The organism is Pseudoalteromonas sp. GB56 (assembly GCF_054923835.1).
The window spans coordinates 265,172-307,500 of the sequence record NZ_JBPCHK010000001.1; the positions used below are offsets into that span (position 1 = coordinate 265,172).

Annotated in this window: 37 protein-coding genes, 3 tRNA genes, 2 rRNA genes and 1 pseudogene (2 of these 43 running past the window's edge); 21 read left to right on the plus strand and 22 right to left on the minus strand. The window is 46.3% G+C overall.

Annotated elements, in window-relative coordinates; translation table 11 throughout:
* Positions 1–307, minus strand: the 5' end (the start) of a protein-coding gene (locus tag ACH19P_RS01260) for a potassium channel family protein (RefSeq protein ID WP_462156727.1). The gene continues 752 nt to the left of window position 1, outside the view; 307 of the gene's 1,059 nt are visible here — the first part of the coding sequence; the start codon lies at positions 305–307; its stop codon lies beyond the left edge, outside the window.
* 71 nt (positions 308–378) lie between these two features.
* Positions 379–2,148 (minus strand): DUF885 domain-containing protein, encoded by a 1,770-nt coding sequence (locus ACH19P_RS01265; RefSeq protein ID WP_462159294.1) that lies wholly within the window; start codon positions 2,146–2,148, stop codon positions 379–381.
* Between the two features lie 514 nt (positions 2,149–2,662).
* Here ACH19P_RS01265 and ACH19P_RS01270 point away from each other — a divergent pair.
* The 11 genes from ACH19P_RS01270 (at position 2,663) to ACH19P_RS01320 (ending at position 13,304) form a co-directional block, all read left to right on the plus strand.
* Entirely contained in the window at positions 2,663–3,631 is a 969-nt protein-coding gene (locus tag ACH19P_RS01270) for a GGDEF domain-containing protein (protein WP_462156728.1), read from the plus strand.
* A gap of 109 nt (positions 3,632–3,740) precedes the next feature.
* On the plus strand, positions 3,741–4,496 hold the full coding sequence (gene ubiE, locus ACH19P_RS01275; protein ID WP_462156729.1) for a bifunctional demethylmenaquinone methyltransferase/2-methoxy-6-polyprenyl-1,4-benzoquinol methylase UbiE: 756 nt from the start codon (positions 3,741–3,743) through the stop codon (positions 4,494–4,496).
* 9 nt (positions 4,497–4,505) lie between these two features.
* Positions 4,506–5,132: a ubiquinone biosynthesis accessory factor UbiJ gene (locus tag ACH19P_RS01280; protein WP_462156730.1), complete on the plus strand. Its 627-nt coding sequence runs from the start codon at positions 4,506–4,508 to the stop codon at positions 5,130–5,132.
* A 2-nt stretch (positions 5,133–5,134) separates the two neighbouring features.
* Entirely contained in the window at positions 5,135–6,736 is a 1,602-nt protein-coding gene (gene ubiB / locus ACH19P_RS01285) for a ubiquinone biosynthesis regulatory protein kinase UbiB (protein WP_462156731.1), read from the plus strand.
* 73 nt (positions 6,737–6,809) lie between these two features.
* Positions 6,810–7,043, plus strand: coding sequence for a Sec-independent protein translocase subunit TatA (tatA, locus tag ACH19P_RS01290; RefSeq protein ID WP_462159295.1), 234 nt, complete (start codon positions 6,810–6,812; stop codon positions 7,041–7,043).
* A 5-nt stretch (positions 7,044–7,048) separates the two neighbouring features.
* On the plus strand, positions 7,049–7,369 hold the full coding sequence (gene tatB / locus ACH19P_RS01295) for a Sec-independent protein translocase protein TatB (protein WP_462156732.1): 321 nt from the start codon (positions 7,049–7,051) through the stop codon (positions 7,367–7,369).
* Positions 7,362–8,102 (plus strand): twin-arginine translocase subunit TatC, encoded by a 741-nt coding sequence (gene tatC / locus ACH19P_RS01300; protein WP_462156733.1) that lies wholly within the window; start codon positions 7,362–7,364, stop codon positions 8,100–8,102. Before tatB ends, tatC begins: the two co-directional genes overlap by 8 nt.
* Positions 8,099–8,629 (plus strand): hypothetical protein, encoded by a 531-nt coding sequence (locus tag ACH19P_RS01305; protein WP_462156734.1) that lies wholly within the window; start codon positions 8,099–8,101, stop codon positions 8,627–8,629. Before tatC ends, ACH19P_RS01305 begins: the two co-directional genes overlap by 4 nt.
* Before the next feature lie 5 nt (positions 8,630–8,634).
* Complete coding sequence (locus tag ACH19P_RS01310; RefSeq protein ID WP_462156735.1) at positions 8,635–9,399, plus strand: TatD family hydrolase; 765 nt, start codon at positions 8,635–8,637, stop codon at positions 9,397–9,399.
* Between the two features lie 116 nt (positions 9,400–9,515).
* Entirely contained in the window at positions 9,516–10,526 is a 1,011-nt protein-coding gene (hemB, locus tag ACH19P_RS01315) for a porphobilinogen synthase (RefSeq protein WP_462156736.1), read from the plus strand.
* 150 nt (positions 10,527–10,676) lie between these two features.
* The gene (locus ACH19P_RS01320; protein ID WP_462156737.1) at positions 10,677–13,304 is read left to right on the plus strand and encodes an ExeM/NucH family extracellular endonuclease; all 2,628 of its coding nucleotides are present in this window, start codon (positions 10,677–10,679) and stop codon (positions 13,302–13,304) included.
* Between the two features lie 811 nt (positions 13,305–14,115).
* Here ACH19P_RS01320 and ACH19P_RS01325 read toward each other — a convergent pair.
* From ACH19P_RS01325 to nudE, 10 genes and pseudogenes are all read right to left on the minus strand, one after another.
* Positions 14,116–14,847: a substrate-binding periplasmic protein gene (locus ACH19P_RS01325; protein WP_462156738.1), complete on the minus strand. Its 732-nt coding sequence runs from the start codon at positions 14,845–14,847 to the stop codon at positions 14,116–14,118.
* 81 nt (positions 14,848–14,928) lie between these two features.
* A complete protein-coding gene (locus ACH19P_RS01330; protein WP_462156739.1) occupies positions 14,929–15,672 on the minus strand; it encodes a hypothetical protein in 744 nt (247 codons plus the stop codon).
* 51 nt (positions 15,673–15,723) lie between these two features.
* Positions 15,724–17,511, minus strand: coding sequence for an alkaline phosphatase (locus tag ACH19P_RS01335; RefSeq protein ID WP_462156740.1), 1,788 nt, complete (start codon positions 17,509–17,511; stop codon positions 15,724–15,726).
* An 11-nt stretch (positions 17,512–17,522) separates the two neighbouring features.
* Complete coding sequence (locus ACH19P_RS01340; protein ID WP_462156741.1) at positions 17,523–19,112, minus strand: alkaline phosphatase; 1,590 nt, start codon at positions 19,110–19,112, stop codon at positions 17,523–17,525.
* Positions 19,113–19,358: 246 nt separating this feature from the next.
* Positions 19,359–21,445 (minus strand): annotated as a pseudogene (gene fusA, locus ACH19P_RS01345) (elongation factor G).
* 545 nt (positions 21,446–21,990) lie between these two features.
* Positions 21,991–22,067 (minus strand) — tRNA-Met (locus tag ACH19P_RS01350).
* Between the two features lie 63 nt (positions 22,068–22,130).
* Positions 22,131–22,207, minus strand: a tRNA-Met gene (locus ACH19P_RS01355).
* Between the two features lie 49 nt (positions 22,208–22,256).
* Positions 22,257–22,333 (minus strand) — tRNA-Met (locus ACH19P_RS01360).
* 136 nt (positions 22,334–22,469) lie between these two features.
* On the minus strand, positions 22,470–23,273 hold the full coding sequence (gene cysQ / locus ACH19P_RS01365) for a 3'(2'),5'-bisphosphate nucleotidase CysQ (RefSeq protein ID WP_462156742.1): 804 nt from the start codon (positions 23,271–23,273) through the stop codon (positions 22,470–22,472).
* A 65-nt stretch (positions 23,274–23,338) separates the two neighbouring features.
* Positions 23,339–23,893, minus strand: a complete 555-nt coding sequence (gene nudE / locus ACH19P_RS01370; protein ID WP_462156743.1) for an ADP compounds hydrolase NudE — start codon at positions 23,891–23,893, stop codon at positions 23,339–23,341.
* 60 nt (positions 23,894–23,953) lie between these two features.
* Between nudE and yrfG the strand changes: the two genes are divergently transcribed.
* Positions 23,954–24,607 (plus strand): GMP/IMP nucleotidase, encoded by a 654-nt coding sequence (yrfG, locus tag ACH19P_RS01375; RefSeq protein WP_462156744.1) that lies wholly within the window; start codon positions 23,954–23,956, stop codon positions 24,605–24,607.
* Between the two features lie 12 nt (positions 24,608–24,619).
* Here the strand turns inward: yrfG and ACH19P_RS01380 are convergent, their stop codons facing one another.
* Complete coding sequence (locus ACH19P_RS01380; protein WP_462156745.1) at positions 24,620–25,240, minus strand: dUTP diphosphatase; 621 nt, start codon at positions 25,238–25,240, stop codon at positions 24,620–24,622.
* A gap of 121 nt (positions 25,241–25,361) precedes the next feature.
* On the opposite strand from ACH19P_RS01380, the gene ACH19P_RS01385 reads away from it, so the two are divergent.
* Positions 25,362–26,000: a peroxiredoxin-like family protein gene (locus ACH19P_RS01385; RefSeq protein ID WP_462156746.1), complete on the plus strand. Its 639-nt coding sequence runs from the start codon at positions 25,362–25,364 to the stop codon at positions 25,998–26,000.
* 40 nt (positions 26,001–26,040) lie between these two features.
* Here ACH19P_RS01385 and ACH19P_RS01390 read toward each other — a convergent pair whose 3' ends face one another.
* The 3 genes from ACH19P_RS01390 to ACH19P_RS01400 form a co-directional block, all read right to left on the minus strand.
* On the minus strand, positions 26,041–26,544 hold the full coding sequence (locus ACH19P_RS01390) for a hypothetical protein (protein ID WP_462156747.1): 504 nt from the start codon (positions 26,542–26,544) through the stop codon (positions 26,041–26,043).
* Between the two features lie 95 nt (positions 26,545–26,639).
* Positions 26,640–28,976, minus strand: coding sequence for a fatty acid cis/trans isomerase (locus ACH19P_RS01395; RefSeq protein ID WP_462156748.1), 2,337 nt, complete (start codon positions 28,974–28,976; stop codon positions 26,640–26,642).
* A complete protein-coding gene (locus tag ACH19P_RS01400; protein WP_462156749.1) occupies positions 28,969–29,322 on the minus strand; it encodes a hypothetical protein in 354 nt (117 codons plus the stop codon). Before ACH19P_RS01400 ends, ACH19P_RS01395 begins: the two co-directional genes overlap by 8 nt.
* Positions 29,323–29,507: 185 nt before the next feature.
* Here ACH19P_RS01400 and ACH19P_RS01405 point away from each other — a divergent pair, with 185 nt between their 5' ends.
* The 3 genes from ACH19P_RS01405 to ACH19P_RS01415 are packed head-to-tail and all read left to right on the plus strand — an operon-like array spanning position 29,508 to position 31,952.
* Positions 29,508–30,095 (plus strand): LemA family protein, encoded by a 588-nt coding sequence (locus ACH19P_RS01405; protein WP_462156750.1) that lies wholly within the window; start codon positions 29,508–29,510, stop codon positions 30,093–30,095.
* Position 30,096: 1 nt separating this feature from the next.
* Entirely contained in the window at positions 30,097–31,407 is a 1,311-nt protein-coding gene (locus ACH19P_RS01410; RefSeq protein WP_462156751.1) for a M48 family metallopeptidase, read from the plus strand.
* Positions 31,408–31,424: 17 nt separating this feature from the next.
* Entirely contained in the window at positions 31,425–31,952 is a 528-nt protein-coding gene (locus ACH19P_RS01415; RefSeq protein WP_462156752.1) for a hypothetical protein, read from the plus strand.
* Here the strand turns inward: ACH19P_RS01415 and ACH19P_RS01420 are convergent.
* The 3 genes from ACH19P_RS01420 to ylqF form a co-directional block, all read right to left on the minus strand.
* Positions 31,941–32,603, minus strand: a complete 663-nt coding sequence (locus ACH19P_RS01420) for an SDR family oxidoreductase (protein ID WP_462156753.1) — start codon at positions 32,601–32,603, stop codon at positions 31,941–31,943. The genes ACH19P_RS01415 and ACH19P_RS01420 overlap by 12 nt on opposite strands.
* Positions 32,604–32,665: 62 nt before the next feature.
* Positions 32,666–33,448 (minus strand): VOC family protein, encoded by a 783-nt coding sequence (locus ACH19P_RS01425; RefSeq protein WP_462156754.1) that lies wholly within the window; start codon positions 33,446–33,448, stop codon positions 32,666–32,668.
* A 401-nt stretch (positions 33,449–33,849) separates the two neighbouring features.
* Positions 33,850–34,803 carry a ribosome biogenesis GTPase YlqF gene (gene ylqF / locus ACH19P_RS01430; RefSeq protein WP_462156755.1) on the minus strand — a complete coding sequence of 318 codons (954 nt, stop codon included), beginning with the start codon at positions 34,801–34,803 and terminating at the stop codon, positions 33,850–33,852.
* Positions 34,804–35,007: 204 nt separating this feature from the next.
* On the opposite strand from ylqF, the gene ACH19P_RS01435 reads away from it, so the two are divergent.
* Both ACH19P_RS01435 and ACH19P_RS01440 read left to right on the plus strand, forming a co-directional pair.
* Entirely contained in the window at positions 35,008–35,553 is a 546-nt protein-coding gene (locus tag ACH19P_RS01435; protein ID WP_462156756.1) for a YaeQ family protein, read from the plus strand.
* Between the two features lie 38 nt (positions 35,554–35,591).
* On the plus strand, positions 35,592–36,191 hold the full coding sequence (locus tag ACH19P_RS01440; RefSeq protein ID WP_462156757.1) for an esterase/lipase family protein: 600 nt from the start codon (positions 35,592–35,594) through the stop codon (positions 36,189–36,191).
* On the opposite strand, the gene ACH19P_RS01445 is transcribed toward ACH19P_RS01440, so the two are convergent.
* The gene (locus ACH19P_RS01445; protein ID WP_462156758.1) at positions 36,188–36,385 is read right to left on the minus strand and encodes a hypothetical protein; all 198 of its coding nucleotides are present in this window, start codon (positions 36,383–36,385) and stop codon (positions 36,188–36,190) included. The two genes, ACH19P_RS01440 and ACH19P_RS01445, sit on opposite strands and share 4 nt — an antisense overlap.
* 285 nt (positions 36,386–36,670) lie before the next feature.
* Between ACH19P_RS01445 and ACH19P_RS01450 the strand changes: the two genes are divergently transcribed.
* From ACH19P_RS01450 to ACH19P_RS01460, 3 genes are all read left to right on the plus strand, one after another.
* On the plus strand, positions 36,671–37,144 hold the full coding sequence (locus tag ACH19P_RS01450) for a Dps family protein (RefSeq protein ID WP_462156759.1): 474 nt from the start codon (positions 36,671–36,673) through the stop codon (positions 37,142–37,144).
* A gap of 65 nt (positions 37,145–37,209) precedes the next feature.
* Complete coding sequence (locus tag ACH19P_RS01455; RefSeq protein WP_462156760.1) at positions 37,210–38,595, plus strand: class II fumarate hydratase; 1,386 nt, start codon at positions 37,210–37,212, stop codon at positions 38,593–38,595.
* A gap of 81 nt (positions 38,596–38,676) precedes the next feature.
* Positions 38,677–39,192 (plus strand): hypothetical protein, encoded by a 516-nt coding sequence (locus ACH19P_RS01460; RefSeq protein WP_462156761.1) that lies wholly within the window; start codon positions 38,677–38,679, stop codon positions 39,190–39,192.
* Between the two features lie 844 nt (positions 39,193–40,036).
* On the opposite strand, the gene rrf is transcribed toward ACH19P_RS01460, so the two are convergent.
* Positions 40,037–40,151 (minus strand): 5S ribosomal RNA (gene rrf / locus ACH19P_RS01465).
* A gap of 124 nt (positions 40,152–40,275) precedes the next feature.
* A 23S ribosomal RNA gene (locus ACH19P_RS01470) occupies positions 40,276–42,329 on the minus strand; it runs 831 nt beyond the window's last position.

Here is a 42,329-nt window from a genome sequence, read left to right on the forward strand (position 1 = left end):
TGGTTTGTCCGGCTTTACCGAGTAACATACCGAACAGCGCCAAACCAAATGGAATTTGCACCAACGCGACCAATAGACGCCCCATTTCTGTTGATGGACTTAGGTCGCCGTAGCCGACTGTAGAAGTCGTTACCACGTAGTAGTAAAAGAAGGTGCCAAAATCGAGGAGGTTTTGTTCACCGGCAATAGCAAGCAGCAACCACGTGATCATCATGTGCGCAGCAATTGCAATCACCACAGCCTGCCAACTCAGTTGGTCGATATGATTGCGGATCGTCAATAAGATGCGCTTTAAAAAAATCGGCATATCCCGCCTTTTCCCTGCAAATTGGGCGCATTAAGCGCCCATATTATTACTTTTTATGTTTAACCAATGATCTATTTCTGAGCCAACGCCTCAGCAATGTATTGGTCAATTTGCTGCTCTAGTACATTAAGTGGAATAGAGCCGTGACGCAAGACCTGATAATGGAACTCACGCACATCAAAATCATGCCCTAGAGCCTTTTCGGCCTTAGCACGCAGGCGTTTGATGGTTAATTCACCAATTTTGTAAGACAGCGCCTGCGCTGGCCAAGAAATATAGCGGTCAGTCTCAGTTTTCACGTTATGCAGTGACAACGCGGTATTTTGACTCATAAAGTCCAATGCTTGTTGGCGCGTCCAACCAAACATGTGCATACCTGTATCCACCACCAAACGCGCAGCACGCCACATTTCATAGGTCAGGCGGCCGAAGTCACTGTACGGGTCTTGGTAGAAACCGGCTTCAATACCAAGGTATTCACTGTATAAGCCCCAGCCTTCACCGAAGGCTGAGAGGTAAGCATTACGGCGATAACTAGGCAAATAATCCAGCTCCGCATTAAGGGAAATCTGTAAGTGGTGCCCCGGCACGGCCTCATGAAGGGTCAGTGCTTCAAGTACATACAAAGGGCGCTTATCCAAAGCGTAAGTGTTTACCCAGTAATAACCTGCTTCATCATCTCGGCTGGCACCAGAATAGCGACCCGTAGTGTATTTCGGCGCGATACTCGCTGGTACTGGTGCAACACCGTATGGTTTACGTGGCAGTTGTTTAAACAACTTAGGCAACTGCGCGTCCATCTTTTTGGCGATAAATGAGGCTTCTTTGAGTAATTCTTCAGGAGTTGTAGCGTAAAATTGTGGATCTGTACGCAAAAACTCTACAAAATCAGCGAAATCACCCTTAAAGCCCAGCTCATCAATGATCGCCTGCATTTCCCCACGGATGCGCTTTACTTCTTGCAAACCCAGTTCATGAATTTCTTTCGGGGTCATCTCCGTGGTGGTGTAGTGCTTAGCACGATTCGCGTAATACGCTTCGCCATTCGGTACATTAGAGATACCAATGCTGTCGCGTGCGCCCGGCTGATATGTTGAGACGAAGAAGTCGAAATAATGTTGGTACGCCGGGATCACTGCATTACTCAACACGTCTTTGGCTTGCTGTTGCAGTGAAGCAAACTCTTCATCGGAAATGCCCGCAGTATTTTGCTTAAACGGCGCATAGAATTCAGATGTTGTCACGTCGTCGACAATGTAAGCACTGATTGACTCTTCATAACCTTGTAACACTGCTTTTGGTTGCGTCAGACCCGTTTCTAAGCCTTTTTTCATCCAATTGATGTTTTGCTCGAAAAAGCGTGGCACTTGGTTCAAGCGCTTTAGATAGGTTTCGAAGCCTGCTTTGGAGGTGTAGTCACCACGGGACACCATAAACGACAATGATGAATGGAACCCGTATTCTGATGTAAGTGGCATGTAATGTGCGTTAAAGCGGTACTCATCGACTTGGTTTTGCACCTGCGCGCGAATAATTTGCAGGTTAATTTTGTTTTCATCATTCAGGGAATCAACATTGATGCTGTCTAACTGCGCCAAAAGTGCTTGTCTTTGTTCAAACTCGGCACGCAAGTTGTCAGCACTCAGATTAGGTAGCAAATAGCCATCGATTTCCTGTTTATATGGGTTGATGCTGTCACGGTAGTTAACAATTTGCTCTGCCACATCGGTGAACACAAGGTTTGCATCGCCTTGTTGGCTTGATGTGGTTGCACACGCACTTAAACCAAGCGTGAGGGCGGTTACTATGGCTAATTTTTTTAGTTTTATGCTCGGTTGCATACCTTCAATTCTCAATGTTGCAATGCTTAGGGTCTGTTGACCTTTGCTGTTTGTTTTTGCAGCAGTCATTGGGGTATTTTGGCAAGGCAGAGCCTGCGTCGCATAGTTATTCTATGTAAGTCAGGCGATAACGCCGAAAAAATACCCCAATGGCGCTGCCCAAAGGGTTCAACCAAAGGCTTACACTGCCTTGTCATGGGCAATTAACATAGCTCACTATGCAACATAACCCATTCCTTGCATTGAAAGCCTTTGATTTGAACAAAATTCATACTTCAAAGGTCAACAGACCCTAAAGACTCACTTTAGCGTACCGAGCAAGACATTCAAAGTCATTGCGACTAGTCGCAATTTCATACGTTTTCGATGCAATTGAACAATCTTTATTCGATTAAGGTTAATAATGCTCTTGGGCTATTCCAAATTCGCAATTTTTGTTCTTTAATGGGTAGTGATGTTACATATGTACCTGTTTTAGTGAACTTTTATTGTTGAAGTGGTGGTAAGTGCAATTATGATGTTCCATGACTCCATGGCCAATGCCCAAGAGAAAATGACCCAAGTGTGTCATTTACTTGAATTACATGCGTTGCCGCCTACGCCATTGAATTATCAGGTGCTATACATCTATGTGAGTGATTCGCACACAGAGCTCAATACCAGTTTTGATACAGCGGTTGCGAGTAAGCGTGTCGTTGATTCCGTGTTGATGGAAGAGTTGTACATTCGTTTCTTATCGAATGATCAGCAACAACAAACAGATTTGGTTGAGCGCGTCGGTGACATGCTGGGCAGCTTACAAAATCATTCGCAAACAAATCAAAAGCACCTCGACGACTACCACCTTGAAATCGATAAATGTACGCAAGCGCTCAATGACGACAATCCTGAGCGAACGCGACAATACCTGCAAAAATTAGCTGAGCATACGCTGCGACTGCGACGACAAACACAGAGCTTCAAATTGATTGTCGAACGCATAAAAAGCCAATATCAATCGACTAAATCGCAGTTACAACAAATCAAGCGCAAGCAAAGTATCGACCCGCTCACAGGCTTATACCATCGCCATTATCTCGATAAACAAACCCAGTTGTGGATTGAGAAAGGCAAAAATATCTCCATCATCAGCATTGAAATCGAGAACTACCATACCTTCTGCCAAGACTACGGTGACTTAATCGGCAATTTAATGCTCGAGAAAGTGGCATCAAAGATTCAAACTTACACGCAAGAAAGCGGTTGTAGCGGTCGTACGCAAAGTAATGAGTTTACTATTTTACTTGCTGACGTCGATGCCGAAACCACAGCGCTTATCGCCGATAAAGTGCGCACAGGTATTTCTAAACTGCGTTTTGTAAGTTCACGCAGTGGTAACTCCTTACCCGGCGTTGCCTTTAACTGCCATATTACCCACCGTGATGATGAACAAAACCTCAGTGCCTTACTGAGCAAGCATGACCAGCAGTCTCCACTTAGCTAACATCTTGATTAAAGAAGTTTGTTTCTGAGCCCTTTGATGGCTTAATCCTTGAGCTGTTAAAGGGGCTCAAGTACACTATGGCAAACTTCCCCTCTAGGCTTGAATTACCATGAAAGAAGCAGAGCAAAAAACAACGCATTTTGGCTATAAAACAGTGGCTGCAAATGAAAAAGCAGCGCACGTTGCTGATGTATTCCACTCAGTTGCTGCAAAGTATGATTTGATGAACGATTTGCTCTCGTTTGGTATTCACCGCCTATGGAAGCGCGTGACGATTGCCAGCTCTGGCGCGCGTCGAGGCCAAACTATTCTGGATCTAGCGGGCGGAACAGGGGATTTAACAGCAAAGTTTAGCCAACTTGTCGGTGAATCTGGCAAAGTCATCCTAGGTGATATTAACGACTCAATGCTCAAAGTCGGCCGAGACAAGTTGCGTGACCGAGGCTTGGTGAGCAACATCGAATACGTGCAAATGAACGCCGAAGAACTGCCATTCCCTGATAACAGTATTGACGTTATCACCATCGCTTTCGGCCTGCGTAATGTAACCGATCAAAGCAAGGCGCTGGCATCTATGTACCGAGTGCTAAAACCAGGCGGCCGTTTATTGATTCTTGAATTCTCAAAGCCTGAGCATGAAGTGCTGACTAAGCTATATGACGTGTATTCGTTCAACATTCTACCAAAAGTCGGCGAAGTGGTACTGAACGACAGCGAATCATACAAGTACCTTGCAGAGTCTATTCGTATGCATCCAGACCAAGTAACCCTTGAAAACATGATGCAAGAAGTGGGTTTTGAACAAACGAGCTACCAAAATATGACCGGCGGTATCGTCGCATTGCATCGCGGCTTCAAATTTTAAGGAGCAGCTATGCTCGCACATTTCGCTCTAGCGGCCATTGAGACAATAGCCAATCGCTTGCTTGCATTAGACCCCAGCGCTCAAGCGCGCTTGGCAAAGGTGCAATCGCAAAATTTAGTGATTCATGTGCGCGACTGGCAACAATACATCAGTGTTGTATATGCGACTGAAGGTCTTATGTTACAAGCACATGAGCAACAGCCGGAGCACAGCGATTGCTTTATAAGCGCCGACACAGATACCTTGTTGAAACTCAAGGACCCTTCGTTGCTCACCCAACTCATTCGCCAACACAAGCTAGACATTGAAGGTGATATTCATCTCGCGCAAGCATTCAGCCAAGCCTTCAGTGACCTCGATATTGACTGGCCTGAACATTGGTCAAACTATATTGGCGACGCACCCGCTCAATTGTTGTGGCAACAACTGGGTAAAGGCAAACAGCTTTTCCTACAAAACCAAGGCAAAGTGGATCATATTGTTATCACTTTATTGCAAGATGAGCTCAAAGTAGCCATACATCCACTGGAAGTTGAGCAATTTACCCGCCAAAACAGACAACTCAAGAGCGATATGCAAATGTTAGAGCAACGCATTGATGCCTTGCTCGCTGCCAACCAACAGGACAGAGGTTAATAGTGTCAGCTTCGCGACTGTATTTCATAACTAAAACCCTACTCCAGCATGGACTGGATGAGCTTCTGCCCAAGCAAAAGCTCCCTTGGTTCGCAAAGCTAGCGCGCAGCAGTTTGTTTTGGCTGCGCAATCAACACAAAGACAAGCCCGCCGGCATGCGTCTGCGCTTAGCGCTGCAAACTCTTGGCCCTGTGTGGATTAAATTTGGCCAGATGCTATCAACACGACGTGACTTACTGCCAGCAGATATTGCTGATGAGCTCGCACTGTTACAGGACCAAGTGCCACCCTTCTCAGGCGATCAAGCCAAATCGATTATCGAAAAAGCACTTGAACTTGATGACATTAATGATGCCTTTAGTGAGTTCGACGTGAACCCTCTCGCTTCCGCGTCCATCGCGCAAGTACACACTGCAAAACTGTGTGATGACCATGGCAAAACCCATGATGTAGTCGTGAAGGTCATTCGCCCGAACATCAAAAAGCAAATTGATGCCGACCTGACCTTGATGCAGCAATGTGCGAAGGTGGTAGCCAAGTTACTGCGTGAAGGTCGTCGCCTACGCCCAGTGGAAGTGGTTAAAGAATACAAAAAGACACTGCTTGATGAACTCGATTTAATGCGTGAAGGCGCCAATGCTATTCAGTTGCGCCGAAACTTTGAGGGCTCCCCAGCGCTTTATATTCCATACGTTTACAGCGACTTTAGCCGCAGCAATGTGTTAGTTATGGAACGTATCTATGGGATCCCTGTTTCAGATACTGACGCCTTATTAAAGCAAGGCACCAATATGAAACTGCTGGCCGAGCGAGGCGTAGAGGTATTCTTTACCCAAGTATTCCGCGACAGCTTCTTTCATGCCGATATGCATCCAGGAAACATCTTTGTTTCCTACGACAATCCGCACAACCCACAGTATATTGGTATCGACTGTGGCATCGTCGGTACCCTAAATAAAGAAGACAAACGTTACCTCGCTGAGAATTTCATCGCATTTTTCAACCGTGATTACCGCAAAGTGGCAGAGTTACACGTGGATTCGGGTTGGGTTCCGGCGGATACCAGCATTGAAGAATTTGAGTTTGCGATTCGCACCGTGTGTGAGCCTATTTTCAACAAGCCGCTGGCGGAGATCTCATTTGGTCATGTGTTGGTGAATTTATTTAACACCGCACGCCGATTCAATATGGAAGTACAGCCACAGCTAGTTCTACTGCAAAAAACCTTGCTGTATGTTGAAGGGTTAGGCAGACAACTGTATCCACAATTAGACTTGTGGAAAACCGCGAAACCATTTTTAGAAGACTGGGTCAAAGATCAGGTAGGCCCTTGGGCGGTCGCTAAGCAAATGTACGCCAACTTGCCATTTTGGGCAGAGAAAATGCCTGAATTGCCAGACCTTATCTACCACAGCTTAAAGAGGCAACAGCACCCTGTTGCCCCAACGCCTGTAAACCAGCGACCGCTGATCCTCGCATTAGCAGGTTGCAGTGGTCTGATCATTGCCAGTTTGTGCGCCTTATCTGGGCATACAATAGCCGCCGCAGGCGCTGCAATTACTGGCTTTGCAGCATTAGTTTGGGCTTGGCGCAAAGGCGCTTAGGCCCTCTATGACAAACACTGTTTGCGCGCTATACTGCGCAACTACTTAACGCAATATTTCGGAGAAGGTTATGATCGGTGGTATTAGTATTTGGCAGTTACTTATTATCCTAGCAATCATTGTATTGATTTTTGGCACAAAAAAACTTCGCAACCTTGGTGGCGATTTAGGTAGCGCTGTAAAAGGTTTTAAGAACGCTGTTTCTGACGACGAAACTAAAGAAAAACCTGAAGAAGATCAGAAGCTAACTCAGGCGAAAGAGCAAGCTGAAGAGAAGTCTCCTGAGCAAACCAAAGACAAGGTATAACCCTAATGGGAATGTGGGAATTAGTAGTCGTTTTGATTGTCGGGTTGATTGTTCTTGGCCCAGAAAGACTACCGGTCGCAGTACGCACAGTGAGTGGCTGGATAAAAAACATAAAAAGCATGGCCAACCACATTTCCGCTGAGGTCAGTGAAGAACTTCGTATTCACGAACTACACCAAAACCTCAAAAAAGCTGAACAACAAAATATGGACAACTTGCCAAGCGACCTTCAAGACTCAGTCAAAGAGCTTGAAAAGGCCGCGCAGTCCGTGACTCGCAGTTACGAGAAGTCAACGCAGCAAAGCAGTAATAATAAAGATGAGTGAAGCACAAACAAGTGGCTTTATTGCCCATTTGGTTGAACTACGCAACCGCCTAGTTCGCGCCCTTTTATCGGTCTTGGTGATTTTTATCGCACTGGTTTACTTTGCCAATGACATTTACGCCTTTGTTGCTGCGCCGCTGCTGGACCATCTGCCTGAAAACAGTCAAATGATTGCCACAGACGTCACCGCACCGTTCTTCACGCCTTTCAAACTCACCATGTTCGTGGCGTTGTTCGCAGCCATTCCATTTATTTTGCATCAAGTTTGGTCGTTTGTGGCACCAGGTTTGTACAAGCATGAAAAACGCATGCTCGTGCCAGTGCTACTCTCAAGTGTGATTTTATTCTACGGCGGTATCGCATTTTGTTACTTCGTAGTGTTGCCGATTGTGCTTGGCTTTTTCACTGGCATTGGCCCAGAAGTCATGACATTGACACCGGATATCAGCAGCTATCTTGGCTTTGCCTTAAAGTTGTTTTTTGCATTCGGTGTGGCATTTGAAATCCCTGTAGCCATCATGTTGTTATGCTGGAGTGGTGCAACAAGCACAGAGAGCTTGAAGCAAAAACGCCCTTATATCGTTGTCGGTGCGTTTGTGGTTGCGATGTTCCTAACACCACCGGACGTACTCTCGCAAACCTTGCTCGCATTACCAATGCTGTTATTATTTGAGCTTGGACTCATCATGGCCGCATTTTATAGCGCGAAACCATCACAGGAAGAAAAACAATGAAGAAATATCTCGTGCCTGCCTCACTCGCATTGTTGAGCACTACCCTAATAACACCCGCGGTGGCATCTGAAGGAATAAACGAGCAAGCGTTAAAAGCCTGTAGTTTTATCGAAAACGATTTCCGACGCCTAATGTGCTACGACAACGTTGTGGCGGGTAAACCAATTGATGCCGCTCGTGAGAAAGTGACTACATCTAATGCTCCTGCCGCTGCAGCAGCCGGCGCAAGTGCAGCAACAGTTGCAACTCAAAGCGCTAAAAGCAAAGAAGAGTTCGGCTTAGAGCATAAAATAAAAGCTGAAGAAGAAGCAAAAGATCTTGTCGCTGGCGTGACTAAAATCAGTGAAGCACCTTACGGCGAATTGATTATCACCCTAGATAATGGTCAGGTTTGGCGCCAGATTGGCACTGAATCTTTCAAACTAAGTAAAAATGACGAAGTGGTGATCAGCCGCGCGATGTTTAACTCATTCTTGTTGAAAAAGTCAGGCACCAACAAAACAATTCGCGTAAAACGCACCAACTAATTGCGATGATCGACGCGGGCGTAAACCTTACTAGCAGCCAATTCCATAGTGATGCCGATGACGTAGTCGCCCGTGCGCGCGAAGCTGGCATCACGTCTATGATGGTGATTGGCTGTGATGAGCAAGACAGCATCGAAGCACTCGCGCTCGCAAAACAGTATCAATATGTAAGTTGTGCGGGCATTCACCCGCACAATGCCAAAGATGCCAGTGTCGATTTTGAAGCCAACTTACGTCAGCTTGCCAGCGCAAGCGAGGTCGTCGCCATCGGCGAGTGCGGGCTAGACTACAACCGTGACTTTTCACCAAGGCCACAACAGCGCGAAGTTTTCGCACGCCAATTAGCACTCGCCAACGAGCTCAACCTTCCTGTGTATTTGCACGAACGAGATGCCCATGACGACATGCTGGCCATTCTCAAAGAATATCAGCCAAAGGGTGTGTTGCACTGTTTTACTGGCACTAAAGCACACGCCGAAAACTACCTCGATTTAGGTTTGTATCTCGGCGTAACCGGTTGGGTGTGCGACGAACGCCGCTCACAAGATTTAAACGACGCTTTGAGCGTAATAAGCATCGAGCGTGTACTTATAGAGACAGATGCACCCTACTTGCTGCCGCGCACTATTCGCCCAAAGCCCAAATCGCGTCGCTGTGAACCTATGCACCTTACCTATGTAGTTGCACACCTCAGTGCACACTATGGTGTCAGTGAACAAGAGATAAGCAGAATTACCACCGAAAATTTTCAATCACTCTTCATCCTCTAACTCTCTCAATGGGTTGCGCGGTATCAACAAATTCGCATTTCTCTGAGCATCCAGATCTATTAACTGGTAATATTTGTGCGTTCACAAGCACATAATCTTAGTTTCAGGAGAACACTATGCCTCAGTCAGGTTTGGATCTGTTTCCATACACACGTATGCGTCGATTACGCAAAAACGATTTCTCTCGCCGCTTAACGCAAGAGCATGAATTAAGTGTCAACGACCTAATTTACCCTGTGTTTGTGCTTGAAGGTAAAAATCGTCGTGAAGCGGTAGAATCTATGCCTGGTGTTGAACGCTTGTCGATTGATTTACTGGTAGAAGAGGCCAAAGAGCTGGCTGCATTAGGCGTGCCTGCTATTGCCCTATTCCCAGTGACTCCAGCTGACAAGAAATCCCTACTCGCAGAAGAAGCGTACAGCCCAGAAGGTTTAGCGCAACGCACAGTGCGTGCAATAAAAGCGGAAGTGCCTGAGCTTGGTGTAATCACAGATGTGGCTTTAGATCCATTCACTGTGCACGGCCAAGACGGCATCATCGATGACAATGGCTACGTCATGAATGATGTAACAACCGAAATTCTCGTAAAACAAGCGCTATCTCATGCAGAAGCAGGTGCAGATGTTGTTGCTCCGTCCGATATGATGGATGGCCGTATTGGCGCGATCCGTGATGCATTAGAAGAATGCGGATTTATTCACACACAAATCATGGCGTACTCAGCTAAATACGCATCAAGTTACTATGGCCCTTTCCGTGACGCTGTGGGCTCTGCTGGCAACCTCAAAGGTGCGGATAAGAAAACCTACCAAATGAACCCCGCCAACTCAGATGAAGCATTACGTGAAGTTGCGCTGGATCTACAAGAAGGTGCAGACATGGTGATGGTTAAGCCTGGCATGCCCTATTTGGACATTGTGCGTCGTGTTAAAGACGAATTTGCGGTACCGACATTCGCGTACCAAGTCAGTGGTGAATATGCGATGCATATGGCGGCTATCAACAATGGTTGGCTAGCTGAACGTGAAACGGTGATGGAATCCTTGTTAGCCTTTAAACGTGCCGGTGCTGATGGCATTTTGACCTACTTTGCGAAAAAGGCCGCTATTTGGCTCAACGAAAAGTAATATCAATGGCGATACACACTGTATCGCCATTTTTTTTTGGTACATATAAAAGTTTTTAGTTAACAAATTGAAACTTTTGTGTAACCTTGCGCCCGTACAATAAGTACCCCTTAAAGGGTTAGACTAACTAGAAACACGGGATTCTTACGCATGAAGAAAACACTCTCTCCCATAGCACTCGCTATGGCATCAGCTATGGCCGCAGTGCCTGCGTATGCTGACATTTTCATTTCTGAATACATGGAAGGCGGCAGCAATAACAAAGCGCTGGAATTTTATAATCCAACAGACAACACGATTGACTTAAGCGATTACAACGTTGCTTTTTACTTCAATGGTAAAACCACTGTTGGTACGCAATTTAACCTTGAAGGGTCAATTGCACCAAAATCAACACATGTTGTTGCGCAAAAACTTGCCTATGCTGTCACCTTGAATGCAGCTAACCAAACCAATGGCAGCAGCTGGTATAACGGCGATGACGCGATTGTTTTAAGCAAGCAAGGCACAATCATCGACAGCATTGGCCAAGTGGGTTTTGATCCTGGCTCGCGCTGGGGCTCAGGTGACATTGCAACACAAGATAAAACACTTCGCCGTATCAGTACCAGTGCAGCACGCACCGATATTTTTGCAAGCTACGACCCAAGCGAATACTTCACTGGTGCAGCCAAAGATGATGCCAGCGACTTAGGTAAATACCTAGGTGGTACAGGCCCGGTTGATCCAAATCCTGAACCAGAATTAGACATGACCTGTGGCGCAGACGCCACTGCAATCAACGCCATCCAAGGAACTGGTGCACAAAGCCCTCTGAACGACCAAACCGTGGTTGTTGAAGCTGTGGTCAGTGCAGATTTCCAAAATGCTGACCAACTAAAAGGTTTCTTCTTATCGTCTTTAGTAGCGGATGCCGATCCACTGACATCTGAAGGTGTTTTTGTTTATAACACCAGCTTTGATGTGAACGTAGGCGACGTGGTGCGTTTAACAGCCACTGTGGATGAATACTACGACGCAACGCAACTGAAAAACGTGTCTGCACTGGTTCATTGTGGCACAGACAGCGTGACTAGCACGGAGCTAACTCTGCCACTTGCGAACAACAATGACTTAGAAGCCTACGAAGGCATGCTAGTGCACGTGACTCAGCCTTTGTATGTTGTTGATAGCTACAACATGGCACGCTACGGCGAAGTGGGTGTGGCAACTGAGCGCCTTTACCAAGGTACACAAGTTGCTTTGCCAGGTGATGCTGCCAACGCACTTGAGCAAGAAAATCAGCTTAAACAGCTACTTATTGATGATGGCTCAACACAACAAAACCCAGAAGTCGTGCCATACCCAGCAGGCGGCTTGGATGCATACAATACGCTTCGCCTTGGCGACAGTGTATCAGGTCTAACAGGTGTACTGGGTTACAGCTTCAATCAATACCGTTTACACCCAACGCAAACACCACAATTTATTGCTGATAACCCACGTACTGACGCTCCTGAGCTCGCAGAACAGGGGGATATCAAGGTAGCTAGCTTCAACGTATTGAACTACTTCAACGGTGATGGCCAACAAGGCGGCTTCCCAACCTCTCGTGGCGCAGATAGCCTAGAAGAATTCATTCGCCAAGAGCAAAAAATCGTCAGTGCCATCACTGCGCTTGATGCTGACATCATTGGCTTAATGGAAATCGAAAACGACGGTTTTGGTGAGTTCAGTGCCGTCGCATCGTTGGTGGCTGCGCTTAATGATGCAAGTGCCGAAGGCGAATATGCATTCGTTAATTTTGGTAGCGCACAAGTAGGCACAGATGAAATCACCACTGCGCTTATTTACCGCAGTGACCGCGTTATAGAAAAAGGCACGGCTAGCATTAACGACCAAGGTGCATTGTCTTACGGCAACCGCGCAGGTATTGCACAAAGCTTCCAACACAAAGACACTAAGGAAATCCTGACCGTTGCAGTAGCCCACCTTAAATCGAAAGGCGGTTGCGGCAGTGCACAGGGAATGGATGCCGACCAAAATGACGGCCAAGCGTGTTACAACGCGACCCGTGTTGCCGGCGCCACTGAGTTTGCAGGCTGGCTATCTAGCAAACCAACAGGCGTTAATGACGACGACATCATCATCGTGGGTGACATGAATGCCTACGCGATGGAAGACCCCATTGCGGCATTCGCTAACGCAGGTTTCGCTAATGTGATCCCAACATTAGACGGTGATACTTTAGGTTATTCATACAACTTCCAAGGTCGTATGGGTAGCTTGGACCACGCCATTGCATCAGCGCCACTTATGGACAAAGTTGCAGCGGCCACAGACTGGCACATCAACGCCGACGAGCCTCGCGTGCTTGATTACAACGTTGAATTTAAGTCACAAACGCAACAAGCAAGCTGGTACGCAGACAACGCGTATCGCGCATCAGACCACGACCCTGTGGTCGTTGCTATCAATGCTGCAAAACCGATTGCTGAAAAGTCAGGTGAATACGCTAATATCACTGGCTGGTTCTGGCCGAAGAACTACACCATCGACATTCCTGAAGGTTTCGACTACCTCGACATCGAACTAACAGGCGGTTGGGGTGATGCCAACTTGTATGTCAGCCACCAGCGCCGCCCTACTATTTTCAAAAATGACTGCGCATCAACGAACGACGGTGCAGATGAAATCTGTCAGTTTGAAAAACCTGAAGGGGGTAAATGGAAAATCCGCCTACTAGGCACTACTCCTTACGGTGACGTAACACTCAGCTACCGCGCTGTGAAATTCTAATCACGTAATACGCTAAGTACTAAAAAGGGCAGATTTCATATCTGCCCTTTTTTATTTTTTAAAAATTCGATTTTTCTTGAACTTACCATGTTTATGGATGAAGAGGGTCGCTTTTCAAATCGGCATTTTGTCGCGTTGGCGACAACAAGTTAGAGGAAATGCGCGCCCATTTCCTCTAACAACTCCTAGGGCGCCCCAACATTGCATAATTTCCTTAACGTGATACTCGAAATGAACGTAACCAACATGCACAGGACATCCGTGCCCTGAGTATGTTTTCGCCCGCTATCCCTACGGACGATTACTCTTCTCGTATCCCATTTCGGATGCAATGTAAGGGGATCTTAATGACACGGAGTACAACAGTGAGTTTATTCCTTTACAAGTACACACCCAGCTCACAGGTATAGATCTCCCCGTTTTGACTCGCGCTGGAGAAATCGGCTTTTGTTGTGGAGCATGTTGTTGATAGCGAGGCACGACGCCGAGCTAGATTTATCAGCACATGGACGTGCTGTTAAATCGTATCAGCAACTAAGCGGAACGTTTAACAAAAACCTGAGTTCGCAAGCATTAGCGAATCACGGGTTCGCGGAGTTTCCAAAGAGGGAGTCGAATCACTCCCTCTTTGGTTGTCGTCGCCAACGCGACAAAATCTTAATTTGAAAATCATTGCTAGCAATTCATCCCTGAAGCTTGATTGCCGCCCCCAGCCTTTCGCTGGCTCAAGGTGACAATATATGACAGTAACTCCCTTCGTCGGCGCAAAGCACCGACCTACATGACCGCCAATGTCGGCGGCCCGACAAATCTAATATCGCTCCAAAATCTTATCCCTCACCCCATTGGCAATAATCTCCCGTAATCCTTTCTCGAATAGCTTTTGCATCCGCTTGCCATCGGGATGATCTGGCGAAAACGCTAAATAAATATCTGTGCCCTCATTGAGAAAAGCGATTTGAATGTTATCGGGTATTTCATCGGCTCGACGTAAATAGTTGGCCGCTTTAATGAAGATAATGGCACCGTCAAGTCGCCCTAGCTCCAATCGCTTCACGTTGGGTAAATCAGAATTAGCTTCTGCGGCGACAACCTTTCCGCTTTCCAACATCTCGAGGTAATGCTCGCCATAGCCGTATTCTCGTACCACACCGATTAGCTCGCCATTGAGCTGATCGCGATTGAGTGCCCCAAGCGGCCATCGAGTATTGTGATAATACGCGGAATACGCCTTATATAAGGGCGTGTTGCCTAGCAAATACTTACTCTGGGATTCACTATCTATCGGCACATTGAATCCGGCCACATAGCTCCCTGCATCTAGATACCGCAGCACGCGGGCATACGGATATACGTGGAACTCTACCGTAACATCAACGGCATCAAAGGCCGCCTTAATGACGTCATTAGCCATCCCCGTACCATCTTCATTGGCATAAGGTGTCCATGCATCTTCAGCAGCAATCACCACATGTTCAGGCTCGCCATAGCTAAACACACTGAATACAAGAAATAACAGTGTAGGAAATGAGACTTTAGTCATTACGCGCTCTATAAATAGGTCGAGTAATGAGTATAGGAAGGCGGCGTGTAATTTAACAAACTACACGCGTTATTCTTTGAACTAGTGGTGATGACCACCTAAGGCCTGACCATCACTGCTATAGAATCCTGACGCACTGTGTTCGATGAACCCTTGATTGATCATTTTCGACAAGAAGGCATCTTGTTCATTGTCACCTACATCCGCGTAATCGGTGCTTTGGTAACGGTCCCACAGCGCAAATTGCTGCTCTATTAGTTGCGGTGTTAATTGATAACTTTGCAGCGTCAATGTACTTAGCACCTGCCACTCGCCGGCCTCATTTTGCGCACTGATCACCATCGTTTTAACTAACTCAAGCTCTGGTAACCAAGTAACCGAAAGTTTTTGTGTGCCCGACGTGTGTTCAAAATATTGTTCGCGCTCACATCCTTGGCCCTGCTCTCGCACAGGTGTTTGTAGCAAGTTAGCACTGACTAACTGGTATTTTTGCGCCCACTCGATGTTGCCATTGTGATTGCGCAACTCACCCGGCTGATACTCAATGGCACGTTGGTATTGTTCAAAATAGCGTACTGGTCGCACCTGCCCTGTGCTGAGATGTTGCCATTTATCCACGATACCTGAGTGAAGTGATTGATGTGCCACTTCTTCGTGCAAACGCCACAAGCCGAATTGTTGGCCATCACCTTGTTTTTGCTGTTGTTGGTAATTCGCTTTGATAATGTGCGCGTTGACATCACACTGTGCTAGCGATTGCTGCTGTGAGAAAGTAGAGGTCGACAACAAGGCAGCCACCGCTGTAAGTGCCAGATACTTCATCATTCATCCTTACAAAAAGAGGGCCAAGCGACACGCACTCGGCCCGTTGTTACCTTACTTCGCTAACTTCGCTTCAGCTTTGGTCACGAGGTCGGCTGCATAGTTCATTACATGGAAAATGTAGCTTTGCTCGTTGGTGCCTGTCACCAGGTGGGCGCCAGGGCCTTGAGCATAAATGCCCACGTCTTCACCGGCGTGTGTCTCTGAGCTCATCGGTACTAATGCTTCTTGGTGGAAGCCCGGTGTTGTGGTGTCAACATTGGTTAAATCCACACGACCTGTCACGATAGCGCCGTTGTAGCCTGCATCAGCATCCGTTTCGGCACCTAGGTCTTTGAAGCCATTACCATTGGTGTAACCCACTGTGGTGTACGGCATGCCATCAGCAGCGAGTGTTGGCGTTTCACTGCCCACTGCAACCACTTTACCTAAGATTGGGTTACCACGTTTTGGATAGCCCGCAATCGTAAACACGTGGCTGTGGTCTGCTGTAACAATGATTAACGTGTCTTCACTGCTGGTGTTATCAATGGCCGCTTGTACTGCATCAGCAAAGGCAACAGTGTCGTGCAGTGCGTTATACGCATTACCTGCGTGATGACCGTGGTCAATACGACCCGCTTCCACAGTGAGGAAGAAGCCTTCGCTGTTGTTATCAAGAATGTCGATTGCTTTGGTCGTCATTTCAGCCAATGAAGGTTCGCCTGCTACATCGTTTGCGCGGTCTTGCTCGTATTGCATATGTGACTCGTTAAACAAACCGAATACGCGCTCAGTCGTTGCCGCGTCGATGGCATCAAAGCCCGCTTGGTCCATAACGTATTGTCCCGTTGGGTAAGCTTCTTGCCATTTTGCCGTTAAGTCGATGCCATCCGTACGGTCACCTTCGGTGCTACTTACTGCATCTGCACTGTTAAATGCAGCATCTTTCGGTAAGAAGTGACGACGACCGCCACCCATAACGACTTCAATCCCATCTACGTCAACGTCGAAACGTGCTTCAAGATTCTGCTCGAAATTCACCAATTGCATTGCAATGTCTTCACAACCCTGTGTTACCGCGTCGCTTGGCATATCAGATACATCTTCCCAGTTACGATCCGCAGATTTTGCATAAGTCGCCGCAGGGGTTGCGTGAGTGATACGTGCTGTAGACACTACACCCGTTGATTTACCTGCGATTTCTGCAAGCTCCAAGGCCGTAACGAGTTCATTACCAGAGACAGATGCACAGTTACCGCGCTCTACCCCTTCCGCGACACCAATCACACCTACGTCAGTTTTTACCCCTGACGCCATCGCCGTCATCGTACCTGCTGAGTCTGGCGTTTGTGCATCAACGTTGTAAGTTTTTGAAAATCCAGAGAATGGCATTTTTTCAAAGCTTAACTGATGCTCCTCACCTGCTTTGCCTTCAAGCTGACCAGCCAGAATACGCGCAGCTGTGACCGTGGAAATACCCATACCGTCACCCACAAATAAAATCACGTTTTTCGCTTTGGGTGCGGTGGTCATCACCGCTTCTGAACGAGCCTGAGCCGCAGTGACTTTTTCTTGTGCATCTGCAAACCACGGGTTTTGTGTTAGGTGTGCTAATTCTGATTCGTCTAACGTCGTTTTGATAGCGTTACACGTTGTTTTTGATGCATCCACTTCTGAGCTTTCAAGCTGACCATTGCCGTTGTCATCAGCACCAACTTGCACTAATAGACCACCATTAATACATTGGCTATCACCCACGGCAATCGCCGTTTCTAACGTCAGTGTTGTTGGTGCATCGTCATCTGAGCAACCAGCGAGTGCAGCAACCACTGCTAGAGAAAGTAAACTTAACTTTTTCATCGAACTTATTCCTATTGCTTAGTTAGCTCAAGTGCTGAATCTATGATGTGGAAAACCATGCTCTGCTCTACCACGCCTTGCGCAAGGTGTGCGCTTGGGCCCATTGCATGGAGCGAAATATCTTCACCCGCGTGCGTTTCTGAGCTAAGTGGAATGGTTGCTTCTTGGTGGAAGCCAGGTGCGGTTGTATCAATACCCGTAATATTTTGACGACCCGCCAGTGCGCCTTCGCTGTAACTGGCATCGGCATCAGTTTGTGCACCAAGGTTACGGAAACCAAGACCGTTGGCATAACCCACGGTCGTGTATGGCTGACCATCCGCTGCAAGCGAAGGTGTTGTGCTGCCAACGGCAACCACTTGACCAAGAATTGGGTTACCGCGTTTTGGATAACCAGCAATCGTAAATACGTGGCTGTGGTCCGCCGTAACAAGGATCAGTGTTTCTTCAGGGTCAGTGTTATCAACCGCCATTTGCACTGCTTTTGCCAGCTCAATGGTGTCGTTTAAGGCGTTGTATGCGTTACCTGCGTGGTGTGCGTGGTCAATACGGCCCGATTCAACAGTTAGGAAGAAGCCTTTGTCGTTGTTGTCGAGGATGTCGATGGCCTTTTGTGTCATTTCAGAAAGCGAAGGCTCACCCGCAATATCATTGCCACGGTCTGCTTCGTATTGCATGTGCGATTCATTGAATAAGGCAAATACGCGCTCTGCATTAGCGTCTATCGCTTCAAAACCCGCTCTATCCCACACATATACGCCGTTTTCGTACTGTTGCTGCCATTTTGCTGTTAAGTCGATGCCATCCGTACGGTCACCCTCAGTGCTACTCACTGCATCAGCACTATTAAATGCAGCATCTTTCGGTAAGAAGTGACGACGGCCACCGCCCATAACGACTTCGATACCATCAACATCAGTACCTAGGAAACGAGCTTCTAGGTTAGCTTCGAAATTAACCAGCTGGCTAGCGATGTCTTGGCAGCCCGCTTCTACCGCTGCAGCTGGCATATCCGATACATCTTCCCAGTTACGGTCAGCTGATTTAGCGTATGTCGCCGCTGGTGTAGCATGGGTGATACGTGCGGTTGAAATTACACCCGTGCTCAGTCCGCGAATTTCAGCCAATTCCAATGCCGTGACTAGTTCATTACCAGCAACAGTTGAGCAATCACCACGCTCCACATTTTCGTCAACGCCAATCACACCTACATCTGTTTTTACACCCGACGCCATCGCCGTCATGGTGCCTGCTGAGTCTGGTGTTTGCGCATCTACGTTGTAGGTTTTTACTTGTGCTGAATATGGAAATTGCTCAAAGCTCAGTAATCCCTCTTCTCCTAGCTGGCCATTATTTTGGCCTTGAAGAATACGTGCAGCAGTAAGCGTGGATACGCCCATACCATCACCGACGAATAAGATTACATTCTTTGCTTTCGTGCTTTTCTGTGCACTTGCCAGTTGTTGCTTTGCAGTCACTTTATCTTGGTCTGCTTGGTACCACTGACTATTAACTTGCGCCGCAGGTAAAACACCCGCAAAAGCTTGGCTTGATAGTGCCAGAGCCACTGACGTAGCAAGAGCTAACTTTGTCACTTTCATGATTTGTTCCCGAGTAGTAGTTGGTGAGCACGTCAACGCATTAGGTTGAAGGCTGCTGTATTAGCAAGGTTGCATCCCTGCTGCAGGGTTACTTTAGGCGAGTAATGTTTCCAAAAAATAAATATTTGTTGACTATGCGGTGATAGAAATATGACAGCTTTAAGACTTGGTACTTGAGGTTTCGTGAATTTCAGGCATAAAAAAACCCAAGCTAATAGCTTGGGTTTTTCTTTAAAAAAGAACTAATTACTTAGCTGCTTTTTTCGCTTTTTCAGCTGCAATTACTTCTTCCGCTACATTGTTCGGACAAGGTGAGTAGTGCGAGAACTCCATAGAGAACTGACCACGACCTGAAGTAATTGTACGTAGGTGGCCGATGTAACCGAACATTTCTGATAGTGGTACTTCACCCTTGATGCGAACGCCCATAGCGCCTGCTTCTTGGTCTTTGATCATACCACGACGACGGTTAAGGTCACCGATTACGTCACCCACGTTGTCTTCCGGAGTGAACACGTCAACTTTCATGATTGGCTCAAGAAGCTGCGGGCCCGCTTTAGGGATAGACTGACGGAATGCACCTTTCGCTGCGATTTCAAACGCGATAGCTGATGAGTCAACTGCGTGGAAACCACCGTCGAATAGTTCAACTTCAACGTCTAGTACTGGGAAGCCTGCAAGTACACCTTCCTGCATCATTGACGCGAAACCTTTCTCAACTGCTGGCCAGAATTCCTTAGGAACGTTACCGCCAACTACTGATGAAGTGAACGTGAAGCCTGAGTTTTGCTCACCTGGCTTGATGCGGTAATCGATCTACCGAACTGACCAGAACCACCTGATTGCTTCTTGTGCGTGTAGCTATCTTCAACTTCTTGAGTGATAGTTTCACGGTAAGCAACCTGAGGCTGACCAACGATTAGGTCTACGCCGTAAGTACGCTTAAGGATATCAACTTTGATATCTAGGTGTAGCTCACCCATACCTTTAAGGATGGTTTCGCCTGAATCTTCGTCAGTTTCAACTTGGAAAGAAGGATCTTCTGCAACCATTTTACCGATAGCAACACCCATCTTCTCGTTACCGCCTTTGTCCTTAGGAGCAACAGCGATTGAGATTACTGGATCAGGGAAGATCATCGCTTCAAGCGTACATTCGTGCTTAGGATCACAAAGAGTGTGACCAGTTTGAACGTTCTTCATACCTACAACAGCGATGATGTCACCCGCTTGTGCTTCAGTAAGTTCAGTACGCTCGTCTGCTTGCATCTCAACCATACGGCCGATACGCTCAGTTTTACCCGTAGCAGAGTTAAGGATGGTGTCACCCTTCTTCATGCGGCCTGAGTAAATACGGATGAACGTAAGTGCACCGAAACGGTCGTCCATGATTTTGAACGCTAGCGCTTTAAGTGGCTCATCTGCAGAAACAGTTGCTACTTCACCAGTAGGCTCACCTGTTTCAGGATCAGTTAGCGGCTGTGGATCAACTTCTGTAGGAGCTGGTAGGTAATCTACAACAGCGTCTAGTACTAGCTGCATACCTTTGTTTTTGAATGCAGAACCACAAAACGTTGGGAAGAAAGCAAGATCACGAGTACCTTTACGGATACACGCTTTGATTTGCTCTAGTGAAGGCATTTCACCTTCCATGTACGCTTCCATTAGGTCATCGTCTTGCTCAACAGCAGTCTCGATTAGCATCTCATGGTATTCTTCAACTTTGTCTACCATGTCTGCAGGAACGTCTTGTACTTCGTAGTTCTCAGGAAGACCTGTCTCGTCCCAAACGTACGCTTTCTTCTCTAGTACGTCTACAACACCACAGAACTGATCTTCGATACCGATAGGAAGAGTCATAACTAGTGGGTTAGCACCAAGTACTTTCTCTACTTGACCTACTACGCGGTAGAAGTCTGCACCCATACGGTCTAGTTTGTTTACGAAGATAACACGTGCTACTTCTGATTCGTTCGCATAACGCCAGTTTGTTTCTGACTGCGGCTCAACACCACCAGAACCACAGAATACACCGATACCACCGTCAAGTACTTTCAATGAACGGTATACTTCTACTGTGAAGTCAACGTGTCCAGGAGTGTCGATTACGTTTAAACGGTGACCTTTCCACTCACACGTTACAGCAGCTGACTGGATTGTAATACCACGCTCAGCTTCCTGTTCCATGAAGTCAGTTGTTGACTCACCGTCGTGTACTTCACCAGTTTTGTGGATTTTACCGGTAAGCTTTAGGATACGCTCAGTGGTGGTAGTTTTACCCGCATCAACGTGCGCGAAAATACCAATGTTTCTGTATTTGGATAAATCTGCCATTTCTATACTCTGATTGGTCGAAAAATTATTCGGCCGGAGTATATCACCTCTTGTGGCGAACATCATCATAGAAACCGCTTAAAATGCAATCAAATTTAGAAATATCGAGAACGGGAGATGTTTTAGGCCAACATATTAGTTCCTAAGAGGCCTACGCACTGCAAATTAGCGGCGATCCAAGACTTAACCTAACGCGATCCTTTATTTTATTTTCCTCTCGAACGCATGAAGACCTAATTTGTATGTTGTAATAACAGTCCTCAAAGCAGCCTATCTGTAGAGCAGCCTTCGTGGCAAATCTGGCCATTTACTTGCCACAATTAGGACACAGGACACAGGACACAGGACACACAAGAATTACAAACGTATTTGGGCTCAGCGTAGCGATGACTTTAAGTCGAACTATCTTTTTCTTGAGAATTTTGTGAGAAATCAATGAGAGTTGGTTGCGGGAGCCGGATGTGAACGCGACACGCCGTGGCGACGACCGGAGGTCGATATAATAACATTCAATTGGAAAGTAATAGGGTAATCTACTAAAGAATTGGTTGCGGGAGCCGGATTTGAACCGACGACCTTCGGGTTATGAGCCCGACGAGCTACCAGGCTGCTCCATCCCGCGCCAGTAGACTTGAAAGTTATTTTGCTTCTGCTTTCGAAAGAAGTGGCGTATCCAATTAAAAATTGGTTGCGGGAGCCGGATTTGAACCGACGACCTTCGGGTTATGAGCCCGACGAGCTACCAGGCTGCTCCATCCCGCGCCAGTAGACTGAAGGTTTGTTTTTTACTTCTAACCGAACAAAAAGAAGTTGGTTGCGGGAGCCGGATTTGAACCGACGACCTTCGGGTTATGAGCCCGACGAGCTACCAGGCTGCTCCATCCCGCGCCAGTAGACTTTAAACGTCTTGTCGCTGAGTTACAGGGGACCCCTGTTTCAACGAGAGCGCCATAATATAGCAAAAGATTTAAAATGCAAGTTTAAAAACCAACATCGCGTTCAGTTGCTGGATTTTCAATCAACATTAGTCGTGATGAGAACGTTGATGCGGATTAATCATCTTTTGCCATTCCCAATCGGGGTGACCCATGACGATAAAATCAGGGTTTTCTGTTGATTCCCTTTGATTGTATGTCAGTGGATTAAACTCCGCATCGGTAATACAGCCACCTGCCTCTTCGACAATAATTTGCGATGCTCCTGTGTCCCATTCCCCGGTAGGGCCAATGCGCATAAAGCAATCTGCTTTACCCTCAGCAATAATACAGGCTTTAAGTGAACACGAGCCCAAAGGGACGGTATCAAAGGTCGTATTAAGGTACTGACTCACCGCTTCAAGCTTTTGCCTGCGGCTAACGGCGAGTGTTAGCCCTCCAGGCTGCGCAACACTGATTTGCTGCGTGCCCTCTTCGGTCTTTTTAAACGCACCTTGTTGGAATGTGGCGTAATAGGTGATGTTTTTTGAAGGCCAGTGAATCACCCCTAGCACAGGACGATTGTTTTCGACCAACGCAATATTCACGGCAAAGTCACCGCTTTCAAGAATAAATTCACCGGTACCATCCATCGGATCTAACAACCAATAGCGCTGCCAATCTTGCCTGTCTGCCAACGCTGGGATAGGGGTTTCTTCTGACATGATAGGAATGTCTGGCGCAAGCCTTTGCAAGCCCGCAACTAAGACCTCGTTCGATGCCAGATCTGCTTTGGTGACGGGTGTATCATCTGATTTAACTTGGCGGCCAATATCAGGCTTCTGATAAATGGCCATAATTGCCATTCCGGCTTGCTCTGCCAGTTCAATGCATGGCTGTAAGAATTCTTGCAACTTCGCCCCCTTACTTCCTAGCCCCAACTACTGAATGAATACTTTGCGCTATACCGACGTGGTATCTAACTGAATGTTGTAATTAATAATAGCAAAGCTGCCACACTTCGCGCTTCTGTAAAATCTGGCTCTTGCAATAATTGTGACCATTGCGACATCGGCCAATACACCACTTCCAACGGTTCTGGCTCATCGCCATCCAAACGCTCGGGATACAAGTCTTTGGCAGCAATTATGTGCATGTGCGCATTAAAATAGCTTGGCGCCAGTGACACTTGTTTGAGCACGTCCATGCGATTAGCACCAAAACCGACTTCCTCTTTAAGCTCGCGATTAGCGGCTTGCTCTGGGCTTTCACCTGGGTCGATCAGCCCTTTTGGAAAACCAAGTTGATAGTCGTGAGTGCCTGCACAGTATTCTCTTACCAAGACCAACTCATCGTTTTCAGTGACTGGCACTATCATTACGGCACCGCGGCCACCACCACGAATACGCTCGTACTGCCTCTGTTCGCCATTGGAAAATTGCAAATCGAGTGCTTCTACTGTGAACAACCGACTTTGCGCTGTGACCTTACTTTCAAGAATTTCTGGTGGAGTTTGCTGCTTTTTCTGTGTCATGGTCACGACTTTGTTATTATCACCTTGTACTCATCATAATTGTTTTATCAGGAAAATCCTATGCCGAATTGGGCCAATATCGATACTGTATTACTAGACATGGATGGCACCTTGCTAGACCTGCATTTTGACAATCACTTTTGGCTTAACGTCATTCCCCAAGCCTATGCGCACAAACATCAACTCAGCTTAGAAGACGCAAACACCCAGATGCATCAAAAGTACGAAGCGGTGCAAGGACAATTACAGTGGTATTGTCTCGATTACTGGCAGCACGAGTTACAATTACCGATTATGGAACTCAAAAGGGAAATTCAGCATCTTATTTCAATTCGAGAAGACGCTATTGTCTTCTTGAAAGCGCTTAAATCTGCGGGCAAGGAGTTGATTCTCTTAACCAATGCACACAGAGATAGCTTGAGCTTAAAAGTTGAGCTGACAGAGCTAGACATGTATCTGGACAAGCTAGTTTCAACACATGACTACGGGGTGAGCAAAGAACAACAGAGCTTGTGGCAACATGTTGAAGCCGATCTGAAGTTTGATAAAGCGCGAACGCTATTTGTTGATGACAGTGCAGCGGTGCTCGCTGCCGCCAAAGAATTTGGCATTGGTCATTTACTGGCGGTAGCAAACCCAGACAGCAAGCAGCCAACGCGCATACTATCTGGGTATGAGAACATCACGGATTACCGTGACATTTTACCTGCTTAACCGAGCGGTTATTTAGGCAGGGTAACGCTGTTGCAGACCCTGATAAACAAGGTGGGCGAAGTCTGGATTTTCAGTATCTAGGCTTTTTACCACTTCAACCAGATGTTCATTATCTTCTTGGCCGTTCCACACTTTGATGTAGGTACCCTCTTTATAACCGTTATCTTGGCGGAAGAAGTTCAAGGTGTTTTTACCAACGTAACCACGGTATAAGTCATCAACGTCCATACCAATTTGCTGCATACAACCTGCAAATGCTGCGGCATTAAACACTTTGTCATTGACTGCACTTGCAGCCAGTACTTCAAGCGTCGCCTTAAAGTCTTCTGCTGTCACCGGCGCGAGCATTTCTTGCTCTAACTGAGCCGCCAAATCTGAAAATGATGTTTCACCATCGATACGTAGGCTCAAACCAAAGTGAAAAATATCCACCAGCTCTAAGATCACTTGTTCGGTATCTGGTGTTTGTTTTTTCCACCATTTCCAACCGTAGTGGTCAAGCATCTCTGCACACTCAACCCAAATAGCTCGGTACCATTCAAAGCCTTGTTCAAACCACTGCTCATGGACCTTAGTATTCATTGCATGCTGCATTTCTAGCATGATGGCGATTTTTTTAGCTGCGCTGGACATGTTTTTTCTCTTTTTTGTGCTCAATACTGACTATCATACCGTTATCTGAGCTGGGATTGAAAGATAATCCGCGCTCGCCCGTTCTTGTTGTTCGTAACCCTAATAATATGCAGAGATTTATATGCTCAAAACTTTTCTAAAATCACTCCTCCTAGGCGCTGCGCTTATACTTAGCAGCCAAATTAGCCAAGCCGCAACCATCACCAAAATTAGCGATTCAGCTGAACAGGTGAGTCCTATTCTGCCTGGATTAATTATTCCAGATAGCACCTTGAAAAATACCGAAGGTAAACCTGTTTCAATTAAAAACATAGTCAGCAAAAAGCCCACTATTTTGGTGGTGTATCGCGGTGGATGGTGCCCATATTGCTCAAAGCAACTGGCGAATATTCAAAAGATTGAGCAGCAACTTGTTGCCAAAGGCTTCCAAATCATCGCTGTTTCACCAGACAGCCCTGAAAAGCTCAGTGAAAGTACAATTTCGTCGACGAATTACCAGTTATTGTCCGATGATCAATTGAGCTTTACACAAAGCCTAGGTCTGGCATTTTATTTGGAAGATAAAGTGGCTGAAATTTATCGAAACAAACTTGGCGTCAACTTCGTGACCTTAGATGGTGAAGAGAAAGTAGCGCTGCCAGTTCCTGCTGTATTCGTGCTCGATACGCAAGGTCGCGTGCATTTTCAATATGCGAACCCGAATTACAAAGTGCGTTTAAGTGAGCAGCTATTGCTTGCGGCAGCAGATTCAGTGCAATAAAAAAGGAGCCACAGCTCCTTTTTACTACAAAATGTAGTGGTTATCTGAGGCGATAATCACACACGTCTTCGGTTACATAACGGGTGTTAAACGGCGAGCCCGTTGTAAACTCAAAACGCATATCTTCAAGATTGAAGATAGGATGCGGATGCTCTTGAATCCAGCGGTGTGTCGCGCGACAAATCCCTTCAAGTTTATGCAGGCGGAAAGTATCTACCACAACAACAGCATTACCTTGCTCCAAATAACTGCGCTGGATATTTTCAGCCCAGTCAGTGTGGCCGAAGTTATTGCGCAGATAAAAAGTAAGATCGGTGTCATCAACTTCTTTCGGACCCACCGCAGGTGCTTGTCTTGCTTTTTGAGCAAACTGCGCAAGCGATAATTGCTCTTGCACGAGTTGCTCTCGATAGCCAGCTGGGCACGATTGCGTTGTCAACGTCACTTGCCCTGCAGGACTAATACACCTGCTCAGTTTCTTTTCATTCGCATTAGCACTGAAAGCTGAAATCACAGCTACAAAAATCACAATCCAATAGTGCATCGTTATTCTCTTTATATTAGGCACAGCGGCAATTTTGCCAAAACAGACACAAGTACACAAGTGTTGTTAAAATGTTACACTTTTATGGCTAAATTCTAGCGATTTTCTAGACGATTATAGTCAAACAAGCCATATTCTATGCCTTTGTAATCTTTAGCAACTTTGTGTAGCAAATCACTATAACGCCAAAAGTCAACGTGTGTACGCCTAATTGCAAATTCATTTTTGAGCGCTCGATAATCGTCTTCTGAGCGCATCTTTTTCATTGCGCTAACAAATGTATCTAGCTTTGAAGCATCCATAACCCACAGCGCTTCTGGATAATCACCGATAAAACCCGGGACCACCAGCGCCTTATCTTCTTTGTATGCCCTTTGAGCTTCCTCTCGCAACAGGCTGCTGATATTAAAGTGGGCATTATGGTGCACCAAGGTGTATGCCTGCGGTGCTGATTGCTCGTCCATGCTTTTCACCAAAATATAACTTACTTGGGGCAGCAAATTGACAGCTGCACTAGGTAGCTGATTAAGCTGCTGCAGAGAATCAGGCACATTTTTATAGTCATAGCGGTGGCTCATAACAGGTTCGAGCTTGCTTGCCAGTTTATCGAGTAACTCGCGTTTGCGATTATCCGTTTGATATTGAATACCCGTAGGTTGGTTGAAGCGGATTTCTGAGTCTTTTAAGAATTCAACCAAACTCGTTGGTGATTTTCGATACCAGTGAGCTCGCAACGCTGCGCGTTCTTCTTTTGGCAATAACGATAAGAAGTTGTCTTCCCCTTCCATCCGCAAGAAGTCCATGTAAAGGCGCGTTATGAGCTGATGCCCTACATTACCGTAGACATCAAACCCCGCTACCAATAGATAATGAATGCGTTCAAATAAGGAGTAATCAAGGATCCACGCAGTTTTTGGCTGTTCGCCCACCCAACCTTTGACGACGGTGGCGCTATTAAAATGGCGGAAGATAGTGAGTGCAGCGTTGTTGTTATAGCCTTCACCTTGCCAAAGAATATCTTCAGTCAACCCTTCACCACCTGCAAAAACTTTGTTTGCGAGCTGTGCTTTGGCCTCAAGAAATTCACTTTGTTTGGTCGCATATTTAACCCAACTTGAGATGGGCAAAGCATTCGAATCTTCCTGCGCAGGCATGTCTAACATGTCTTCATGGCGAATGAGGAAATTCTCGAACTGTTCATTACCTACATATTTTGGATCAACAAAGGCCACCCAAAATTGATCGTTAATCACATTAAGTGCAATTTGCCCGCGACACACAGGCCCTTGAATAAAGCCTCGAATAATGAGCTCGGCTTCATCCAGCATGAATTGATATCGCGATTGCGCGGGGAGCTGCGCAAACACTTTAAAGGGGTTTGAAGCTACTTCAATATTGTATCCAGGCAGTGATTTGACGTTGAATTCAGGGGCAATAAATTGCTGCGTTAGCCGCGAAAGTTTGTCGTTGTTCAGCGCCAAAGGAATATTGGTTTTCGCCAGCACGGTACTGTGGCTTGGCCATAAGCGGTAATACACTCGCGCCACTTTTGGGTCTTCATAGGGCCTGCGCGTTGCGATAACTTTGATTGGCTTTCCTGGCGGTGTAGCTGAACGTACAAGCTTAAAAAATTGGCCTTCGTCGACATTATCAAAATAAATATTGGCCAGATACCAATGCTCATAGATATAGCGTGCACTTAGACGAGTTTTGAGATTGTCTTGATTTAAGAACGACTCCCACTTGTCCACCTCATTTTGCAGCGCCGCACTGATAGGTTGATCCTGTGGCATCTGCGCACCTTGCTGTAACCACTGGGTCAGCAATGCCATTTCTTGATTGCTGATAGCAGGTAAACCATAAGGCATTCCCGCCAGCGGGTTGTCTTGGGCAAAATCGTCAAATTCAGCAATCGTCGGGCAACGTTGATCTCTATCGAGACTAAAGTCAAAGTCGTCAGGCAAAATTGCTTGCTCTGGTAATGGGTGCGCTTGCTTTAACGCCAAAGATTGGTACATCACGCTCGCCACCAAATTGGCATGGGCGGATTGTTCACGCTCATTTAAAATGGGTGTGAATCCCCTGCTCCGCCATTGCTCAGTCGTCTGTGCGTCAATAAATAATCGACTGGGATCACTCGCCAACAAACGAGTACCATCATAAACCAGTTCTTTAGAAAGGCCTCGTTCAATGCCCTGTGCTGAGGATAACTTAAGTTGGCAAGGTGCATCATAACAGCCGTGACAAACAACACAGCGGTTGTCTATCACGGGTTTAACTTGGTCATGGAAAAAACTTTGCTGCTCAGCAGAGGCATCGACTTGTCGATTATGCACCTGCTCTTGTCCAAATAAGCTATCGTACTTTTGTGCGCCAAACACGGCGCACCCTGTACATAGCAAGAGCGCAAAGACCCAACCAAGTTTATTCATCCTCATCCCCTAAATCGAATGTTGGCATCATTTCTAATTGTGGTGACACAAAGCTTTGACCATCTTCACATTCGACAACGGCTGCAAGCAACGGACCTCGCGTTAAAGTGAGCATCGCATGATGGGCTTGCTCTGGCACCGGTACAGATTGCGCGCACAGTTGATATGCAGGTAATTGCAAGCTCACCGATTGGTCTTCGGGTGGATTTTGACACAAGTGCGCCAGTAAATTTTCATCTAGCTCTACTTCGAGCAATAAATCGGGTTCACTCATGTCTCTTGTGTACAAATTCTCATCGAGCACAAACAGTGGCAAACTCAGTACAGCACCTTGTGATAGTTCCACTCAACACCTCAAAAATGATCGTTAACTTGATTTAATCATAACAAAATTTGTTGTTAATTTGGCTGATATTGTGTCTAGATAAGGTATATTTAGTGAAGCGTGTGTCGTCAAATCAAGATGTTATGCACTTGGCAAGCAGAGCATGAAATGTTTTATGTCTGCGTAAATAGGGAAGGAATAACTCCATGACTGTGTTTTTGATCATATTGGTAATCATCGCCATTGGCGCAATAATTATCTTCAATACCTTAGTTCAATACAAAAATGAATACCAAAATGCGTTTGCTCAAATAGATGTGCAATTGCATCGCCGCCATGATTTGATCCCTAATCTTGTCGCCACCGCGAAAGCCTATCTAGACCATGAGCAAAAAACACTCACTGCGGTTATTGAAGCGAGAAATCAAGCCGTGAGCGCATTAAAAGCTCTCAAAGGTGATGGCATCAATGCCGCAGCACTTGCAAACCTTGCTAGCTCAGAAGGTGCGCTAACAAGTGCTCTCGGCGCTTTGCAAATCAGTATCGAAGATTACCCGGAATTGAAAGCAGATAGCACCATGGCTAGCTTGAGTGAAGATTTAACCAGTACAGAAAACCGTATCGCCTTCTCGCGACAGGCCTACAATGATTCAGTCATGCAATACAACAGTTACAAACAAAGTTTCCCACCTTTGTTAGTAGCCAAAATGACAGGCCACCTTACTGACGCACCTTTACTTGAATTAGACGATCCTCAAACTCAGCGTCAGGCGCCAAAAGTGTCTTTCAACTAAGGTGCAGAACTTCCTAGCCCACCAGCGACAAGCACGGCGTAAAACTTGGTTGCTGGTGACTCTGTTTGTGCTTGCCGTCACAACACTCATTGCTTTAGCTCACTGGCCCATTTTGTGGTTCATGGAAATCTATGGCACCGATCCTCACACCTTGTTTTATCAAGGAAGACAACACAGCCAAACAGTTTATGGCTTTCATCTAGGCATTGCGCTGACTATCGGAAGTGTCATAGGCGTCGCTGTTCTGTATAAATATTTTCAGCTGCGACGTGGTGGGCATGTGGTTGCTGTTCAACTTGGCGGTGAGCAAGTACAAAGTAATTGCTATGACCCTTTAGAAAGGCAACTCCTTAATGTGGTTGAAGAAGTGGCAATTGCTGCTCGCATGCCAGTGCCGGGTGTATACATTCTCAGGCAACAGCCCAGTATCAACGCGTTTGCTGCGGGGTACCACAGCCACGATAGCATCATCGCTGTCACTCAAGGAGCATTGACGCAACTAAGTAGAGATCAACTGCAAGCGGTTGTCGCCCATGAATTTAGCCATATACGTCATGGTGATGTACGCTTGAATGTGCGCATGAGCGCCTTGTTATTCGGCATCACTTTCATTGGCCAAAGTGGTGAAGCCCTTCTCTACAGCGCTATGAACGCGTCTAAAAGGGCGAGAACCAAAGGAGACGGCGCTGGGTTTACCATCGTATTAGGGCTGGTACTGACTATTTTTGGTTGGCTCGGCACCCAATTGGGAGACTTAATTAAAGCCATGGTATGTCGTCAGCGCGAGTTTTTAGCTGATGCGGGCTCTGCAGAGCTGACTCGCTCTCCTTATGAACTGGCGGAAGCGCTGCTGGTGATTGCTGGGAGCCCAAGGAAAAATAATTTACGTCAAAATAACGCACATACATACAGCCATTTGTTTTTTTCCAACGCCCTCAGCCCTTGGTTTTCATGGTTTAGTACCCACCCGCCTTTGGCAAAGCGAATCAAAGCACTCGATCCATCTTGGGACGGCACGATTATTGAGCGCCCGCGCACTGCTGTTATTCCTGAAGCGATGACAGCACATGCACATTCACATTTGCAAGCCCAATATCATGCCACAAACCCTGAAAACAAATTAAAGCTCGAAGGTATAGATGATGTACTTGGCTATCTTGCTCATGAACCGATTGATGCTAAATGGTTAGTCATGTTGTTGTGCTTACATGACAATTGGGAGATCGAGAGAAACAACTGCGACAAGTTATTGGGATGCCTAACGTTGATACGTACAAGTTCGATCAAGCTGAATCGGCACTCCATTCTTTAGCGCTCAAGAAAAAATTTATGTTGTTAGAAGTCGCCATCGGTGCATTACGCTGTTTACCGAAGGTTGAGCAAAAGCGGTTTGTTACTTCACTTGAGGAGTTTGTTAAGTCTCATGACGAATGGCAACTTCATGCCTGGGCATTTTATGAATTAACCGCACATGCATTGATTGGTCTGAGCCAGAAAAAAACTGTTGCCTTGAGTAAACCGCTGATTATCTCAGCGTGTGGGCAACTACTTGGCGCATTAGCTAGTTTTGGTCATCAAGATCAAGACAAACAGCGTGCCGCATTGCATGCGGCAGCGGATACGTTGCAATTATCAATAACCTACTCGGACCAAGCACAATGTCAGCTCATCAGGCTTCATCGCGCCTTGTTGATTCTAAAGTCTTTGCCAAGCGTGAAAAAGCAAGCATTACTGGAGGCATGCCAGATATGTGTGACCCACGATGGCGAGGTGAATGAAGACGAACAAGTGCTCTTACATACACTTGCCGTCTGTTTAGATGTTGATTATCAGGTGTTTAAATCATCACCAAGGTAATTTTTCACCATTGGCGTGCCAAAATCCGCCTGTATTTTCTAGCGTTAATTCACTGATCCTTTGACTGATGCCTTGAGCTGCTTCGGCTGGTGTAACATCTCCTGCAAACCCAACCATACGGGTTTGCACAAACCCAGGATGGAACAAGCCTACAGCAATATGCTTCCCTTTTAACTCGTGAGCAAGACTGACAGAGGCGGCATTGAGCGCAGCTTTAGACATACGATAACCGATGTAGCCGCCAGAGCCATTATCTGCGATAGAGCCCATTCTTGAAGTGATCATGGCAACTTTTGCATGAGGATTTAATTGATGTTGAAGCGCATGTGTTACGCGAATGGGGGCAAGAGCATTGATTGCGAATTGCTGTTCAATGGCTGCAAAATCCATGTGAGTAAGCGTCTCGTTATGGAAAACACCCGCGTTATTGATAAGCAGATCGATAGGCGCGGTCAGTTCCTCTACGAGCCGTTGCACATCTGTTGGATTACTCACATCAATACCGGCGACCAAATTAACATTTAGCGAGTTCAACTCCTCACTGCTGTTACGCACAACGGCGGTCACTTGGTAGCCTTGATCAAGATAGTGCTTTGCCAATTCAAGGCCAATACCACGGTTTGCACCAGTGATCACAACATGCTGTGTCATATTATTCCCCCAACTCTTACTGTATTTACACCAAGAGTTGGGGATTAAATTTAAAAATTAAACTAATTGTTGAGTTTAATTATTGAAAACACTGCACCTTGCGGATCCGTTATCACACTAAAGCGCCCAACTTCCGGCACATCCATGGGTTGAACACATACTTCACCCCCTAAAGAAGCTGCTTGCTCCGTGCGCTTATCGCAGTCATCAACAGCAAAGTACACCATCCAGTGAGAAGGAATGTCATCTGGCCACTGTTCATTCATCGCCAGCATACCGCCAACAACTTGGTCTTGGGCTTTGAATAAGGTGTACTGCATCCCATCCATAGGTTTATCCTCGGTTTGTAAACCGAGTAATGCGCAATAGAAGTCAGCACAGGCAGCGGGATCACGTGTCGCTAACTCAAACCAACAAGGTGTACTCTCTTCGTCCTTTCTTTGCGAGCCCTTGTGACCTTTACCTTGCCACAAAGCAATCATGGCACCCGCAGGATCACAAAGCAGGACCATTTCACCCGCACCAGGAATGTCATGCGGGCCATGAACAATGGTTGCACCTAGCTCCTTGGCTTCAGCAGCCTTCGCTTTAACATCATCCACAGCAATATAGCTCAGCCAATAGCTAGGAACTCCTTGGGCTTGCTGATCAGCAGGCATTTGATACATAGCTGCGATATCAAGCTTTTGTTTTTGCAGCATGGTGTAAAACAGTCCATCACCGATGGGTTGATCCTCTGCGGTCCAAGTAAATAAGTCGCTGTAAAAAGATTTTCCGCCTTGCCAATCTGTTGAGCATAATTCCGCCCAGCAAAAGTGCCCTTGTGGATAGTTAGCATTTGCCATGATCGTAAACCCATTTTTCTTTTTTATAACCATAGCTTAAGTAAAAACAAAACGCCCATTAATTTCAACCCATTACAGGTACATCCTTTTTATTGAGAATTATTCTCAAAAAGATATTGACGAACGCCCAAATCTAATTGATAATCAATCTCAACAAGGCGAATGAATCTGTTTCCTCATTGTTTTGTTAACACATATTTGTTTCATGACCCTGAAACACGATTGGCGTCCGTAAGACGCTTAGTTGGTGGCAAAACTCCTCAACGCCCCTTGATTTGGTCGCGCTGCCAACCGAATACACTTTACTTGCTACATTGCTCATATCGGTGACGGTAGATATGAAAACAAAAAAGCCCTAACGGGCTTTTTTTATATCTGTTATTTATTTAAAAATCAGTGGATCAGCGGCGATTTTTGCGCGCACGTGCACGACGTTGACGCTTTTCTTCCTCTTTCGCTGCTTTTTTCGCTTCCGCAGCAGCGCGCAATTCTGCAACCATTTCTTCTTCTTGCTCACGCATTTGCGGTGTTTCCATAGTAATGCGGCCTATTACAGCATCTCGGAGTTCATTGATTAAAATCTCCGAAAACTTATGTAAATCCACTTGATTACCGCCACGGATACATCCGCGTTTTTTGCCCGCAGCCAACATAAAGTCATAGTCATGTTCTGGCAGCGGGTCGACTTTATAACGTTCCACCAGTAACTGAGGGTATGCTTGTAGCAAGTATTCAGCGGTGTAACTGGCCACATCTTCATACTCAATGGCTGTGTCTCGGATAGCACCCGTTGCTGCTAAACGGTAGCCAGAATTTTCATTTTCAACCTTTGGCCACAACATACCTGGAGTATCATAGAGCATGATACCTTCATCAATTTTGATACGTTGCTGAGCTTTTGTAACGGCAGGTTCATTTCCGGTTTTAGCAACAATACGTCCCGCAAGCGTATTGATCAATGTCGATTTACCCACATTTGGGATTCCCATGATCATGGCTTTGATTTGCTTATCCGCACCCACTTTATGCGGTACCAACTTCTTACACAAATCAACTATCTTGCTTACTTGACCCGCTTTGTCATGCTCTAGAGCCAATGCCTTAACACCCGTTTCTTGCTCAAGGTATTGCATCCATTGAGTCGTCATACTCGAGTCAGCTAAGTCTGCTTTATTGAGGATCTTTATGACCGGCTTGTCTGCGCGCAAAGCGCCAACCATCGGGTTTTCACTGCTATAAGGAATACGCGCATCTAACACCTCAATAATCACATCCATTTGTGGCATGATTTCTTTGATTTCGTTACGCGCCTTGTTCATATGGCCTGGGAACCATTGAATTCCTGCTCTACTCATTTGATTGATAGCCTTTGTTTAGTTTCGCACCGGTGATATTCGACAAGACTGAAGTATGAAATACCACAGCCAGACTTGATATTGTACACCATGCTAGGCGCCTGTTTCACTGACTTTACTTTGTGACTCAAATTATGAGTAATCGCGCACTCCAACACGTAAATGTGTATACTGCCCGCTTTACCTACCCTATCCGGAGTTGTTATGGCACTGAAGGCCACCATTATAAAAGCGCGTCTTAATATTAGTGATATGAACCGTCATCATTATCAAGAATACCCTATGACAGTTGCACAACATCCTTCGGAAACAGAACAGCGCCTGATGATCCGCTTATTGGCATTCGCACTTAATGCCAGTGAGGAATTACAGTTTACCAAAGGTCTATGTGCTGAAGATGAACCTGAATTGTGGGTGCGCGAACTTGATGACAGTATCAGTCTATGGATAGATTTGGGTCTACCAGAAGAAAAGCGTATAAAAAAAGCCTGCACGCAAGCCAAGCATGTAATTCTGTATACCTATGGCGAGAATAACCAGTCAGTTTGGTGGCAAAAAAATCAACAAAAGTTGAGTCAATTTAAGAATCTCACAATTATAAGCCTTGCCTACGAAGAAACTCAGCAGCTTGCGGCTATGGCTTCACGCAGTGTCGACCTGACGATCACTATTGAAGATAATGAAGTGTGGGTAAGTAATAACGAACAAACACTGCAAATTACCTTGACCTCCCTACTCACTCAAGGCTAAATAGCCTGATACGGGAACATAAGTCTCTAAGGACAGCAATGATCAAAAAGGTCGTGGTATTACATGGTTTGTACATGTCAGGGTTTGTGATGCACCCCTTGTGCGCTCGTTTACAAAAGCACGGCTATGAAATCCTCAATCTGTCCTACAACACCTTAAATCCAAATACCGACTTAATCTTCGGGCGCATAAATGAATTCATCGGCGAAGATAAATGTGCGTTCGTATGTCATTCAATGGGCGGGCTCATTGCGAGGCGATATCTCAGTCATGATGCCCCTCAAGTCGCCAATGTTAAAAAGGTCTTTACCTTAGGTACACCACACAAAGGCGCTCAAATTGCCCGTCATATGGAACAAAAAGGTATGAAAGGGTTGCTCAAAAACAGCCTTGAATACTTGGTGAGTGATAATCATGACTGGCCCTTCAACGCCAAGCTATACAGCATTGCTGGGGACCTTCCCATTGGCATTTTGCCTCTACTAGAGCATGGCAAGCCATCCGATGGGACTGTTATGGTCGACGAAACCAAGCTTCAAGGTATGGCGCAGCACAAAGTGTTTCATTTGAGCCACACCAGTCTGATTTATTCCCGTAAGGTTGTCGATTACATACTCAGCGAGCTAGAGACTGATTAGTTCTCAGCTGAAGCGGCAATTTTATATGACACGAAAGCAATTATGCCGACGATCAAAGGAATTGGCGCTGCAATAATGCCAAAGGCATCTGAGTTTGCATAACTCGCTCCCGCAAGGTGACCAACCAAGCCGATGACAAACGTTAAAACAGCGATAATGCAAACAGTGATTTCAGCTTTTTTAGATTTATTCATAACCACATCTCCTCGTGTTGATAGGAAGATTATGGCGCTCACAATTGGTTAAACTTTGCGCTAAATCAATTTTCTTAGTGCAAATACAATACACCGATTTCACTTTTGCGATAGATCAAGATTTAATCATTCCATGGTTGTTTTTGGCATACATCATGCCCATGTAGTTACTGTTATCTACAACGTAAATCGGTTTAAGTGATAACCAACATCGATTTTATCCGCTTGTTATCAGTGAGCTATGAGCCATACTGGTGAACATAAACAAACGCAAAGGAGACAGCTATGTCGCAAGTAAATGCAATTGGATTGGATACGAGTGAAACACAAAACATCATTGAAGAACTGAACCGTCTACTCAGCTGCTATCAAATCCAGTACATGAATGCTCGAGGCTTTCACTGGAACATAAAAGGCCGCGACTTTTTTGAGTTACATGTCAAATTTGAAGAGATATACAACCTTCTGCTGCTTAAAGTCGATGAGATAGCAGAACGAATTTTGACTTTAGGTGGCGAACCGCTGCATGCATTTTCAGACTACATCGAATTGAGTCAAATCAATGAAGCGAAAAATATCAGTGATGGGACTCAAGCGGTCCAAAACCTATTAGATGGATACAGTACACTTATCAGAATGCAACGTATCATCCTGAATGATGCCAGCGACAATGCGGATGAGGGCACCGCTGCGTTAATGAGTGACTACATCAAAGAGCAAGAGAAACTGGTTTGGATGTTAAAAGCATACATCGACTAGTACCCCCACCAAGCTGCAGGCTAGCCTGCAGCATCCCCCCTTGCACATTCTAAAGGAAGAAGTCCATGACCAACACATACAGAACTGAACACGACAGCATGGGAGATTTACACGTACCCACAGACGCGCTGTATCAAGCTCAAACTCAGCGTGCTGTAAATAATTTCACAATCAGTTCATTGGTTATGCCCGCTTCATTTATCACTGCACTTGCCCACGTCAAGCGCGCATCTGCAAAGGCAAATCACGAACTGGGACATTTGGACAGCAAGCAATTTGTTGCAATCAGCAAGGCGTGTAGTGAAATTATTAATGGCCAGCATCTCGAACAATTTCCGGTGGATGTATTTCAAACGGGCTCTGGCACCAGCTCAAACATGAATGCCAACGAAGTAATTGCCACCCGAGCCAGTGATATTATTGGTGAGAAAGTGCACCCTAATGACCATGTAAATATGGGGCAAAGCTCAAATGATGTTATTCCAACCACAATCCACGTAAGTGCGTCGATAGCCATAGAACACACATTGCTACCTGCTATTGAGCATCTTATTAGTGTCATCGGCGCCAAAATGGAGCAAGTTGGTGGACATGTCAAAACAGGACGAACACATTTAATGGATGCAATGCCCGTTACTTTTGCTCAAAGTATGTCTGGCTGGCAAGCGCAAATCTCTCAAGCCAAGTACCACATTCAATCTAGTGCATCACAGTTGCGGCAATTGGCACAAGGCGGAACTGCCGTAGGCACTGGAATAAATGCTGATCCCCATTTCGCTGAGCTGTTTGCAAGTGAGCTATCTCAACAAACGCATGTCGAATTTGTACCAGCGGACAATTTGTTTTTCCAGATAGCTACACAAGATACCGCCGTTGCCGTATCAGGACAGTTAAAAACATTAGCCGTCGCATTAATGAAAGTTGCAAACGACCTAAGATGGATGAATTCAGGGCCTCTCGCTGGGCTTGGCGAAATTGAGTTAGAGGCGTTACAACCAGGATCATCCATTATGCCCGGCAAAGTGAACCCAGTGATCCCAGAGGCAACGGCCATGGCCGCTGCTCAAGTCATTGGCAACGATGCGACTATCACTGTCGCAGGGCAATCTGGCAATTTTGAGTTGAACGTAATGCTTCCTGTTGTAGCCTACAACTTGCTTCAAAGTATTGAAATACTAGCGAACACATGCGTCGCATTGGCAGATAAAGCAATCGCTAGTTTTAAAATCAACGACCAGAATATCACACAGTCACTGGCTAAAAATCCAATCCTTGTAACAGCGTTAAATCCAGTTATTGGCTACGAGAAAGCCGCAGCAATCGCGAAAAAGGCATATGCTGAGCAAAGGTCTATTTTGGATGTTGCCGCTGCTGAGACCGAGATTGATTATCAAGAACTCAAGGAGCTTCTAGACCCAACACTATTAACCCAAGGTGGTATTAACAGCTAACACACTTTACTCGTAATGAAATTGGCGCATTGATGAAATGTTTGTATGATGGTGGATAACATCAACTAGATTATAACAATTATGCGTTTAACATTAATTGCCGTTGCTACACTCGCTTTGAGCGCATGCAACAACACAGAAGAAACCAACACTGAAACTACGCAATACACAGAGCCGAAAAAGGCCGAAGTTGGTAGTACCAAATCTGTGCCTAAAGCTGTTGAAGCACAAAAAATTACCCGAGATAAAGTTGGTAATATTGGCAACATTGAAGTTACAGCTGAGTCCATCCGTGCTGGCTACAAAAATATCCACGAATTAACTCAAGATAAGTCCTGTGACACGAGTGAGCAATGTAAAGTACTTGCTGTAGGCAGTCGGGCCTGTGGCGGAGCAAACGAATATGTCGTGTATTCAACAAAGACAACCGAAGCTGCTCAAGTAGAGCAATTAGCACAAAAACTCACTGCACAGGAGCATCAATACAATTTAACTTCTGGCATGATGAGCATTTGCCAGCATTTGGTTCGTCCGGCAACCCAATGCCAAGAGTCTCAATGCGTGAAGGTATCAGGCTCTTCAAATTCAGTTTACTAATTAGTATCCGAGTAAACTTAAGCCAGATGAAATAAAGACAATAGCCAAGATGCATATTAGCGCTTTAATAATGTATTTTGGCCTCATTTCCTGACGATACCATTGAAAGTAAAGAAACTTTGCAAAGTAAGTTCCAGCTACTCCAAAGAGTGCAAACACTAATACGTATGCCGCTAGTACAAACAAATCAACCTCTACTTCAACTGCCACAAAGCATCTAAACAAATCTTCTAGTTATTCTAACGTATTTACACCCAAGTCTCAGGTGCTATTTATAGCGCAAATACTGTTTAACAAGATTTAATAAGCTTGATCCAACAAATGAGATGGGTATTAAAGGACTTAATGCCAGAAAGAATGCCACAAAGCAAAAAACCCGCTGCATTGCTGCAACGGGTTTCTTTAATTAGGAGTCGGGGGCGCCTAGCCTGGTGATGGCCCGGCTTACGGCCTGAGGCCGCCAGCGTTCAAGCGGATGAAGTAAAACTCTTTACTTCATTATTCCCGCTTTCTCCCTACTTTCACATGGCAAATGCCACACTATCATCGGTCGGGGACGCCTAGTCGGGGCCGGCCTTCCGGCAGTTCCGTTTCACTTCTGAGTTTGGGTGACGAGAAACCGAAACCTCGCTTCGCAGTTCGAGGAAGTGACAAATCTGTCTGGAACAGATTTGAACAGCGTTAGCTGGCCCGAAGGGGTGAATACAGGAAGTATTCAATACTACATGGATGCGCGAGGGAGAGATACTTCATGGATGAATTGATTGTACTCTGACTGATAATTTTAAAACGCCTGAACGCAAAAAACCCGCTGCATTGCTGCAACGGGTTTCTTTAATTAGGAGCCTGGTGATGACCTACTTTCACATGGCAAATGCCACACTATCATCGGCGCAGTTCCGTTTCACTTCTGAGTTCGGCATGGGGTCAGGTGGGTCCAGAACGCTATTATCACCAAGCAAAGTTGGTTACTAATCGCTATTGCAATCAGTATTAATTCGGAAAGCTTTATAAGTAAATCGTCTACTTCAGTCTTTAATCTCTAACTTCTAACTTAACAGTCTCACACCATTTTGGCGTTGTATGGTTAAGCCTCACGGGTAATTAGTACAGGTTAGCTTAACGCCTCACAGCGCTTCCACATCCTGCCTATCAACGTTGTAGTCTTCAACGGCCCTTTAGTGGAGTCGAACTCCAAGTGAGAACTCATCTCGAGGCTCGCTTCCCGCTTAGATGCTTTCAGCGGTTATCGATTCCGAACGTAGCTACCGGGCAGTGCCATTGGCATGACAACCCGAACACCAGCGGTTCGTCCACTCCGGTCCTCTCGTACTAGGAGCAGCCCCTCTCAATTCTCAAACGCCCACGGCAGATAGGGACCGAACTGTCTCACGACGTTCTAAACCCAGCTCGCGTACCACTTTAAATGGCGAACAGCCATACCCTTGGGACCGACTTCAGCCCCAGGATGTGATGAGCCGACATCGAGGTGCCAAACACCGCCGTCGATATGAACTCTTGGGCGGTATCAGCCTGTTATCCCCGGAGTACCTTTTATCCGTTGAGCGATGGCCCTTCCATTCAGAACCACCGGATCACTATGACCTACTTTCGTACCTGCTCGACGTGTCTGTCTCGCAGTTAAGCTGGCTTCTACCATTACACTAACCGTACGATGTCCGACCGTACTTAGCCAACCTTCGTGCTCCTCCGTTACTCTTTGGGAGGAGACCGCCCCAGTCAAACTACCCACCAGGCACTGTCCGCAACCCCGATTCAGGGGCCAACGTTAGAACATCAAACATACAAGGGTGGTATTTCAAGGATGGCTCCACGGTAACTGGCGTCACCGCTTCAAAGCCTCCCACCTATCCTACACATGTAGGCTCAATGTTCAGTGCCAAGCTGTAGTAAAGGTTCACGGGGTCTTTCCGTCTAGCCGCGGGTACACAGCATCTTCACTGCGATTTCAATTTCACTGAGTCTCGGGTGGAGACAGCGTGGCCATGGTTACACCATTCGTGCAGGTCGGAACTTACCCGACAAGGAATTTCGCTACCTTAGGACCGTTATAGTTACGGCCGCCGTTTACCGGGGCTTCGATCAAGAGCTTCGTCCGAAGACTAACCCCATCAATTAACCTTCCGGCACCGGGCAGGTGTCACACCGTATACGTCATCTCGCGATTTAGCACAGTGCTGTGTTTTTAATAAACAGTCCCAGCCACCTGGTCACTGCGACTCTCAAGTGCTTACGGAGCAAGTCCTTCACACTCAAGAGCGTACCTTCTCCCGAAGTTACGGTACTATTTTGCCTAGTTCCTTCACCCGAGTTCTCTCAAGCGCCTTAGTATTCTCTACCTGACCACCTGTGTCGGTTTGGGGTACGATTCGGTATAAACTGAAGCTTAGAGGCTTTTCCTGGAAGTATGGCACCAACAGCTTCCACTCCGTAGAGTGTCGTCTCGTATCTCAGCCTTAAAGAATCCCGGATTTTCCTAAGATTCAAGCCTACATACTTTCACACGGACAACCAACGCCGTGCCTGCCTAGCCTTCTCCGTCCCCCCATCGCATTTATACCAAGTACGGGAATATTAACCCGTTTCCCATCGACTACGCCTTTCGGCCTCGCCTTAGGGGTCGACTCACCCTACCCTGATTAACATGGGATAGGAACCCTTGGTCTTCCGGCGTGCGGGTTTTTCACCCGCATTGTCGTTACTCATGTCAGCATTCGCACTTGTGATATGTCCAGCATGCCTCCCGGCACACCTTCAGCCACTTACACAACGCTCCCCTACCCCGCGAGCAAAGCTCGCAGCCGCAGCTTCGGTGGTATGTTTAGCCCCGTTACATCTTCCGCGCAGGCCGACTCGACTAGTGAGCTATTACGCTTTCTTTAAAGGGTGGCTGCTTCTAAGCCAACCTCCTAGCTGTTTTAGCCTTCCCACATCGTTTCCCACTTAACATACACTTTGGGACCTTAGCTGGCGGTCTGGGTTGTTTCCCTCTCCACGACGGACGTTAGCACCCGCCGTGTGTCTCCCGGATAGTACTCATTGGTATTCGGAGTTTGCATGGGGTTGGTAAGTCGGGATGACCCCCTAGCCCAAACAGTGCTCTACCCCCAATGGTA

Coding starts and splice junctions, on each gene's coding strand:
- hemB (WP_462156736.1), top strand. CDS start 9,516: ATGCCTCAGTCAGGTTTGGATCTGTTTCCATACACACGTATGCGTCGA.
- ACH19P_RS01415 (WP_462156752.1), top strand. CDS start 31,425: ATGTTGTTAGAAGTCGCCATCGGTGCATTACGCTGTTTACCGAAGGTT.
- ACH19P_RS01325 (WP_462156738.1), bottom strand. CDS start 14,847: ATGACTAAAGTCTCATTTCCTACACTGTTATTTCTTGTATTCAGTGTG.
- ACH19P_RS01405 (WP_462156750.1), top strand. CDS start 29,508: ATGACTGTGTTTTTGATCATATTGGTAATCATCGCCATTGGCGCAATA.
- ACH19P_RS01385 (WP_462156746.1), top strand. CDS start 25,362: ATGCTCAAAACTTTTCTAAAATCACTCCTCCTAGGCGCTGCGCTTATA.
- ACH19P_RS01330 (WP_462156739.1), bottom strand. CDS start 15,672: ATGATGAAGTATCTGGCACTTACAGCGGTGGCTGCCTTGTTGTCGACC.
- ACH19P_RS01305 (WP_462156734.1), top strand. CDS start 8,099: ATGAAGAAATATCTCGTGCCTGCCTCACTCGCATTGTTGAGCACTACC.
- ACH19P_RS01450 (WP_462156759.1), top strand. CDS start 36,671: ATGTCGCAAGTAAATGCAATTGGATTGGATACGAGTGAAACACAAAAC.
- ACH19P_RS01445 (WP_462156758.1), bottom strand. CDS start 36,385: ATGAATAAATCTAAAAAAGCTGAAATCACTGTTTGCATTATCGCTGTT.
- ACH19P_RS01380 (WP_462156745.1), bottom strand. CDS start 25,240: ATGTCCAGCGCAGCTAAAAAAATCGCCATCATGCTAGAAATGCAGCAT.
- ubiE (WP_462156729.1), top strand. CDS start 3,741: ATGAAAGAAGCAGAGCAAAAAACAACGCATTTTGGCTATAAAACAGTG.
- ACH19P_RS01340 (WP_462156741.1), bottom strand. CDS start 19,112: ATGAAAGTGACAAAGTTAGCTCTTGCTACGTCAGTGGCTCTGGCACTA.
- ACH19P_RS01320 (WP_462156737.1), top strand. CDS start 10,677: ATGAAGAAAACACTCTCTCCCATAGCACTCGCTATGGCATCAGCTATG.
- ACH19P_RS01265 (WP_462159294.1), bottom strand. CDS start 2,148: ATGCAACCGAGCATAAAACTAAAAAAATTAGCCATAGTAACCGCCCTC.
- ACH19P_RS01395 (WP_462156748.1), bottom strand. CDS start 28,976: ATGAATAAACTTGGTTGGGTCTTTGCGCTCTTGCTATGTACAGGGTGC.
- ACH19P_RS01460 (WP_462156761.1), top strand. CDS start 38,677: ATGCGTTTAACATTAATTGCCGTTGCTACACTCGCTTTGAGCGCATGC.
- nudE (WP_462156743.1), bottom strand. CDS start 23,893: ATGACACAGAAAAAGCAGCAAACTCCACCAGAAATTCTTGAAAGTAAG.
- tatB (WP_462156732.1), top strand. CDS start 7,049: ATGGGAATGTGGGAATTAGTAGTCGTTTTGATTGTCGGGTTGATTGTT.
- yrfG (WP_462156744.1), top strand. CDS start 23,954: ATGCCGAATTGGGCCAATATCGATACTGTATTACTAGACATGGATGGC.
- ACH19P_RS01435 (WP_462156756.1), top strand. CDS start 35,008: ATGGCACTGAAGGCCACCATTATAAAAGCGCGTCTTAATATTAGTGAT.
- ACH19P_RS01390 (WP_462156747.1), bottom strand. CDS start 26,544: ATGCACTATTGGATTGTGATTTTTGTAGCTGTGATTTCAGCTTTCAGT.
- ACH19P_RS01270 (WP_462156728.1), top strand. CDS start 2,663: ATGATGTTCCATGACTCCATGGCCAATGCCCAAGAGAAAATGACCCAA.
- ACH19P_RS01280 (WP_462156730.1), top strand. CDS start 4,506: ATGCTCGCACATTTCGCTCTAGCGGCCATTGAGACAATAGCCAATCGC.
- ACH19P_RS01455 (WP_462156760.1), top strand. CDS start 37,210: ATGACCAACACATACAGAACTGAACACGACAGCATGGGAGATTTACAC.
- ACH19P_RS01310 (WP_462156735.1), top strand. CDS start 8,635: ATGATCGACGCGGGCGTAAACCTTACTAGCAGCCAATTCCATAGTGAT.
- ACH19P_RS01335 (WP_462156740.1), bottom strand. CDS start 17,511: ATGAAAAAGTTAAGTTTACTTTCTCTAGCAGTGGTTGCTGCACTCGCT.
- tatC (WP_462156733.1), top strand. CDS start 7,362: ATGAGTGAAGCACAAACAAGTGGCTTTATTGCCCATTTGGTTGAACTA.
- ACH19P_RS01440 (WP_462156757.1), top strand. CDS start 35,592: ATGATCAAAAAGGTCGTGGTATTACATGGTTTGTACATGTCAGGGTTT.
- ACH19P_RS01420 (WP_462156753.1), bottom strand. CDS start 32,603: ATGACACAGCATGTTGTGATCACTGGTGCAAACCGTGGTATTGGCCTT.
- ylqF (WP_462156755.1), bottom strand. CDS start 34,803: ATGAGTAGAGCAGGAATTCAATGGTTCCCAGGCCATATGAACAAGGCG.
- ACH19P_RS01425 (WP_462156754.1), bottom strand. CDS start 33,448: ATGGCAAATGCTAACTATCCACAAGGGCACTTTTGCTGGGCGGAATTA.